Consider the following 55,271-nt stretch of genomic DNA (forward strand, 5'->3'; position numbering starts at 1 on the left):
GGAGGATCCATCAGCGCCGAGCCCCGCATCAACGACCGGATTCGCGTCCCCGAGGTGCGACTCGTCGGTCCCAGTGGCGAGCAGGTCGGCATTGTGCCGCTTGCCAAGGCCCTGGAGCTTGCGCAGGAGTACGACCTCGACCTCGTCGAGGTGGCGGCGAACGCTCGCCCGCCGGTCTGCAAGCTCATGGACTACGGAAAGTTCAAGTACGAGTCGGCCATGAAGGCCCGTGAGGCGCGCAAGAACCAGGCGCACACGGTCATCAAGGAGATGAAGCTCCGGCCGAAGATCGACCCGCACGACTATGACACCAAGAAGGGTCACGTCGTCCGGTTCCTCAAGCAGGGCGACAAGGTCAAGATCACGATCATGTTCCGCGGCCGTGAGCAGTCCCGGCCCGAGCTCGGCTACCGGCTGTTGCAGCGGCTCGCTGAGGATGTCCAGGAGCTGGGCTTCGTGGAGTCCAACCCCAAGCAGGACGGCCGAAACATGATCATGGTTCTCGGTCCGCACAAGAAGAAGACCGAGGCGATGGCCGAAGCCCGTGAGGCACAGGCCGCCCGCAAGGCCGAGCGCCAGGGCGCCGGCCACGCGGAGGAGACCGCCGAGGAGCCCGCCGAGGCGTGACCGCGAGGCGCGAGCCTCGACCGCCCAGCCCGCCCGGGGCCCCGGTCCCGGACACCAACCGAAACACATGACGCTTCCGTACGCCGGATCGCGGTACCCGCCGCGCCTTCGGCCGCCGGACAGCGCCCCCGACGAGGAGTGAACGGCGACATGCCGAAGAACAAGACGCACAGCGGTGCCCGCAAGCGATTCAAGGTCACCGGCTCCGGCAAGGTCATGCGCCAGCGCGCCGGTCGCCGCCACCTTCTCGAGCACAAGCCGTCGACGCTGACGCGCCGCCTGGACGGCAAGGTCGAGATGGCCCCGGCCGACGCCAAGAAGATCAAGAAGCTTCTCGGCAAGTGACGCACCCGCCCCGCCGAACCGGCGGGGCGTGCGCCAGGCCGACCGCGACCTATTCGTTTCCGGGCCGTGTGAGTCACCCGCGGCCCCGTACAAGGAGTTAAACAAGTGGCACGCGTCAAGCGGGCAGTCAACGCCCACAAGAAGCGCCGGGCGATCCTCGAGCAGGCCAGCGGTTACCGGGGCCAGCGCTCCCGCCTGTACCGCAAGGCCAAGGAGCAGGTCACCCACTCCCTGGTCTACAACTACAACGACCGCAAGAAGCGCAAGGGCGACTTCCGGCAGCTGTGGATCCAGCGCATCAACGCCGCTGCCCGCGCCAACGGCATGACGTACAACCGCTTCATCCAGGGTCTGAAGGCCGCCAACATCGAGGTGGACCGCAAGATCCTCGCCGACCTCGCGGTCAACGACGCCAACGCGTTCGCCGCGCTGGTCGAGGCGGCGCAGAAGGCGCTGCCGAGTGACGTCAACGCCCCGAAGGCGGCCTGACCTCACGCCGACGGACCCGCAGGTGCCCCTGGGCACCTGCGGGTCCGCGCATGTAGGCGCCCGCCGCCGTGCCGTGTCGGCGTCCGCCGGTGCCCCCTGGCGTTTCGTCGCCGGGTGCGGCCCGGTGGCCGGGTTGTGCCCACCCGTTCCGCCCTGCGGAACGATTGCCCACAACCATGCGACGTTGCGGGGTGGGGGAGACACCGGGCCGCACCCACCACCACACCGCAACACGAGAAGGCGCATCCCATGGCGACCCCCGAGCTGACGTCCCTGCGATCGCCGCGCGTCACCGCGGCCAGACGGCTCGCCAAGCGCAGCTTCCGCGGCAAGGAGCGCCGGTTCCTCGTGGAGGGCCCGCAGGCCGTCCGCGAGGCGATCGCGCACCTGGTCGAGGTGTACGCGACGCCCGAGGCCGCGGCCCGGCACACCGGCATCGTCGAGGCCGCCCGCGCCGCCCGCATCCCGGTCCTCACCGCGTCCGACGACGTGATCGCGGAGATGTCCGACACGGTCACCCCCCAGGGCATCGTGGGCCTGTGCCGCTTCCTGGACTCGCCGTTCGAGGAGATCCTGCGGGCCCGCCCCCGGCTGGTCGCCGTGCTCGCGAACGTCCGCGACCCGGGCAACGCCGGGACCGTGCTGCGGTGCGCGGACGCCGCCGGGGCAGATGCGGTGGTGTTCACGGACGCCTCCGTGGACCCGTACAACCCCAAGGCGGTACGGGCCTCCGTGGGCTCGCTCTTCCACCTTCCGGTGGCCATCGGCGTACCCGTCGAGGAAGCGGTCGGCGGGCTGAAGGAGACCGGGGCGCGGGTGCTGGCCGCGGACGGGGCGGGGGAGCGCGACCTGGACGCGGAGCTGGACGACGGGGTGCTCGGCGCGCCCACCGCCTGGATCTTCGGCAACGAGGCGTGGGGGCTGCCGGAGGCTACCCGCGCACTCGCGGACGAGGTGGTGCGCGTTCCGATCCACGGCAGAGCCGAGAGCCTCAACCTCGCGACGGCCGCCGCCGTGTGCCTCTACGCCTCCGCTCGTGCGCAGCGCGCTCCCACAGGGTGCCGTTCCGTGACCGGGACCTAGTAGGGTTTGCCCCCACACGAGGCCCAGGAGGGGGTGTGGGGATGGACGTCAGGACCTCCGGCGCCGGGGCGGCTGCGGCCGATGCCCACGCGCCCGGACGGAAGCTGCCGGGTCCCGGCGGACACGACCGCCGGGAGCCGGGGACGGGGCGCGAGCGCGGCGCGCACGACCCGTACGAGGCGCTGGCCGCGCTCGGCCTGCACCCGGACGATCTGCCCGACGGCCTGGTGGTGGCCGACGAGACGGGCCGGGTCACCTGCTTCAACGCGGCGGCGGGTCGCATCACCGCCATCCGCCCCGCGGACGCCATCGGCCAGCGGCTGGAGCGCGCGCTCCCGTTAGAGGACCTGGACGGTCGGCGCTGGTGGGCGCTGACCGATCCGTACGGAGGGCTGGCCACCCGCGTCGGCCAGCCCGAGCGCAATCTGCTGTTGCCCGGCGGCCACGAGGTCCTGGTCTCGGCCCGTTACGTACGTGAGCGGCCGACCGGACCCGTGCGCCGCCTCGTCGTTTCGCTGCGCGGTACCGAGGCCCGGCGGCGCACCGAGCGCAGCCATGCGGAGCTGATCGCGACCGTGGCGCATGAGCTGCGGTCCCCGCTGACCTCCGTGAAAGGTTTCACGGCCACCCTGCTGGCGAAGTGGGAGCGGTTCACCGACGACCAGAAGCGGCTGATGCTGGAGACGGTCGACTCCGACGCGAACCGCGTCACCCGCCTGATCGCCGAGCTGCTGGACATCTCCCGGATCGACTCCGGTCGGCTGGAGGTGCGCCGTCAGCCGGTGGACGTCGCGGCCGCCGTGCGCCGCCATGTGCAGGCGCTCACCTCGGCCGGGCAGACCGCCGAACGGTTCCTGATCAAGGTGCGGGGTCCGCTGCCGGGTCTGTGGGCCGACCCGGACAAGATCGACCAGGTGCTGGGCAACCTGCTGGAAAATGCGGTGCGGCACGGCGAGGGAACCGTCACCATCGAGGTGGCCCCCGCACCGCACCGACCCGCGGCGGACGGCCCCGTCGTCGAAAGGACCGCCATCACCGTGAGCGACGAAGGCCCCGGTATCCCGGAGGAGTCGATGAGCCGCGTCTTCACCCGCTTCTGGCGGGGCAGCAAGCGCGGCGGCACCGGCCTCGGGCTCTACATCGTCAAGGGCATCGTCGAGGCGCACGGCGGGACGATCACCGTCGGACGGGCCGCCGGGGGCGGCGCCGAGTTCCGATTTACGCTGCCCGTGGGCACCCCGGCCTATCTGGCCTGAGCGTCCCCACGGGCTTCCCGCGGAACAGCAGACACCCCGCGCCCCTTAGACTCGGGCTTTGGCACCTTCGGCGTCCCCTTCGTGGTCGCTTTGTGGACGCAAGCGTCGCAGCCGTCGAGCGGGGTCGCGCAGCCAGCCAATCGGAAGCACGGGAAGAGATGTCGGCACCCAATAAGTCGTACGACCCTGTCGAGGTCGAGGCACTGAAACCGGAAGAGATCGCCCGGATGCGGGACGAGGCGCTGGACGCCATCGCCGCCGCCGGGGACCTCGAAGCGCTGCGCGAGGTGAAGGTCGCCCACACCGGCGACCGCTCGCCGCTCGCCCTCGCCAACCGCGAGATCGGCGCCCTGCCGCCGCACGCCAAGGCGGACGCGGGCAAGCGCGTCGGCCAGGCCCGCGGCCAGGTCACCCAGGCCCTGAAGGCCCGGCAGGCGGAGCTGGAGGCGGAGCGCGACGCCCGGGTGCTGGTCGAGGAGGCGGTGGACGTCACGCTGCCGTACGACCGCACCCCGGCCGGTGCCCGCCACCCGATCACCACGCTCTCCGAGCGCATCGAGGACGTCTTCGTGGCCATGGGCTACGAGGTGGCCGAGGGCCCGGAGGTCGAGGCCGAGTGGTTCAACTTCGACGCGCTCAACTTTCCGCCGGACCACCCCGCCCGGGAGATGCAGGACACGTTCTTCGTCCGGGGTGCCGATAAGGACGAGCCGTCCGGGGTGGTGCTGCGTACCCACACCTCGCCGGTGCAGATCCGGTCGATGATCGAGCGGAAGCCGCCGATCTATGTGATCTGTCCGGGCCGCACCTTCCGCACCGACGAGCTGGACGCCACCCACACCCCCGTCTTCAGCCAGGTCGAGCTGCTGGCCATCGACGAGGGCCTGACCATGGCCGACCTCAAGGGCACGCTCGACCACATGGTGCGGGCACTGTTCGGCGAGGGCATGACCACGCGGCTGCGGCCGAACTTCTTCCCGTTCACCGAGCCGTCCGCCGAGATGGACATGCGGTGCTACGTGTGCCGCGGCGAGTCCGTCGGCAACCCGGACCGCCCGTGCCGCACCTGCTCCAGCGAGGGCTGGATCGAGCTGGGCGGCTGCGGCATGGTCAACCCGCGGGTGCTCATCGCCTGCGGCGTCGACCCGGAGAAGTACAGCGGGTTCGCCTTCGGCTTCGGCATCGAGCGGATGCTGATGTTCCGGCACAACGTGGAAGACATGCGAGACATGGTCGAGGGTGACGTGCGCTTCACCCGGCCCTTCGGGATGGAGATCTGATGCGGGTCCCGCTTTCGTGGCTGCGGGAATACGTCGACCTGCCGGCCGGTGAGACCGGCCGCGACGTCCAGGCCAAACTCGTCGCCGCCGGCCTGGAGGTCGAGACGGTCGAGCAGCTCGGCGCCGGCCTCAAGGGCCCCCTGGTGGTCGGCCAGGTGCTGGCCATCGAGGAGCTGGAGGGGTTCAAGAAGCCCATCCGCTACTGCCAGGTGGACGTCGGCCAGGCCAACGGCACCGGTGAGCAGCAGAACATCGTCTGCGGCGCCCGCAACTTCGCCGTCGGCGACAAGGTCGTCGTCGTGCTGCCCGGTGCCGAACTGCCCGGCGGCTTCGCGATCTCCGCGCGCAAGACGTACGGCAAGACCTCCGAGGGCATGATCTGCTCCGCCAGCGAGCTGGGCATGTCCGACGACCACGACGGCATCATCGTGCTGCCGCCGGAGTACGAGGTCGGCACCGACGCGATCGAGCTGCTGCAACTCGTCGACGAGGTCCTCGACATCGCGGTCACCCCCGACCGCAGCTACTGCCTGTCGATGCGCGGCATCGCCCGTGAGACCGGCATCGCCTACGAGCTGCCGCTGCGCGACCCGGCCCTGCTGGACGTGCCCGCGCCCAACAGCCACGGCTACCCGGTCACGGTCGCCGACCCGGTCGGCTGCGACCGCTTCACCGCCCGCACGGTCACCGGGCTCGACCCCGAGGCGCGCTCGCCGATCTGGCTCCAGCGGCGGCTCCAGAAGGCGGGCGTGCGGCCCGTCTCGCTCACCGTCGACATCACCAACTACGTGATGCTGGAGATCGGCCAGCCGCTGCACGCCTACGACCGCTCCCGGGTGACCGGCGCGATCGGCGTACGCCGTGCCGAGCCGGGCGAGAAGCTCACCACCCTCGACGGCACCCAGCGCGTCCTGGACGCCGAGGACCTGGTCATCACCGACGACAGCGGGCCGATCGGCCTCGCCGGAGTCATGGGCGGCGCCGGGACCGAGATCGCCGACGTCACCGAGGCGGCGGGCACCACCGAGGTCGTCATCGAGGCCGCGCACTTCGCCCCGGTCTCGATCGCCCGCACCGCCCGCCGCCACAAGCTGTCCTCCGAGGCGTCCAAGCGGTTCGAGCGCGGCGTCGACCCGGAGGCCACTTCCGCGGCCGCGCAGCGCACCGTCGACCTGCTGGTGCTGCTCGCGGGCGGCACCGCCGAGGCGGGGGTCACCGAGATCCTCTCGCCCGGCGCCCCGCACACCATCACGCTGCGCGCCGACCACCCCGACAGGGTCGCGGGTGTCGCGTACGGCCGCGAGACCGTGGTGCGGCGCCTCCAGCAGATCGGCTGCGACGTCTACGGCGCGGACGACCTCACCGTCACCGTGCCCAGCTGGCGGCCCGACCTGCGCGACCCGAACGACCTCGCCGAGGAGGTCATCCGGCTGGAGGGCTACGAGAACCTGCCCTCCACCCTGCCGCAGCCGCCCTCCGGCCGCGGGCTGACCGAGCGCCAGCGGCTGCACCGCCGGGTCGGCCGGGCGCTGGCCGGGGCCGGTTACGTCGAGGCGCTGAACTACCCGTTCATCGGCGAGGAGGCGCTGAACCAGTTCGGTCTTGCCGCCGACGATCCGCGGCGCGACCTGGTCCGCCTGGTCAACCCGCTCTCCGACGCCGAGCCCGCCCTGCGCACCACCCTGCTGCCCGGACTGCTCGCCGCGCTGCGGCGCAACGCCGGGCGCGGTGAGCACGACCTCGCGCTCTTCGAAACCGGGCTGGTCTTCCGCGCCACCGGCGACGAGCCCCCGGCCGTGCGCCTCCCCGTCGACCACCGGCCGACGGACGAGGAGATCGCCCAGCTCGACGCCGCCCTGCCGAGCCAGCCGCGGCGCGCCGCCACCGTCCTCGCGGGCGACCGGCAGCAGGCCGGATGGTGGGGCAAGGGCACCCCGGTCAGCTGGGCCGACGCCGTCGAGGCGGGCCGTACCGTGGCGCGCGAGGCGGGCGTCGAGCTGATCGTCCGCCAGGACCAGCAGGAGCCGTGGCACCCGGGCCGCTGCGCCGCGCTGCTCGCCGTCGTCGACGGCGAGGAGATCCTCGTCGGCAACGCGGGCGAGCTGCACCCGCGCGTCACCAAGGCGCTCGGCCTCCCGGAGCGCACCTGCGCGATGGAGATCGAGCTGGACCGCCTGGAGCGGGCGGGCGGCGGCGTGGTGACGTCCCCGCACGTGTCCACCTTCCCGGTGGCCACCCAGGACGTCGCCCTCGTGGTGGACGACTCCGCCGCCGCGGCCGACGTGGAGAAGGCGCTGCGCGAGGGCGCGGGCGAACTGCTCGAATCGCTCCGCCTGTTCGACGTCTTCACCGGCGAGCAGCTCGGCGAGGGCAAGAAGTCCCTGGCGTACGCGCTCCGCTTCCGTGCCCCGGACCGCACCCTGACCGCCGAGGAGATCGCGGTGGCCCGCGACGCCGCGGTGGCCGTAGCCGCGGAACGCACCGGCGCCACCCTGCGCGGCGCCTGACGCCGACGTACGGCCCGAGGGGCGCATCCCGGATTCCGGGGTGCGCCCCTTGGCGTTTCGTTGCCGGGTGCGGGCCGGTGGGCACAACCTGGGGCGGGTTCACACGATCGGGTGGGAATCGGAAGCCCCTGGTCCTTTTGACAGTCGCTGTCGCGAGAATCGTTGCGGTCGCCTGGCCCCGCGGGCCCCGCCGACCGCCTCATTGGCTGCGAGTGGGGGGCTGCGCATGATCGGGACCAAGGCGGTGTGCGGGCGGAGGCTGGGCCTCGCGCTTTCGGTTGTGTGGCTGCTGTGTGCCGTCGTCTGGCAGCGGTACTGCCCCCACCATCCGCTGCTGGTCCCGCTGCTGGCCGCCCCCGTCCCCGTCCTCGCGTACGCGTATCGAGGCCGCCGCTCCCGGCTGGTCCGCGAGCTGGAGCGGGCCCGCGAAGTGGCCGCCGCCGCACAGGAGGTGGTGCTGCGGCCGCTGCCGTCCCGGCTGGACGGCATCGAGATGGCGGGCGGCGCTCTGTCGGCCAGCCGCGGCGCCGCGCTCGGCGGCGATCTGTACGAGGTGCTGGCCACCGCGCACGGCGTCCGCGCCGTCATCGGGGACGTACGCGGCCACGGCCTCGCCGCCATCGGCACCGTCGCCGCCGTGCTCGGCAGCTTCCGCGAGGCGGCGCACGAGGAGGCCGAACTCGCCGGTGTCCTCCGGCGGCTGGACCGCGCGCTGCGGCGTCACCTCGACGACGACCACGGCGAGGAGTTCGTGACCGTCCTGCTGCTGGAGATCGGCCCCGGCGGCGAGCTGACCGCGCTCAACTGCGGCCACCCCTGGCCGTACCGGCTCTACGAGCAGGCCGTGGGCCCGGCGATGGCCCGGCAGATCACCCCCGGTGACGTCCTGCCGCCGCTCGGCCTGTTCCCGCTCCCCGCCGAACTGCCCTTGGCGCACTGCACCGCGCTGCGCCCGGGGGACGCGCTCGTCCTGTACACCGACGGCGCCGAGGACGCGCGCGACGCGCACGGCACCTTCTTTCCGCTGCGCCATGCCCTCGGCGAGGCCGCGGGCAGCGGACCCATCATCCCCGCGGCGGTCGTGGCGGCGGTGCGGGCGGCTCTGCTGCGCCACACCGGCGGCCGGCTCGCCGACGACATCGCCCTGGTGGCGCTGCGCAACGACCGCTGTCCGCTGCCCGCGAGCTTCACACCCCGTGTGAAACGGACTTCACTACGCTAATAGGCGCAGAGTCCACCGGGAGGGCGACATGGAGCCCAATACACTGCTCGACTCCGTACTCGACGAGGCCGGAATCTCCCACGCCGGGCTGGCCGCGCACATCAACGAGGCGGGCCGGGCCCGGGGCATGAAGCTGCGGTACGAACACACCGCGGTGGCCCGCTGGCTGAAGGGGCAGCGGCCGCGCGGCCAAGTGCCGGACCTCATCTGCGAGGTGCTCGGCGAGCGGCTGCACCGCGCCCTCACCCTCGACGACATCGGCCTCGGCACCCCCGGCACCCCGCGCGCCCCCGCCACCCCGCTGTCCGGTTTCGTCGAGCGCGCCACCGCGCTGTGGCGCTCCGACGAACAGCAGCGCCCGCACGTCATAGGAGCCCCCGCGGTCACCGGCACGCCCGCCGTGATCCCGGTGTGGGAGTGGGAGAACCCGCCCGAGGACTCGGACGTCTCCCGCCACGGCCTGACGCGCGTCTCCCTGACCGACCTCGATATGCTGCGCGCCGCCCGCGCCCACTACGAGCAGATGTACCGCAAGGCCGGCGGCATCGCGACCAGAGCCCGCGTCGTGGGCTTCCTCAACTCCGAGACCGCGCCCCTGCTGCGCGGCGCCTACGGCGACGACATGGGCCGCCAGCTGCACCGGGCGACCGGCGGCCTGGTCGCCATCGCCGGGATCTGCGCGTACGACTCCAACGCCCACGGCCTGGCCCAGCGCTACTTCCACCAGGCGCTGCGGCTCGCCAAGGCCAGCGGGGACCGGGGGCTGGGCGCGTATGTGATAGCGCTGCTCGTCACCCAGTCGCTGTTCATGAAGGAGTACCGGCAGGCCGTCGCGTTCGCCGAATCGGCGCTGCGCGCCGCGGGATCCCAGATCACCCCGGCGCTCGCCGCCGACCTGTACGCGATGCAGGCCAAGTCGTACGCGAGACTCGGCGACGGGCACAGCGCGCTGGCCTGCATCCGGCGCGCCGAGACCGCCGCCGAGCGGATCCGGCCCGGCCAGGAGCCCGACGAGACCGGCTATGTGCAGCCGGGCCTGGTCAACATCCAGGTCGCGGAGGCGCTGTTGAGCCTCGGCGACCTCGGCGCCGCCCGGGAACACGCCACCGCCGCGGTCGGCACGCCCGCCCACGACCGGGGCCGGGTGCACCGGCTCGCCATGCTCACCCACATCGAACTCCGGCAGGGGGACGCCGACCGGGCGGGTGCCACGGCGGTCGAAATGACCGAACGGGCCCGCGGCATGGAGTCCCAGCGGTTACGCGACCGGCTCCGCGCGGTACGCGAGCACCTGGCCGCCAGCGAGTGCGCAGCGACGTCCGAGGCCGCGGAACTCATCGACGGGGCCCTGCGCGTTCCGTTCTGACCGTGGGCGCCACCGCGGCCCGAATGTGGGCCGCGCCCTCGTCAGCGGGTGGCCGAGGATTGCCATCTCTCCGACGGAAGGTGGCCGACCAGTGCGATGGAAGAATCTCACGGAGCAGACCGTGTACGAGAACCGATGGTTCCGGGTCAACCTCGCTGACGTCAGACTCCCCGACGGCCGTCATCTGGACCACTATCTGATCCGGTTGCGGCCGGTGGCCGTGGCGACGGTCGTGAACGAGGCCAACGAAGTACTGCTGCTGTGGCGGCACCGTTTCATCACCGACAACTGGGGCTGGGAACTGGCCGCGGGCGTCGTCGAGGACGGTGAGGACATCGAGGGCGCGGCGGCGCGCGAGATGGAGGAGGAGACCGGCTGGCGGCCCGGCCCGCTGCGCCATCTGCTCTCCGTGGAGCCGTCCAACGGGCTCACCGACGCCCGGCACCACATCTACTGGGCCGAGGACGCCGAGTACGTCGGCCCCCCGGAGGACGACTTCGAGTCGGACCGCCGTGAATGGGTTCCGCTGAAGGTGGTGCCCGACCTGGTCGCGCGCGGTGAGGTGCCCGCGGCGAACATGGCGGCTGCCCTGCTGTTGCTCCACCACATCCGCCTGGGCTGATCCTCACCGCGCGGGGCACGGCGGGCGACGGGACCCTTGGCCGGGAACGGCTAGCGTCCCGCCGCCTGCCACACCGCCAGCGCCAGTGCGGATACCCCCGTCAGAGCGGCGATGGAGGGCAGCGGCCAGCGCCCGTGCTCCAGGACGCGGACGCGCCCGGCGAGTTGGCTCAGCTCTTCCTCCATCTGCTCTCCACGGTGGTCGTGCAGGATGAGCCGGCCGTCGACGCGGGCGAAGCCCACTTCGACGCTCCGGCGGAGTTCCGCGAGCTCCACGGCTAACGCGGTCTGCTCGGGCTCGGTGGTCACGGGTTTGGTCCCCTTCCGGATGTACGTCCGTACTGCACTGTTCACGCTCCGAGTCAACCGCGTAACGGGGCGGCGCGGGAGAGTGTGTGGGGATTGTGTGTGAGTCACCGGCGCACACCCCGTGCGAACAGCGCCGTGCACCGGGCGGCGACAGCTTCGTGTGCCGTGCGGCCCCCAGAGTGGCGCAACGGCCTGCGGGTACCGATGGGAGGGAGGAGGACCGGGTAACCGAAGGAAGTGGACGCATGATCGCCGCTCCGATGTGGGACTTCGGTGCTGACCAGGGAGCGCGGCAGTTCGCCGCGCTCGGTACCGCACTGTTTCTGTCCACCCTGATCGGGCTCGAACGGGCCGTGCTCCAGAAGAGCGCCGGACTGCGCACCCACACCCTGGTGGGGGTGGGCAGCGCGCTCTTCATGCAGGTGTCCCAGTACGGCTTCGCCGATGTGCTGAGCCGCGAACACGTCGACCTGGACCCCTCGCGGGTGGCCGCGCAGATGGTCTCGGGCATCGGCTTCATCGGCGGCGGCCTGATCTTCGTGCGGCGGGATGCCGTGCGCGGTCTGACCACCGCCGCGACCATCTGGCTGACCTGTGCGGTCGGCATGGCCTGCGGCGGCGGCCTGCCGTTGCTGGCCACCGCCGCCACCGCGGTCCACTTCCTGGTGGCGCGCGGCTATCCGCTGGTCACCCGCCATATGCCGGCGATCCTGTCGGCCGAGCAGCGGGAGTTGCAGCTGTCCTACCGGGTCGGCGGCGGACTGCTGCCCCGCGTTCTGGAGTTGTGCACGGCCGCCGGTTTCCGGGTGCTGCGGGTGCGGGTGAACCAGGCCCCGTGGAAGGGCCGGGACCGGTTGACCCGGAGCGTCCGTGCCGAGGGGGAGGAAACCGGATCCGGCGGGACGGATGTCGTCGAGGTGCTGATCACGCTCGAAGGCCGGGGCGACGTCCTGCGCCTGGTCGGGCAGATCACCGAACTACAGGGCGTACTCACCGCCGACGCGGGCGCGGAACTGGACGCCGCGGAGTGAATCAGGCGTACTCGTAGAAGCCCGAGCCCGTCTTGCGGCCCAGCCGCCCCGCGTCGACCATGCGCAGCAGCAGCGGGGGAGCGGCGTACAGCGGCTCCTTGTACTCCGAGTACATCGAGTCGGCGATCGCCGCGATGGTGTCCAGGCCGATCAGGTCGGACAGCTTGAGCGGGCCCATGGGGTGGGCGCAGCCCATCTCCATGCCGTTGTCGATGTCCTCGCGGTTCGCGACCCCGGAGGCGAACATCCGGATGGCGGACAGCAGGTACGGGATCAGCAGCGCGTTGACGACGAACCCGGCCCGGTCCAGGGCGTGGATCGCGTGCTTGCCGAGCACGCCCTCGACCAGCGCCTCGGCGCGCTTGATGGTCTCCTCGCCGGTGGTCAGCGCCGGGATCAGCTCGACCAGCGACTGCACCGGGGCCGGGTTGAAGAAGTGGATGCCGATGACGTGGTCCGGGCGGGAGGTCGCGACGGCCAGCTTGACCAGCGGGATGGACGAGGTGTTCGAGGCGAGGATCGCGTCCGGGCGGGTCACCACCTGGTCCAGGACCTGGAAGATCTCCGTCTTGATCTGCTCGCTCTCCAGGACGGCCTCGATGACCAGGTCGCGGTCGGCGAACTCCCCGAGGTCGGTGGTGAAGCTCAGCCGCTCCAGCGTCGCGTCCCGCTCCTCCTCGGTGATCTTGCCGCGGGCGGCGGCCTTGTCGAGAGAGGTGGTCAGGCGGGTACGGCCGATCTCCAGGGCCTCGCCGGTGGTCTCGGCGACCATGACCTCCAGGCCGGACCGCGCGCACACCTCCGCGATGCCCGCTCCCATCTGGCCGCAGCCCACTACTCCGACGCGTTCGATGTCGGTCACATCGTGCCTTTCGCTGAGCTAGCTGTCTGTGTGATCCCCCTGTCGACCCAGACGTTACCCCCCGGTTGGGCGCGGCGGACGGGCCGGGGCGGCATTGGCCCGCCCCGGCCCGTCCGTCCTCACGGTGTGCTGATGAGCCCGTTACGACACGTCCCCGCGCAGGATCCCGCGGCCGTTCGTGCCGACGTAGACCCGGCCGTAGACCCGTGGGTCGCCGGTGATGGTGGCACCGGTCCAGCCCCACTGGTGCGCGTCGTCGTTGATCCGGGTCCAGCTCTTCCCGGCGTCGGTGGAGCGGAAGATGCCGCGCACCCCGCCGATCTTGGCGCTGGTGTAGAGCGTCTGGTACGAGGCGCCGGGGGCGGCCTTGCCGAAGCCGATGGTGTCGGCCTGCTGGACGCCCGGCAGCTTGGTGAAGGTCGCGCCGGAGTCCGTGGAGTGCCACAGCCCGTACGCGCCGGTCGCGGTGCCGCCCGCGAGCCAGATGTCGCCCTCCGCGCCCGGTACGGCCTTGAAGCGCACGCTCTCGGCGGGCAGCCCGGAGGACGCCTTGGCGGTGAAGGCCGCGCCGCCGTCGGTGCTCACGTAGAAGGTGCCGGACTTGTAGCCGTAGAACTTCTTGGGGTTCTTGCGGTCGGACTCGACCACCGCCCCGGCCGGGATGCCGCTCGACGCCGTCCAGGAGTTGCCGAAGCCGGTGGTGCGGTAGACGGCCGACGCGCCGTCGGGGCTCCAGACGAAGCCGCTGCCGTCCGCCGCCGCGGCCACCGTGCCGCCGCCGGTGACACCGGGCGGCTCGGTGCCCTGGAACCAGTTGGCGCCGTTGTCGGTCGAGAAGGCGATGCGCGGGGCGGAGTCGTTGTTGCCCACCCGCACCACGGTGTTCGGGCTGTTCTCGGCGTAGTCCAGGCTGGTGCCCGTGGTGAACGACGGCGAGGTGTAGATCTTCGACGGCACCGCGTCGAGGTCGGTGTGGCGGAAGCCGCCGAGGTCGCCGAGCGCGCTCAGCAGTGGGGCGCCTGACGGCGGGCTGGCCAGGTCGTTGACGGCCGTCTCCTCCAGGCCCTTCACCATCGGCGTGATCTTCGCCTGGCCGCCGGAGTCCCACGCGGTCAGGTTCTCGGTCCCGAAGATCGTCGCGCCGGTGCCGTACATCATCCGGTTGGAGTCGAACGGGTCGATCTCCAGCGCCTCGGTCATCCAGCCCAGCTTCGGGGTGACCTCGGGCGGTGTCGGGTTGGTGCCGAAGGTCAGCCAGGGGACGGAGGAGATGTCCTGGGTGTAGCGGAAGGAGCGGTTCGGGTAGCTGGTGTAGTCCCAGGCCCGGGTCCAGGTGGCGCCGGAGTCGGTGGAGCGGAAGATCTGGGTGTCCGGCCACCAGGAGCTGTAGCCGGTCACCATGAGGGTGCCGGGCTTCTGCCGGTCCACGGTGAGCCCGCTGTAGCCGAAGGAGGTGTCGGCGTCCGCCGTGGGGCTGATGTTCTTCCACTCGCCGGTCGCGGTGGCGTACCGCCACACCTGGCCCTTGCCGCCGTCGTAGGGGCCGCCCTTGTCGCTCGTGGTGAGGTAGAGGTAGCCGTTCTTCGTGTCGAGCACGCCCTTGTGGGAGAGGTAGCCGGTGGGCTGCCCGGCCACCCGCGACCAGGTGGCGCCCGCGTCGGTCGAGCGGTAGACCGTGTTGTCCTTGTCGGCCACGCCCACGTAGAGGGTCTTCGTGGCGCTGCCGGACGAGCCGGTGCGCTCGTCGAACGTCACCCACACCACGCCCTGGTTGTCGCTCGCGTAGCCGCTGCTGTCGTTCGGGTCCTGGACGTAGTTGCCGGGGTTCGGGAAGGCGGTCACCTTCGACCAGGTGACCCCGGAGTCGGTGGAGCGCCACAGGCCGTTGCCGCTGGGCGCGCCGAGGTACAGCACGCTGTTCTTGTTCGGGTCGACCGCCAGCCGTTCGCCCATGCCGCGCCCCGGCATGTTGCCGCCGAGCTTGAAGGGGAGCGCCGTCGACTGCCAGGTGGCGCCCCGGTCGGAGGAGCGCAGGATCGCGCCGTTGCCCGGGTCCCAGCTGTTGGTGTACGTACCGGCCGCCACGTACACCTTGTCCGGCGCGACCGGATCGCTGGCCAGACTGACCACGCCGGTCCAGCCCCAGCGGTCCCAGCCCACCGAGTCCAGCAGCGGCACCCACCGCTTGCCGGACTGGTCCCAGCGGTACGCGCCGCCGATGTCGGTGCGGGCGTAGGCGAGGTTCTTCTCCTTGCGGTTGAAGACGATGCCGGGGACGAAACCGCCGCCGTCGATGCGGACGTTCTTCCAGCTGTAGTTTTCCGCCATGTGCTGTGGGGTGGGGGAGTCGTCGGGGCGGGCCGCGGCGGGGGCGGCGGCCGCGGTCAGTAATCCGCCGACGAGTGCCAGCGCGGCCATGAGCGCGCCGAGCGGTGTTCTCCTGCCTCTGCTGCGCACGGGAACTTCCTCTCCGGGCGTGGGGGTGTGGTGTATTGGGAGCGCTCCCATGCGTGCGTTCTTTTGATGCTAACGGCCGGATGGCCCTGCGAGAAGAGTGAAGTCGAGGGGTACCCATTGCCGCCCGCCCCCAAGGCGCCCATCATCAGCGGGAGTTGCGCCTGAGTGAGGAGTGAGCATGGGTCGGATCACGGGCATCACACGGCGAAGTCTGACGGCCGCGGCCGCCGGGGGGCTGGCCGCGGCCGCCTGGCCGGGCGAGGCGGCGGCGGACGAGCGGGGGCCTGGACGTGAGTTCCGCGGGATGTGGCTGGCCACGGTCGCGAACCGCGACTGGCCCGCGCGCCCCGGCCTCCCCGCCGCCGAACAGCGGGCCTCCCTGCTCGCCTTCCTCGACACCGCCGTCCAGCGTCGGCTCAACGCGGTCGTCTTCCAGGTCCGCCCCACCGCCGACGCGCTGTGGCCGTCCCCGTACGAGCCCTGGTCCGGGTGGCTGACCGGGGTGCAGGGCCAGGACCCGGGCTGGGATCCGCTGGGCACCGCCGTGCGCGAGGCCCACCGGCGCGGGCTGGAGCTGCACGCCTGGTTCAACCCGTACCGCATCGCGAACCACGCCGACCCCACCAGGCTGCTCCCCACCCACCCGGCCCGGCTGCACCCCGAGTGGGTCGTGCCCTACGGCGGCAAGCTCTACTACAACCCCGGCCTGCCCGAGGTCCGCCGCTTCGTCCAGGACGCGATGCTGCACGCCGTCGCGCGCTACGACATCGACGCCGTCCACTGGGACGACTACTTCTACCCGTATCCGGTGGCGGGCCAGGTCTTCGACGACGACGCGGCGTACGCGCGCCACGGCGCGGGCTTCCCCGACCGGGCCGCGTGGCGGCGGAACAACATCGACCTGCTGGTGCGGGAGACCGGCGCACGTATCAAGCGGCTGAAGCGGGGCGTGCGGTTCGGCATCAGCCCCTTCGCCGTGTGGCGCAACCGCGCCACCGACCCGCTCGGTTCCGACACCCGGGCCGGGGTGCAGACGTACGACGACTTGTACGCGGACACCCGGCGCTGGGTACGGGAGGGCTGGATCGACTACATCGTTCCGCAGGTGTACTGGAACATCGGCTTCGCGGCCGCCGACTACGCCAAGCTCGTGCCCTGGTGGGCGGAGCTGGTGCGGGGCACCGGGGTCGACCTCTACATCGGCGAGGCGCTGTACAAGGCGGGCGATCCGGCGCAGCCCGCGCCCTGGCAGGACCCGGCGGAGCTGTCCCGGCACCTCACCCTGTGCGCGGACCACCCGCAGGTGCGGGGGAACGTGTACTTCTCGGCGAAGGAAGTGGCCGCCGACCGCAACGGCGCCATGGCGCGCGTGGTCGCCGACCACTATCCGTGCCGGGTACGTCCGCCCCGCTGAGCCCGGCCCGCGGCCGCGCCGCTACCGCTACCGCGGCCGCTGTCCGGCGGGCAGGTGACGTACGACCGAGTCGGGCCCCGGGGAGAACAGGCATTCATGACCGTCGTCCTCGTAACGGACGCGGTACGGCGGTTCACCGTGGTCCCCGAGCACTTCGATGATCTCTGCGGTCCGGTCGTGAACTCCGACAACCCTGCCGTGCACCAGCAGCTTGTCGCCTACGGTCGCCTCCATCTGCGTGACCTCCTGTAGTGCGGCTACCCGGAGGGCAATGCGATCCCTGTGGCCAGTCTATGGCCGCTCCACCCGGATCGCGCCCCCCGGGTTTCGCCGCATCGGTCGGCCTTCACCCCCGTTGCGTCACCCCGATGCACACCAGGACCGCGACGGCGGCGATCGGTGCGGCGGGGCCGATGTGTTCGCCGAGCAGCAGCACCGACCACACCAGGGTCAGCAGCGGCTGGGCCAGCTGGAGCTGGCTGGCCCGGGCCACGCCGATGGCGGCCATGCCGCGGTACCAGACCACAAGACCCACGAACTGCGAGCCCACCGCCAGCCACAGCAGCCCGGCCACGGCGTGGCCGCCCAGCTGCACGTCCTCGGCGGACAGCGCGATCGCCGCGCCCGGGACGGCCACCGGGACACAGGCCACCAGTGCCCAGCCGATCACCTGCCAGCCCGGCATGGTGCGGGCCAGCCGCCCGCCCTCGGCGTAGCCCGCCGCGCACACCAGCAGCGCGCCGAACAGATACAGGTCGCCGGTGGTCGGTGCGCCGCCGCTCTGCTGCACCGCGAAGCCGATCACCACCGCGGCCCCGGCGAGCGCCGCCGCCCAGAACCTGCGCGAGGGCCGTGCGCCGGTGCGCACGGCGGAGAACACGGCCGTGGTGAGCGGCAGCAGCCCGACGACCACGGCGGCGTGCGAGGTGGTGGAGGTCTGGAGCGCGAGCGTGGTCAGCAGGGGAAACCCGATGACCACCCCGGACGCGACCACCAGCAGTCCGGGCCAGTGGCGCCGCTGCGGCGGCGCCACGCGCCGCGCCGCCAGCGCGCCCCCGGCCACCAGCGCCGCGAGCACCATCCGGCAGGTGGTCACCGACCAGGGGCCGAGCCCCTCCAGCGCCCAGGCGGTGCCGGGGAAGGTGAGGGAGAAGGCGACCACCCCGAGGGCGGCCAGCAGCGTTCCGCTGCGGGCGGTGCCGTGGGAATCGGCCGCGGTGGCGGCGGGCGTGGCGGTGGCGGCGGGGGCGTCCGGCCGGGGGCCGGCGGCACCGCTCACCGCTATCGTGTCGTCGGCAGTAGCGCTATCCTGTGCTCTCATGCAAGAGCGTAGCAGTGTCGCCGAACTGGTCGAATCCCTGCGTCGGGATCTGAACCGCTACTCTCCCGGTGAGAAGCTGCCGTCCAGTCGTGCCCTGGTCGAACGCCACCGGGTGAGTCCGGTCACCGTCTCCCGCGCCCTCGCCGCGCTCGCCGCCGAGGGGCTCGTCGTCACCCGGCCCGGCGCCGGTGCCTTCCGTGCGGCGCCGAGGGTCGAGGCGCCACGCGCCGGGGACACCTCCTGGCAGGAGGTCGCGCTGAGCGTCGAGACGCCCGGCGAATCGGTCCCGCGCTCGGTCGACGCCTCGGGCGTCCTGGCCACCCTCGCCGCCCCGCCGCCCGGCATCCTGGAGCTGAACGCCGGCTATCTGCACCCCTCGCTCCAGCCCGAGCGCGCCATGGCCGCCGCCCTGGCCCGGGCCGGGCGGCGGCCCGGCGCCTGGGGCCGCCCGCCGATGGAGGGCCTTCCCGAGCTGCGCGCCTGGTTCGCCCACGAGATCGGCGGCCGCGGCGGTGCCGTCGCCGCCGCCGACGTCCTGGTCACCGCGGGCGGCCAGTCCGCGCTGACCTGCGCGCTGCGCGCCCTCGCCCCGCCCGGCGCGCCCGTCCTGGTCGAATCGCCCACGTACCCCGGCATGCTCGCCGCCGCCCGCGCCTCCGGGCTGCGCCCGGTCCCCGTCCCGGCCGACGCCGACGGCATCCGCACCGATCTGCTCGCCGAGGCGCTGCGGGCGGGCGGCGCCCGCGTCGTCGTCTGCCAGCCGCTGTTCCAGAACCCGACCGGCGCGGTGCTCTCCGTCGAACGGCGCCGTGAGGTGATCCGGATCGCGCGCGAGGCGGGCGCGTTCGTGATCGAGGACGACTTCGCGCGCTACCTCGTCCACGAGGACGCGCCCCCGCTGCCCGCGGCCCTCGCCGCGGACGACCCCGACGGGGTGGTGGTCCACGTCTGCTCCCTCACCAAGGTCACCTCGCCCAGCCTCCGGGTGGGCGCGCTCGCCGCCCGCGGTCCGGCGCTGGAGCGGCTGCGCGCGATCCAGGTCGTGGACAGCTTCTTCGTCCCGCGCCCGCTCCAGGAAGCCGCGCTGGAACTGGTCGGCGCGCCCTCCTGGCCGCGCCATCTGCGGACCGTCGCCGCCGAGCTGCGCACCCGCCGCGAGGCGCTGGTCACGGCGGTGCGGCGGGAGCTTCCCGAGCTGCCCCCGCCCCATGTGCCGCCCGGCGGCTACCACCTGTGGCTGCGCCTGCCGCACGGCACCGACGAGGCCGCGCTCGCCTCCGCGGCGCTGCGCGCCGGGGTCGCGGTGGCCCCCGGCCGCCCGTACTTCAGCGCGGAGCCGCCCGCCCCGCACGTCCGGCTGAGCTTCGCATCGGTCGCGGGCACCGGTGAACTCGCCGAGGGCGCCCGGCGGCTGCGTACCGCGTGCGACGAGGTGCTGGGGTAGGGCGCCGCCCCGGACCGCCCCCCTTCTCCCGCAGGAGCCCACCCCGGGGGCCCGGCGAACCGTACGATGCGCGAATGACGTTTCGGCTGACGCTGGTCGCCGCCGCCGCGACCTCTTCGCGGCTCGGGGAACGCTTCGGCGACGACCGGCCGCTGGATCCGGCGGGCCGCCGCGCCGCCGAGCGCGCCGCGCCCGTCCTGCTGCCGCTGGCCGCGGCCGAGCTGCGCTACTGTTCGCCGTCGCCGCGCAGCCGGGAGACCGGCCTCGCGCTCGGCTTCACCCCGCTGGTCCAACTCGCCCTGCGCGACTGGGACATGGGCCGCTGGGGCGGCCGTACCCTCGCCGATGTGATGGCGCGCGAGCCGCGCTCGGTCGACGTGTGGCTCGCCGACCCCCGCTCGGCGCCGCACGGCGGCGAATCGCTGCTGGCGTTCATCACCCGGGTCGGCGGCTGGCTGGACACCCGGCCGGTCGAGGAGCACGTCAAGATGCTCGCGGTCGCCGACCCCGGGGTGATACGCGCCGCCCTGATGTACGCCATCAAGGCGCCGCCGCACTGCTACTGGAACGTCGACGTGACCCCACTGTCCACCGTCACCCTCACCGGCCGCGCCGGGCAGTGGCGACTGCGGGTGGAGGGCGACGCGCCGCGCTGACCACGGTCAGGCCGCGCCGTGGAAGCGGTGGTGCAGCGTACGGACCTCCTCGGCGAGGGCGGGGTACGGGCCCTCCACCACCGCGCCGGGCACGACCTCGCGGATCGGCAGGGTCCGTACCGGTGGCGCGGGCACACCGAGGTCGGCGAGCCAGCCCGACAGCTGCTCCGACGAGCTGGCGTACACGATGCGGCCGAGCCCGACCCAGCCGTGCGCGGCCGCGCACATCGGGCAGTGCTCGCCCGAGGTGTAGACGGTGGCCGCGGCCCGCTCCGCGGGGGTCAGCCGCGCCGCCGCCCAGCGGGCCAGGGCGAATTCCGGATGGCGGGTGTGGTCGCCGCCCGCCACCCGGTTGTGGTCCTCGGCGAGGACGGTCCCGTCGGCGGCGACCAGCACCGAGCCGAAGGGTTCGTCGCCCGCCTCCAGGGCCTCGGTCGCCAGCTCCACACAGCGGCGCAGATGCCGCAGATCGTCGTCGGTCGCGGTGCCGTCAGTCGTCACGATGCCTCCCCCGGTGGTGATCAGGGCCCGCATCGTAATCGGTTCCCGTCCGTGGGCGCCGACGGATCCTCAGACCCGCTCGGCCCTCTCCCGCAGCAGTCGCCGCTCGGGGGCGTTGCGGGTCAGGGAGGCGGCGCGCTCGAACTCCGCGCGGGCCTCCTCCCGCCGCCCCAGACGTTCCAGCAGATCGCCGCGGACGCTCGGCAGCAGGTGGTAGTCACGCAGCGCGGGGTCCGCCACCAGGGCGTCGACCAGTTCGAGACCGGCCGCGGGGCCCTCCGCCATCGAGACGGCGACCGCCCGGTTCAGCTCCACCACCGGGGACGGGGTCAGCCCGGCCAGCCGGTCGTAGAGGGTGGCGATGGTCGTCCAGTCGGTGTCCTCGTAGCGCACCGCCCGTGCGTGGCACGCGGCGATCGCGGCCTGGAGGGCGTACGGGCCGTGGCCCGCGCGGTGCAGGGCCTCGACGCCGCGGTGGATCAGCAACCGGTTCCACTTGGCCCGGTTCTGGTCGGCGAGCAGCACCGGCGCGCCGTCCGGCCCGGTGCGGGCCGGGATGCGGGAGGCCTGGAACTCCAGGAGCGCGGCCAGCCCGTGCACCTCGGGCTCCTTGGGCATCAGCCCCGCCAGCACCCGGGCCAGCCGCAGCGCGTCCTCGCACAGGGCCGGGCGCACCAGATCGTCCCCGGCGGTCGCGGAGTAGCCCTCGTTGAAGATCAGGTAGATGACCTCCAGGACGGAGGAGAGCCGGGCGGCCCGGTCCTCCCTGTACGGCACCTCGAAGGGCACCCGGGCCTTGGCCAGCGACCGTTTCGCGCGGACGATCCGCTGGGCGACGGCCGCGTCCGAGGCCAGGAACGCGCGGGCGATCTCCTCCGTGGTCAGCCCGCCCAGCAGCCGCAGGGTCAGGGCGATCCGGGCCTCCGGCGACAGCACCGGATGGCAGGCGGTGAAGATGAGCCGCAGCAGGTCGTCATCGATATCGTCGGGGTCCGCGGGAGGGGGCGGCGGCACGTCCTCCAGGGCCCGCCCGACCTCGGCCAGCTTGCGCGCGTACGTCTCCTTGCGGCGTACGAGGTCGATCGCGCGGTGCTTGGCGGTGGCCATGAGCCAGGCTCCCGGCTTGTCCGGGACGCCCGACTCCGGCCACTGCTCCAGCGCGGCGATCAGGGCATCCTGCGCGAGTTCCTCCGCGATGCCGACGTCCCGCACGATGCGGGCGACACCTGCGATGACGCGCGCGGATTCGATCCTGAAGACCGCTTCGACCGTCTGGGTCGCTTCGGTCGCGTTTGCTGCCGTCACGGCCACCCATCAGAGCAGCCGCCCGGTGGTGCGGCAAGCGGAACCGATCAGTCCGTGGTCCGGGTCAGCCCTCTTCGATCTCGCGGACCTCGGCGGTGATGGTCCAGTAGTCCTCGTGGGTCTCCAGGAACCGCTTCGTCCACTCCACCGCCTCGGCCTTGTCCTTGGCCTGGATGAGGGAGTAGCCCCCGATGACCTCCTTGCTCTCGGTGAACGGCCCGTCGGTGTAGCTGAGCTTGCCGCCGGACCAGGTGACCCGGGTGCCCTCGGAGGTGGGCTTGAGCCCGGCCGTGTCGAGCATGACGCCCGCCTTGGTGATCTCCTCCAGCAGCGCGCCCATGCGCTCCATCAGCTCGGGGCTGGGGCCCTCGGCGGGGGCGTTCTTCTCGTCGATGCGGATCAGGGTCAGAAAGCGCGGCATGGTGACTCCTCGGTCGCCGGGGCGGGGCCGTTCCCCGCCGCTCACCCTTGCGTCGAACGGGAGACGCCCGGATCGACAGCTCCCCGGAAAATTCTTCGGGGAATTTTTCCGGGGAGCACGGCGAGCGGGACAACGGGTGCCGTCAGCCCATGTGCACGGCGCCCGCGTCCTCGGTGGGCTGCTGCTTCCGGGCGTTGATGGCGATCGCGGTGACCGCGAGACCGGCCAGGAACATGACGGCCGCGGCGGCGAAGGCCCGGGTGTAGCCGTGGGTCAGCGCCTCACCGGCCCTCGCCACCAGGGCGGCGTCCTTCGTGGCCAGCCCCCGGTAGAGGGCGGCGGCCGCCCCGGGCAGCCGGTCGGTCGCCGCCGAGGTGGAGAGGGTCGACATGACCGCGAGCCCGAGCGCGCCGCCGACCTGCTGCGCGGTGTTCAGCAGCGCGGAGGCGATGCCGGTGTCCTCGTGCCGCACCCCGCTGACCGCGCCCAGCGTCATCGGGACGAAGCCCATGCCGAGACCCAGAGCGGTGACGAACATCGCGGGCATCAGATGGCCCGCGTACGACGAGTCCGGCTCCAGGGTGGAGAACCAGACCATGCCCGCCGCCGCGACCGCCAGGCCCGGCCCGGCTATCAGCCGCGGGGCGAGGTGGGCGACCAGCTTGGAGCTCAGCCCTGCGGCCATGGCCATGCCGAAGCTGAAGGGGAGATACGCGAAGCCGGTCCGCACCGGGGTGTAGCCCAGGATCAGCTGCATGTAGAGCGTCAGGAAGTAGAAGGTGGCGAACATGCCCGCGCCGATGCACAGCATGGTGGCGTAAGCGCCCCACCGGTTGCGGTCCCGGAACAGCCGCAGCGGCATCATCGGGTGCCCGGCCCGGGCCTGGACCAGCAGGAACGTCACCAGCAGCACGGCCGCCGCGGCGAAGGAGCCGAGGGTGAGGCCATCGGTCCAGCCGTGGTCGCCGCCGCGGGTGATGCCGTAGACCAGGGCGATCAGCCCGCCCGTGCCGGTGATCGCGCCGGGGACGTCCAGCCGTCCGGGGGTGCGGTCGGCCTCCACCAGGGTCCGGGTTCCGGCGAGGACGGCCAGCCCGATCGGAATGTTGACGAAGAACACCCAGCGCCAGTCGAGGACATCGGTGAGCGTGCCGCCCAGCAGCAGCCCGACCGTGGCGCCGACCCCGCCCATGGCCGCGTACACGCCCATCGCCGTGTTGCGCGCCTTGCCCGCCGGGAACGTCGTGGTGATCAGGGCCAGCGCGCTGGGGGCCGCCATCGCGGCGCCCACGCCCTGGAGCACCCGGGCGCCGATCAGCAGCCCCTCGCCCGGGGCCAGCCCGCCCAGCACCGAGGCCAGCGTGAAGACGACGATCCCGGTACGGAACATCCGCCGCCGCCCGAACAGGTCCCCGGCCCGGCCGCCGAGCAGCAGCAGCCCGCCGAAGGCCAGCGCATACGCGTTGACGATCCACGCCAGGTTGCCGTCGGACACCGTCAGATCGGTCTGGATGCTGGGCAGGGCGATGTTGGTGATCGTGGCGTCGAGGACCACCATCAGCTGCGCCGCGGCGATCACGAACAGGGCCAGGCCGAGATGGCGGCCCACGCCCCCGGGCGATTTCCCGGCGGTCTCCGGCCGCACCGGGGCGGCGGCGGTGGTGGTGTCAGCGGACATCGAAGGTCTCCAAGAAGTGTGCTGAACGCGGGCCTGCGTCGGCCCGCGCGCCCACCTTCCCGGCAATACATGACATCCGCCGTCATGTTTTTCAGCGATCCTCGGACCATGAAATCCGACCGGATGCTGTCGATCCTGCTGCTGTTGCAGACCCGCGGACGGGTGCCCGCCACCGAGCTGGCCGAGCGCCTGGAGGTGTCCGTACGCACGATCTTCCGCGACGTCGACGCCCTCTCCTCGGCCGGGGTGCCCGTCTACGCCGAGCGCGGGCGCAACGGCGGCATCGCCCTGCTGCCCGGCTACCGCACCGATGTGACGGGGCTGACCGCCGACGAGGCGCGGGCGCTGTTCGTCCTGGTCGCCGACCGGGCCCACGCCGATCTGGGGCTCGGCCGGGCCATCGGCTCGGCGCTGCGCAAGGTCATGGCCGCCCTGCCGCCGCCGCACCGCGACGCCGCCGCGCTGACCCGGCGGCGCATCCTGGTGGACCCGGTCCGCTGGCGCAGCGGGCCCCGGGCGGCGGCCGACCTGGGGGTGCTCCAGGACGCCGTCTTCACCGACCGGCGGCTGCGGCTGCGCTACCGGCACGGCCGCGACGACCGCGAGGCGTCGTACACCGTCGACCCGTACGGCCTGGTCGACAAGGCGGGCGTCTGGTACCTGGTGGCCGATCACCGCGCCCAGCCCCAGCTGTTCCGGGCCGACCGCATCCTGGCGGCGTCGGTCGCCGACGAACCCGTACGGCGGCGTGAGGGGGCGGAACTGGCCGACGTGTGGGACACCCTGCGCCGCCGGATCGACGACCTCCCCACCGGGGTGGACGTGGTGGTGGCCGTCCGGCGGGCGTCCCTGCGCCGCTTTCTGGGCATCTACCACGCCGATCTGACCGCACCGCCGCCGCCCGAAGCGGACCCCGGAGCGGACGGCGGCCCGGAGCGGGTGGAGTTCCGCTTGCGCTTCCGCTCCCTGGGCGCGGCCCGGCCCCTGCTCGCCTTCGGCGCCGACGTCGAGGTTCTCTCCCCGGAGGAGCTGCGCGAGGAGCTGGCCCGCGTCGCGGCCGAGACCACGGCCCTCTACTCCGGCGAGCGGCAGGGCTGAGCCGCCCCGGCGCCGGGCCTGTCCGGAAACTTCTTTGCATAAAGCTGCCGTCGATCGTATAGTCATGCCATCCGTGAGGGAGGATGGCAATGGCGATACGCGCAGCGGTGGCGGGAGCGAGCGGATACGCGGGCGGTGAGGTGCTGCGGCTGCTGCTCGCGCACCCCGAGGTCGAGATCGGCGCGCTGACCGGCAACAGCAACGCGGGCCAGCCGCTCGCGGCCCTCCAGCCGCACCTCCTCCCGCTGGCCGACCGGGTGCTGGCGCCGACCGGGGCCGAGGCGCTGGCCGGGCATGACGTGGTCTTCCTCGCGCTGCCGCACGGGCAGTCCGCCGCCGTCGCCGAGCAGCTCGGCGACCAGGTGCTGGTGATCGACTGCGGTGCGGACTTCCGGCTGGAGGACGCGGCCGACTGGGAGAAGTTCTACGGCTCGCCGCACGCCGGTACCTGGCCGTACGGCCTGCCCGAGCTGCCGGGGGCGCGCGCCGCGCTGGTGGGGTCCAAGCGCGTCGCGGTGCCCGGTTGCTACCCCACCGCCGTCTCGCTCGCGCTGTTCCCGGCGTACGCGGCCGGGCTGGTCGAACCCGAGGCCGTGATCGTCGCCGCCACCGGAACCTCGGGCGCGGGCAAGTCGCCCAAGCCGCATCTGCTGGGCAGCGAGGTCATGGGCTCCATGAGCCCGTACGGCGTGGGCGGCGGCCACCGGCACACCCCGGAGATGATCCAGAACCTGTCGGCCGCCGCGGGCGAGCGGGTCTCGGTCTCGTTCACCCCGACCCTCGCCCCCATGTCCCGCGGCATCCTGGCCACGTGCAGCGCCCCGGCGAAGCCCGGCGTGACGGCGGGGGCGCTGCGGGCCGCGTACGAGAAGGCGCTGGGCGACGAACCGTTTGTCCACCTGCTGCCGGAGGGCCAGTGGCCCTCCACCGCCGCCGTGTACGGATCCAACACCGCCCTGCTCCAGGTCGCCCACGACGAGGCGGCCGGCCGGGTCATCGTGATCAGCGCGATCGACAACCTCACCAAGGGCACCGCGGGCGGCGCGGTCCAGAGCATGAACATCGCCCTCGGCCTCCCCGAGGAGCTGGGACTTTCCACGATCGGAGTCGCTCCATGAGTGTGACGGCAGCCAAGGGCTTCACCGCCTCCGGCGTCGCGGCAGGGATCAAGGAGAACGGGAACCCCGATCTCGCTCTCGTCGTCAACAACGGACCACGGCTGGCCGCCGCGGGCGTCTTCACCTCCAACCGCGTCAAGGCCGCCCCGGTGCTCTGGTCCGAGCAGGTGCTGAAGGGCGGCCAGGTCTCCGCCGTCGTCCTCAACTCCGGCGGCGCCAACGCCTGCACCGGCCCGCTCGGCTTCCAGGACACCCACGCGACCGCCGAGAAGGCCGCCGAGGTCCTCGGGCACAGCGCGGGCGAGGTCGCCATCGCCTCCACCGGGCTCATCGGCCTCCGGCTGCCCATGGACCCCCTGCTGTCCGGCCTCGAGACGGCCGCCGCCGCCCTCAGCGAGCACGGCGGCGAGAAGGCCGCCATCGCCATCAAGACCACCGACACCGTGCACAAGACGGCCGTCGCCCAGGGCCCCGACGGGGCGTGGACCGTCGGCGGCATGGCCAAGGGCGCGGGCATGCTGGCCCCCGGCCTGGCCACCATGCTCGTCGTCCTCACCACCGACGCCGATGTCGAAGCCCCCGCGCTGGACGCCGCGCTGCGCGACGCCACCCGCACCACCTTCGACCGCATCGACTCCGACGGCTGCATGTCCACCAACGACACCGTGCTGCTGCTGGCCTCCGGCGCCTCCGGGGTCACCCCGGCCGCGGACGCGTTCGCCGAGGCGGTCCGCACCGTCTGCGCTGACCTCGCGCGGCAGCTGATCGGGGACGCCGAGGGCGCCTCCAAGGACATCCGCATCGAGGTCGTCGGCGCGGCCACCGAGGACGACGCCGTGGAGGTGGGCCGCTCGATCGCCCGTAACAACCTCCTCAAGTGCGCCATCCACGGCGAGGACCCCAACTGGGGCCGGGTGCTGTCCGCGATCGGCACCACCTCCGCCGTCTTCGAGCCCGACCAGCTCAACGTGGCCATCAACGACGTGTGGGTCTGCAAGAACGGTTCGGTCGGCGAGGACCGCGAGCTGGTCGACATGCGCTACCGCGAGGTCCGCATCACCGCCGACCTGGCCGCCGGCGGCGAATCCGCCGTCATCTGGGCCAACGACCTGACCGCCGACTACGTCCACGAGAACAGCGCGTACTCCTCATGAGCGAGCCGAATTCGTCCCAGAAGGCGGACCAGCCGACCGCCCGCAAGCACACCGCCCAGCCCAAGGCCCGCATCCTCATCGAGGCGCTGCCCTGGCTGACCCGGCACCACGGCAAGACCGTCGTCATCAAGTTCGGCGGCAACGCCATGGTGGACGACGAGCTGAAGGCCGCCTTCGCCCAGGACGTCGTCTTCCTGCGGCACGCCGGGCTGCGCCCGGTCGTCGTCCACGGCGGCGGCCCGCAGATCAGCGCGCAGCTCGACCGGCACGGCCTGGTGAGCGAGTTCAAGGCGGGCCTGAGGGTCACCACCGACGACGCGATGGACGTCGTACGGATGGTGCTGGCCGGGCAGGTGCAGCGCGAGCTGGTCGGGCTGCTCAACCAGCACGGCCCGCTCGCCGTCGGCATGACCGGCGAGGACGCCCATCTGATGTCCGCGACCAAGCACTTCGCCGAGGTCGACGGCGAACAGGTGGACATCGGCCGGGTCGGCCGGATCACCGACATCGACACCGGCGCCATCAAGGCGCTGCTGGACGACGGCCGCATCCCGGTCGTCTCCTCCATCGCGCGCAGCTCCGACGACGGCCACGTCTACAACGTCAACGCCGACACGGCGGCGGCCGCGCTCGCCGCCGCCCTGCGCGCCGAGACGCTGATGGTCCTCACCGACGTCGAGGGCCTGTACGCGGACTGGCCCCACAGCGACGAGGTGATCAGCCAGCTCGGCGCGAGCGAGCTGGAGAAGCTGCTGCCGGAGCTGGCCAGCGGCATGGTGCCCAAGATGCAGGGCTGTCTGCACGCCGTACGCAACGGCGTCACCAACGCGCGCGTCATCGACGGGCGGGTGCAGCACTCGATCCTGCTGGAGATCTTCACGGACGAGGGAATCGGCACGATGGTCGTGCCGGACGCGGAGCACGAGGGGGAGAACCAGTGAGCAACGCGGAGCTGACGCAGCGCTGGCAGGGCGCGATGATGGACAACTACGGCACGCCGCGCGTCCCGCTCACCCACGGCGAGGGCGCCACGGTGTGGGACGCGGACGGCAAGGAATACCTCGACTTCGTCAGCGGTATCGCCGTCAACTCCCTCGGCCACGCCCACCCCTCCGTCGTACGGGCCGTATCCGACCAGATCGCCACGCTCGGCCACGTCTCGAACCTCTTCGTCGCCGAGCCCCCGGTGGCGCTCGCGGAGCGGCTGCTCCAGCTCTTCGGCCGCAGCGGGCGGGTCTACTTCTCCAACTCCGGCGCGGAGGCGGTCGAGGCCGCCTTCAAGATCGGGCGGCGGACCGGCCGTACTCATATGGTCGCCACCACCGGCGGCTTCCACGGCCGCACCGTGGGCGCCCTGGCCCTGACCGGCCAGCCCGCCAAGCAGGAACCTTTCCTTCCGCTGCCGGGTGACGTCACCCATGTGCCGTACGGCGACGTGGAAGCGCTGCGCGCGGCCGTCACCACCGACACCGCGCTGGTCATCGTGGAGCCCATCCAGGGCGAGAACGGCGTCATCGTCCCCCCGGCGGGCTATCTGGCCGCCGCCCGCGAGATCACCCGGGCCACCGGCACGCTGCTCGTGGTGGACGAGGTACAGACCGGAATCGGCCGTACCGGACACTGGTTCGAGCACCAGGCGCAGGGCGTCGAGCCCGACGTCGTCACCCTCGCCAAGGGCCTCGGCGGCGGCCTCCCCATCGGCGCCACCCTCGCCTTCGGCCCCGCCGCCGACCTGCTGACCCCAGGTCAGCACGGGTCCACCTTCGGCGGGAACCCCGTCTCCTGCGCCGCCGCCGTCGCCGTCCTCGACACCATCGAGGCCGACGGAATCCTCGACCGCGTCAAGCGGGCGGGGGAGCGGCTGCGTGACGGAATCGAATCGCTCGACCACGCTCTGATCGGCCACGTCCGTGGCGCGGGGCTGCTGCTCGGTATCGTGCTCACAGAGTCCCTCGCGCCGCAGGTGCAGCAGGCGGCTCAGGACGCGGGACTCCTGGTGAACGCGACCGGGCCGGACGTGGTCCGCCTCGCGCCGCCGCTCGTCGTCGGCGACGACGAGGTGGACACCCTCCTCCGGGAGCTGCCCGGCGTCCTGACGGCCGTCCTGAACGCCGCGCATGAGGGCCAAGGGGAACGATGATCCGGAGACTGACGAGACGATGACCGAGGCGCAGCACACCGACGCGGCGCACCACGCCGCACACGATGCCGACGGGAACCACAACGGACCGTCCGTGCCGCAGACCCGCACCGCCCGCCACCGCCGGATCGTGGACATCCTGAACCGGCAGCCGGTCCGCTCCCAGAGCCAGCTCGCGAAGCTCCTCGCCGACGACGGACTCTCCGTCACCCAGGCGACGCTCTCCCGCGACCTGGACGAACTGGGCGCGGTCAAGATCCGCAACACCGGCGGTGAGCTGATCTACGCGGTCCCCAGCGAGGGCGGCGACCGCACCCCCCGCGCCCCGCTCGGCGAGTCGGCCAGCGAGGCGCGCATGGCGCGCCTCGCGGCCGAACTCCTCATCTCGGCCGAGGCCTCCGCCAACCTCGTCGTCCTCCGCACCCCACCCGGCGCGGCCCAGTTCCTGGCCTCGGCCATCGACTCGGCGGAGCTGCACGTGATTCTCGGCTCGATCGCGGGTGACGACACGGTGCTCCTCATCAGCCGCGACCCAGCAGGCGGCCAGGCCCTGGCCGACCACCTCCTACGCCTGGCCCAGAAGGCCCGCTGAGCTGCCGGGCGGGGGCGGGCTGGGGCGCTGCCCCTCGGGGTTTCGTCGCCGGGTGCGGGCCGGTGGCGGGGTTGTGCCCACCCGTTCCGCCCTGCGGAACGATTGCCCACAACGGGGTCCGACATCCAGCCCCTCCGGCGTTGGGGGACACCACTTAGCCCCTCCGGCGTTTGAGGAGCGGGGTCCAGGGGCGGAGCCCCGGCGGGGGTGCTGGGGGCGGAGCCCCCGCAACGGGGTCTGGGGCGGAGCCCCAGCGGGGGCCGGGGCGGAGCCCCGGTTTCGGGGAGGGGCGGGGTGGGGGCTACTCCGCCTCCGCCCGACGCCCCCGGTGTGCCATCCACGCCGCCACAACCGCCCCCGACACGTTGTGCCACACGGAGAACACGGCCGCCGGAAGCGCCGCAAGCGGACTGAAGTGCGCCGCGGCCAACGAAGCCGCAAGCCCAGAGTTCTGCATGCCGACCTCAAAGGCCATCGCCCGACTCGCGGGCGCCCCCAGCCGGGCCACCTTCCCCGCCGCATACCCCAGCGCCAACCCCAGCCCGTTGTGCAGCACGACGGCCAGCAGCACCAGCGCCGCCGCGGACCGGATCGCCTCCGCGCTGCCCGCGACGACCACCGCCACGATGAACCCGATGGTCACGGCCGACAGCCACGGCAGCACCCCCAGCACCCGGACGATCAGCCGCCCGGCCACGAGCCGTACGACCAGTCCGCCCACCACCGGCAGCAGCACCGTCTTCAGGATGTCGGTGACCATGGACTCCGCGTCCACGGGCAGGAATTCCCCGGCCAGCAGCAGCGTCAGCGGCGGGGTGACCAGCGGAGCGAGCACCGTGGAGACGGTGGCGACCGAGACGGACAGGGCGACATCACCCCGCGCCAGATACGTCACCACGTTCGACGCCGTCCCGCTCGGCGCGCAGCCGACCAGGATGACACCGGCGGCCAACTGCGGGGACAGCCCGAGCCCCTGAGCGATGAGCCACCCCAGACCGGGCATGATCACGTAGTGCGCGACCAGCCCGAGCGCCACCGCCCAGGGTCGCTTCAGCACACCGGTGAAGTCCTGCGGGGTCATGGTCAGCCCCATGCAGAACATGATCACGCCGAGCAGGTACGGCACCTGCGGCGCCCAGCCGGTGAAGGTGCCGGGGGTGCTCAGGCCCGCCACTCCGGCGGCGAGGACGAGCAGGGGGAAGACGGTGACGGCCCGCCGGGCCGCCCGGTCGGCGGGCCCGGCAACGGACTCCGGCGACGGCGACGACGACGGCGACGACGACGGGGACGCCGTGGAGTCGGTTGCGGGGCTCTTGGGTTCGGATCGCACCGCGCGATCGAACGCCGAGGGAGCCCCGTTCCGCAAGACCGTCTCGTTATGTGGTCACTACAAGGAAGCCGTTACAACGACAGCGGCGGCAACGGAAGCGGCAGCCCCGGCAGCCCGTCCAGACTGCTGGCGACATGGTCCTTCCGCTCGCAGTAAGCGGTCAGCTTCTCCTCGTCGTCCTCGCGCCGGAACCGCTGGGCATGCAGCGTGCGGTCCTCGCGGTAGTCCATGAAGGGCACCGCGTACCCGCACGTGTCCCGGATCAGCTCGGCCGTCACCACAATCACGGCCCGCAGCCCGTGCGCGTGCACATCGACGGCGGGAAAGTGCTTGACCAGCTCCCCGAAGCGCGGGTCGTCGCGGAACACCGGCTCACCCCGCCCATGCACCCGCACGATGTTCGGCGACCCCTCAAAAGCGCACCACATCAACGTGATGCGGCCGTTTTCGCGCAGATGGGCGATGGTCTCCGCGTTGCTCCCGGAGAAGTCCAGGTACGCCACGGTCAGTTCGTCGAGCACGGCGAACGAGCCAGCCACCCCTTTCGGGGACAGGTTCACAGTGCCGTCCCCGGCCAGTGGCGCGGTAGCCGTGAAGAAGATCTTCTGCTGTTCGATGAATGTGCGAAGCCTGCCGTCGATGCGTTCGTACGCTTTGCCCATGTGGCGCATTATCCGCCCAGGTCGAGGCCACAGGGATGGTTCGATGGAGACATGGCAGACAAAAACGGTCGGCGGGCCCGCCCCGGGATCCGGGTCCGCCGCGTGTACGACGCCCCGGAGCCGGACGACGGCACCCGCGTGCTGGTGGACCGGATCTGGCCGCGCGGCCTGGCGAAGGCCGACGCCCGTCTGGACGAATGGGCCAAGGCCGCAGCTCCCTCCACCGAGCTACGACGCTGGTACGGGCACGAACCGGAGCGGTTCGCGGAGTTCGCCCGCCGGTACCGCGCGGAGCTGACCGAACCGGAGCACCGCGAGGCCGTGGACCATCTGCGCGAGCTGGCCGGGCAGGGCACGCTCACGCTCCTCACGGCCGTGAAGGACCTGAGCCACGGCCACGCGGGTCTCCTGGCCGACGCGGTACGCGGCCACCGCTGAACAGCGTGCCTCTCACGACACACACAGCTCAGCCGAAAAACGCGCGAAACCGCTCGTCTGCCACGTCGTCCCCTCCGCCGTCACCACGAACGCCTCCGCGCCCGGCTGCCGCTGGAGCCACGGGCGGGCGCGCTCGGCGCCCATCGCGCAGGCCGCCGTCGCCCAGGCGTCCGCCTCCGTCAGGCTGGTGCCGACCACCGTCACGGAGGCGAGGCCGTCCGCCGGGGGGCGGCCGGTGTGCGGGTCCAGGATGTGGCAGCCGCGCTCGGCCGGGCCCGAGGTGGCGATGGCCAGCTCGCCGTGCGCCTCCACCACCGCGAGCAGCTCACCGCGCCGCGTCGGGTCGGCGATGCCCACCCGCCACGGGCCGCCGTGCACCTGCACGTCGCCGCCGCCGTTGACGCACACCGAACCGGCGCCCGCCGAGGCCAGCATCCGGGCGGCGCGCTCAACGGCCCACCCCTTGACCAGGCCGGTCGGATCGGGCCGTCCCCCGGCGTAGTGCGGGGTGAACCAGCCGTCGCTGCGGTACGTGAACTCCTCGCACAGCTCCAGTACGTCCCGTACCTCCGGCTCGCACTGCGACAGCGTCAGCTCCTCGCGCCCGAGACGGCTGATCTGGCTGTCCTGGCGGTACGTGGAGAACAGCTCGTCCACCCGGTGCAGCCCCACCACGGCCCCGTCCAGCGCGGCCAGCACCCGGGGCCGGTCGGCGTCGTGGATTTCGCGCAGGTCGAAGGAGAAGACGGTGCCCATGACGTGTTCGACATGGCGCAGCGGCTCGGGCTCGCCGTACTCGTCGTAGGACGTCATTTGGTACCCGCCTTGTCGAGAGCGCTCTGGAGGGACTTGGCGTAGCCCTCGCTGGTGTACGTCGCACCGGACACGGTGTCGACCTTCGCGGCGGACACTGCCTGCTGGTTGAGCTGGGGGATGGAGTCCTTGGCGATCTGTTCGCTGCGCGGCCCGGAGTTCGGCGTCTTGACGGCCTGCGCGGCGGTGATCTTCCCGCCGCTCATGGTGACGCTGACCTGCACCGGCCCGTACTGCGTGTCGACGACATCACCGGTGAGCGTCTGCCCACCGCCCCCACCCGCCCCCGAGGGCGCGGTGGCCGCGACGGGCGGCGGCGCCTGCCCGGCGGGCGGTCCGGCGACGTTCTGGCCGCCGGCCGGCTGCTTCAGCGCGAGCAGCGCCACGACACCGGCGACGGTGGCGGCGGTGCCCAGCAGGATACGGCGCAGCGGATGCTTCCTCTTCATGGCTCCACCTCAGGTCACAGCTCGAAGGATTCATGATGGATACGGCGGTCCGGGACCCCCGCGTCGTGCAGCGCCTCGTACGCGTGCTCGGTCAGGCCCGGAGGCCCGCACAGATAGACGTCGTGCTCGTCGATGTCCGGCAGCAGCGCCCGCAGCCGCTCGGCGCTGATCTCCGGCCGGGCCCCGTCGGGGCCGTTGACGGCGTACAGCAGCCGGGCGTCCCGCTCGGTCGCGATCTGCTTCAGTTCGCCCCACAGCGCCAGGTCCTCGACGGTCCGGGCGCGGTAGAGCAGGGTCAGGTCGCCGCCCTTGCCGGGCAGCGTCTCGAACAGGGCGCGGATGGGGGTGATGCCCGCCCCACCGGCGATCATCAGCACCTTGCCCTGGCTGCGGCGGGACGCGGTCATCGCCCCGTACGGCCCCTCGGCCCACACCCGGGTGCCGGGCTTCAGGTCGGCGAGCCCGGTGCTGTGCCCGCCCACCGCCTTCACCGTGATGCGCAGCAGATTGGGCCGGGGAGGGGCGGACAGCGAGTACGGATGGGAACCCCACCGCAGCCCCGGAGCCAGGAACCGCCACCGGAAGAACTGGCCCGCCTCCGCGCCGATCCGGTGCAGCTTGCGCCCCTTGATCAGCACCGAGACGATCCCGGGCGCCTCCTGGACGACCGCCTCCACCCTCATCCGGTGCCGCAGGTTCAGCCGCAGCGGCACCAGCAGCCGGTACCAGATCGCCAGCGCGCTGACCGCGCCGTACAGCACGTACCACGCGGTCTGGGCCGTCATGTCGCCCACGAACTCGGCGCCGTTGCTGAGCTGGTGCCAGAAGGTCAGGAAGACGGCCGCGTAGGTGAGCAGATGCAGGTAGTACCAGACCTCGTACGGAAGCCTGCGGCGCACCATCCCGGCCGAGATCAGTCCGATCACCACGAGCGTCACCGTGCCGACCGTCGCTTCGAGCATGTCGGGGAAGGTGAGCACCATGGTCTCGGTCTGCTCGACGAACGAGACGCCGCCCTGGGTCGCGTACCCCGCGATGATCAGGCCGACATGGGCGAGGATCAGGCACAGCGCGTACCGCCCGCTCATGGCGTGCCACCGCGCCACCCGGTCCGAGCCCACCCGCCGCTCCAGCGCGGGCACCCGCGCCATCTGGAGCACCACCAGCGCCAGGACGTACCCGGCGAGCAGCCCGCTGAGCCGTCCGGCGCCGTTCAGCCAGGCGGCGTTGCCGGTGACGTTCGGGGTGTTGAACCACCACAGGGACAGCACCGCTGCCGCCCCTGCCCAGCTCAGCAGCACCAGCGGCACGGCGGGGGAGCGCCGTGGCCGAATCTGGCGCAAGGCCAGCCGTCGACCGGCCCGGCTGTTCAATAGCGTCGTCACGGCCCGTCCCCTTCCTATGGGCTCCGGTGCACAGGGGTACGGGCGGGAGCGGAGGATGACTCAAAGGCCGAAGAAATTCGCAGGTTTCGGGATCGTATGATCGCTGACCACGTCATTCTTGGTTAGGAACGTCATGTCGATGCCGCCCCAGCCGCAGGGGAATCCGTACGCCTCCGCGCCGCCCCAGGGGAACCCGTACGCCACACCGCACGCTCCGTACGGTCAGCCGCAGCAGCAGCCCCACTACTGCCAGCACCCGCACCCGTCCGATTACGGCCAGCCGATGGCCGGGGTGCCGCAGGTGCCCGCCTGCCGGGTCTGCGCGGCGTATCCGGCGGCGGAGGTCACCATCCGCGGCCATGTGGGCATGCTGATCATGATGCGGTTCCAGAAGTGGCAGGGACCGTACTGCCGTACGTGCGGCACGGCGATGCGCCGTGAGGCGACGACCAACACGCTGTGGCAGGGCTGGTGGAGCCCGTTCTCGATGGTGATCTTCAACCCGTACACGATCATCAGCAACCTGGTGGTCCGCGGGAAGCTCAACAAGCTCCCGGAGCCGGGACCCGTTCCGTACGGAACGCGCCCCGACCCCGGGAAGTCCGTGCTTCAGCGCCCCGCGGCGTACGTGGCGCTGCTGCCCATCCTCTGGTTCCTGTTCCTCATCGTCCGCGGCGGCTAGCGAGCGCCGCAGACGGGGCCGCGCTTGCCAGCCCCGCCACGGCGAACGCCAGGGCCACCAGCAGCGCGCTCACCCAGACCGGCGAACGGTAGCCGAGGCCCGCGCCCAAGGTGAGCCCGCCCAGAGCGGGACCGACCGCCGCCCCCACGTTGAGGGCGGCGGTCGCGAACGAGCCGCCCAGCGCGGGTGCTTCGGCCGCCGCGTACAGCGCCCGCGTGATCAGCGTGGAGCCGACGCCGAACGACAGCATCCCCTGCACGAGCACCAGCACGACCGCCACCCCCGGCCGGTCCGCGCCCACCGACAGCAGCAACCAGCCGACGAGCAGGGCCAGCCCGCCCGGCACCAGAACCAGCATCGGCCGCGCGTCGGACCACCGCCCGGCGACGGTCACCCCGGCGAACGACCCGAGCCCGAAGAGCGCCAGCACGGCAGGCACCCAGGACTCTCCGAAGCCGCTCACGTTCGTGATGAGCGGCGTCAGATAGGTGAACGTGCAGAACGTCGCGGCGTTCACCAGCATCCCCAGACCCAGCGTCACCAGCAGCCGGGGACTGCGCAGCGCGCGCAGCTCACCGCGTGCGCTCGGCACCTCCACCGCTTCGGTACGCGGAACCGACCGCACGATGGCGAACAGGGCCGGTACGGAGACGAGCGCCACCGCCCAGAACGCCGAACGCCACCCCCAGACCTGCCCCAGCAGCGCACCCGCCGGAACCCCGGCGACACACGCGAGCGTGACCCCGCCCAGCAACGCGGACGTGGCCCGCCCCTTGGAACTGGACTCGACCATCCCGGTCGCCGCCGCGAGCCCCACGGCCAGGAACCCGGCGTTGGCCAGCGCCCCGAGCACCCGGGTGGCCAGCAGCACGGCAAAGCTGGTGGTGACGGCGCCGACGACATGGACGGCCATGAAGGCCGTCAGAAACACCAGCAGCGCGCTGCGCTGTGGCCACCGCATACTGAGGACCGCCATCAGCGGCGCCCCCACGATCATCCCCACCGCGAACGCCGACGTCAGCGCGCCCGCGGCGGGGATGGATACGTTCAGATCACTGGCGATGTCCGGCCCGAGGCCGGACAGCATGAATTCGGATGTGCCTTGGGCGAAGACCGCCAGTCCGAGCACATAGATGGCAAAAGGCATGAAGACTCCACACACCGGCGTGAAAGACGGAGAGAATGCGGAGACCGGTAGCCCGGTGATGAAGGCGCCACCGAACGACCGGTGGCTAGAGCCTGGATGCCTCTGGACTGGACATGGCGGTTAGGTTAGCGGTTCGCCGTGTGCGTGACGAACGCGGCCCATGCGGTGGGCGAGAAGGCGAGTTGGGGACCCTGCTTGTCCTTGGAGTCCCGGACGTGGACGGTGTTCTCCGGGCAGGTGGCGACCTCTACGCAGCTGTCACCGTCGCCAGTGGAGTAGCTGCTCTTGAACCAGGCAAGCTCGGTGCTCATAGCGCTCCTCGGATCTGCCTCAGCAGGCTCACGGAGTCCTCAGGGGTGAGAGCCTGTGAGCGCAGTTTGGCATACCGCATCTGAAGAACGCTGACCTCTTTCGGGTCAGTGATCAGCTGGCCGCTTCGCTGACCTTCCAGGTAGCCGAACCACTGGTTGTCAGGTGTTTCCAGAAGCTGCATGGGGCCTTCGAGCGCCGCGTGTGCTTCTTGGACGAGTGGGATGATCTGGATCTCGACGTTTCGTAGCTCAGAGCACTCCAGCAAGTGGTCGATGAGCGCCTTGGTGACCTCGGTGCCGCCGGTGTGCCGGTCCAGTAGCGCCTGCTCGAAGATGAAGCTGAACGCGGTGTTCGGCCTGTCCCAGAGCAGGCGTTGACGATCGTGACGCGCGGCGAGCCGCGTCGCGATCTCATCGTCCGTCAGCGGTGGGACGGTGCTATGAAACACCGCATGGGCGTACGCATCGTTCTGGAGCAAACCCGGGATCAATCGGCACTCGTACGTACACAGGCTGATCGCCGTCTCCTCCAGCGCGGCCCACTGCCGGAACCACGCCGCCAACCCCGGCTTCCGCACCAGATACTTCGCCGCCGCCCGCAGAACCCCGAACGCTTCGAGCACGTCCTCCGCCCGCTCCACATACTCCCGCTGCGGGAAGCGCCGACCCTGCTCGATCGAGGCCAGGGTCTGGACCGAGTACCGGAGCAATGGGGCCAGTTGCTCCTGGGTGTAGCCCGCTCGTTCTCGGAAGACCTTGACGACCGCCCCGAACGTCTTGAGGCTGTCCGAGGACTCCGGTGCGTTGTTGCTGCTGCCCGTGTTGTCCGCCATCTGCGGCCACCTCCGGTGGTGCCGTACGTACTGAACCTGACTATCGGCCCAACTCGGCCATGGTCACGGTCCGTTATTCGTACAGTCCACCACGCGTACTCGTACAGTGACGCAGCGTACGAGAAGCCGATCTGGTCCGGTCATACGCCGAGCCGGAACGGTGACGCCATGCCAATCCCAGCGCATCCACGAACGACTTCTGACCAGTTCACTCATCGCTTCAGCTCCACCCGCCGTGGCGCCCGGCTCGCCCGGCTGCTGGTGCTCCAGCAGCTGGACGAGTGGGGGTTCCGCTACCGCGGCGAGGTGTCCGATCTCGTCGCCGCGATCGTCGCCGAACTGGCGGCCAACGCCGTCACCCACGGCCGCGTCCCCGGCCGGGACTTCGAGGTCCGGCTGACGCGCACCGCCACGACGCTGCGCATCGAAGTGGCGGACACCCGTACCGAGGGGCGGCCGCCGGTCGAGGACGCACCGACCGCACCCCCGCCCGACTCCGAGACCGGTCGGGGCCTGCTGCTGGTCGCGGGCCTCGCCGCGCGCTGGGGCGTGGCCGAGCGGCGGGGGCCGGGCAAGACGGTCTGGGCCGAGACCGACCTCATTTGCGGTCGAACTTGATCGGATAGGACACCGTGGAGCGCGGCACCGGCTTCTTGGTGTCCTTCCCGGTGTCCTTCTTCCCGTCGTCGTTCTGGAAGTGGACGGGATACTTCCCCGTCTGGCGCGGGTTGGGCGACTTGCCGTCGCCCGTGTCGACGTCGCCCCGGCCGTTGATCCACAGGACCCCCACCACGACCACACCGAGCACGATCATCTGGTTCTTCTTGTCGGCCACCGACTCCCCCTCGGTCCGCAGAAGCGCCCCCGCCCCGGAACATGGTGGCATCACCGCACCAGCGCCGACCAGGGCATAAGTCGGACTGTCGGCGCAGGACGGTGCGCGTCGCTTGCCTGAGTGCGGCGACGGTCGGCTTGTCGCGATTCTTGGGCAGCCAGGCGAGGGCCATCCGCCACGGTTCGAGGTCGACGACATCGACATAGGCGACGCCGGAGCGTGGGTAGAGCCAGCGGGCGCTCTCCGGCGGGAACTGGATCCCCTTTCCCATGGCGATCAGAACCAGCGCGCTCTCGTAGTCGGTCACCGCGTGGGGGCTGTAGCGCACGGCGGTGCCGTCGGGGCGGGGGTCGACCGACCAGAAGTCCCGCCACACCGCGGGGATATCAGGACTCAAGCCGAGGTGCTCGTGATCGGACAGGTCGGAGAGTCGCAGCGGTCCTTCGGACACCAGGGGGTCGCTGCTGGACATCACCGCGCACCGCGCACCGCGGGCCAGGGTGCAGGTCTGGATGCCCTCGGGTACGGGGAGGAAGACGAACGACGCATCCACATCGCCGCGGAGGATCGCCGTCGCGTAGTCGAAGCCGGTCCGCAGGACCTGAACGTCCACGTCCGGTATGAGCCGGTGGAGTTCGTCCATGATGGCGGGTATGGGGTCCATGGAGGTGACGGCCTCGAAGGAGCCGATCACCATCCGCCCGGCGGCGGCATGATGCCGCGCTGAGGTGCGCAGCCGCTCGGCCGCGTCCACCACCTCACGTATCCGGGGCAGCAGAGCCCGTCCGGTGTCGGTGAGTTCCGTCCTGCGCGTGGTGCGGTCCACCAGCTCCGCTCCCAACTGACGCTCCAGCGCGCGTATGTGGCGCGAGAACGTCGGCTGGGCCAGGTAGGCGCGCCGTGCCGCGCGGCCGAAGTGCAACTCCTCGGCCAGTAACAGGAAAAGCCGCAGCTGGCGTATGCCCGGGTAGCTCGTGCCCCTCGTATCCGCCATAGCCGTCACGCTATCAATCCGGCCAGGACTCGCATGGTGATCGTCTTCCCCGAGCGCCCCCGGCCAACGGAGGATGTTCACACCGCCACCCCCCGGGCGTGCGCTGGTGCCTGCGCACAGTGCACTCCCGCCAGGTTTGTCATGCAATCGACAGCACACGGGGAATGCAGTGCCTCTTCACGCAAGACTCAGGCGACACAGCGCGGTAGCGGCAGCGATGGTGCTGCTACCTGTCTTCGCCACCGAATCGGCTTCCGCGGCACCACAGCAGCCGGAGCCCCAACCCTCCGCCGCCGCGGAGGGGACGACACACGTACCGCCACAGGGCACTCATCCACCGGGCGAGCCCGACCCGAAGTTCATCGAGGAGTGCGAGGCCGACCCGGAGGCGCAAAGCCTCAAGGGCAGGGTCTACCACCGCGGCGTGTGGTGCCAGACCGCCGAGGTCGAACTGCCCACCGCACAGGGGACGGCCACGCTGGACATCACGGCGGCCGCCTACGCCGACCCCGCCGCGCGCCGGGTACGGGTCTTCTACCGGGTCAACGACTGGAACACGGACCTCACGAACTTGCCGTGGATCAATGGCGCCAGAACCTTGCGGATGCGCCTGAACTGCGACAACCAATGCGGCGTCATCGGTAACGACGACGCTGACAAGTCCAAGGCCCTGGCGGACTGGAGGGTCGATGAGGACCTCACCGTCCCCCAGCCCAAGTGGGCCCGCTGGGACATCACCTCTCCCGATGCCGGAGCCGGACCGGAGCGCATGCTCCAGCACATGTGGCAGTTCCAGGGCACGCTCGAAGGACAGCCGGGACTGAGCGACGACCACGAGTTCGCCCTCCCCGAGCACAACGTCCGCTGCGACTCGGCCGGTTTGGCTCCGGGATACGGCAACTGGACACCAAAGGCCTGCATCAACGACGACGTGCTGCCCTTCATCACCTACAAGAAGAGCGACCCTTTGGTGGGGGAGGTCGCCCACCACATCGACTACGCCCTCAACAAGCCACGCGAGACCTTCCCGAACTTCGGCTCGGCGAAGTCGATCCCCGGTAAATACACCGGCAGCAAGAGCAGCCCCGGCCTGCACCGCGTCGCCGCGGAATCGGAAGTGGCCGATGCCAACCGCAAGATGAAGGATGCCATCCGCGACCGCCAAGGCGAGTGGAACGGCCCCGACGACCTGCCGCCCAAGGACGTGCCCGAGATGCAGGCCGACGAGTACCCCTTCGCGACCACCGAAGAGGGGCTGTCCCGGGCCCGCGCCGAGGACGGCATCCTGGACGGCTCCGTGGCCTGGGTCCACGGCAATCAGAACGGCGCCGCCGGCAACCGGCTCCAGGAGTTCTATCGCACCGACCGCATCCTCTTCGGAGGCAGGGACGAGTTCTGGGTCAACATCGCGCCCTGACGGCCTCGGCCTTGAGGCGAGTGGCTCCGTGGCATCCGGCCACGGAGCCTCCCTATAAACCAGTTGGCGGACCACGGCGGACCACTGCTACTTTTCCGGAGGCCGTGCGAGAGAACGAGGAGGTGGTACCTGTGAACGTATCGACATGGGTGCTCCCCTCCGGGGTCACGGTCGGGCGATAGGCAGGTCGTCCGGGAGCGCCGTTCAAGCGCACTCCCGAAAGGCACGACCATGCGATTCACTTCCGAACAGCGCCTCGACGACGGCGTCCTCGAGCGCGCATTCACCCTCGGCGAGATCCCCGGCATCCTGTGGACGCCCGCATCCGCATCCGCATCCGCACCGGCGCCGCTGATCCTGCACGGCCACCCCGGCGGACTGCACAAGATGTACCCCCGACTGGTGGCCCGGGCCCGGCACTCCGCGGGGGAGGGCTTCGCCGCGGCCACCATCGAGCTCCCCGGAAGCGGTGACCGGCCCCGTTCCGCCGCCGCCGAGCAGGCCCGCGCCGACCTGCGCCGCGCGCTGGAGGCCGGCGAGCCGGTCGACGAGGAGATCGTGGACCGGCTCGTCCTCCCGCTGGTCGAAAGGGCGGTCCCGGAATGGCAGGCCGCCCTGGACGCCCTCCTTTCGCTGCCCGAGATCGGCGGCCCGGTCGGGTACTCGGGGGGAGTGATCTCCATCGGGATCCGGCTGGCGGTGGTCGAGCCGCGCATCTCGGCCGCCGTTCTGTTCGCCGGGAGTTTCGTGCCCCGCGCCCTGTTCGAGGAGGCCCGGCAGGTCACCATCCCGCTGCACGTCCTGCTCCAGTGGGACGACGAAGGGAACGACCGCCAGCGGGCCCTGGACCTGTTCGACGCCTTCGGCTCCAAGGAGAAGACGCTGAACGCCAATATGGGCGGGCACACCGGCGTCCCGCAGTCCGCGGGGGACGCCGCGGCCCGGTTCTTCACCCGGCATCTGAGCTAGCCGCCCCAACCGCCCCGATCGCGCCGGTACCGGACAGGGCGCTGGCTACGGATACAGCAAGGTCAAGGGCCTGAATGCACTGCTCGGCGTCGTCTCCACACCCCTGTCCGCCCCATGATCGCCGCCACCAGGCTGCGCAAGGGACCCTCGAACTCCGCGCGCGGGGCGGCAGCGTTCGTCGCTGAGACCATCCGCACCGCACGCGCCTGCGGCACCAGCGGCCTGCTGGTGCTGCGGGCGGACTCCGCGTTCTACGGCGCCGACGTCATCAACGCCTGCCGGGCCCTGGGTGCCCGCATCGAGCAGGTGATTGCCGATGGGACTTCACCCAGCTGTTCAGCACGGTGCATGCACCGTCGGCCCTCTGACGCTCCCTGACCGACCTGCCCGAAAGGGCCCGAGACCTGTGGACAAAGTGGAAGAGCTGGGCAGACCAGCGGCCACCCCATGCCCGAATCCGCAACTCAGCCCAACACGGCCTGCACGACCCCGAAACGATCAACCGGGAATCAAGCCGGTGGATCCGGGGTGAGTCAGCGCACCAGGCAAGGGGGCTCTCACAGTACCTGTATCACCAGGGTCTCCCAGACGTCCCAAACGCCTGTCAACCTGGTTGAGTCGAAAGCGCCGACAACACTCCACGGACACGCACTGCAGCTTTACCCCCATCAGCTGCCCCGAATGCGCGACCGTGTCGGCGCATTCTTCCACGACAGAAGGGACGGAGACCAATGGCGGACAACCAATTAACCACTCACACAGAACTTTTCGATCTGAGTGGGAAGTGCGCCCTTGTCACTGGCGGCACCAGGGGTATTGGGATGATGATAGCGCGCGGCCTTCTCCAGGCGGGCGCCCGTGTTGTCATCAGCTCACGCAAGGCAGACACGTGCGCGGAGGCACAGCATCTACTGTCCGAATTCGGCGACGTTCAAGCAATCCCCGCCGACCTGTCCAGGCACGACGAGTGTCAGCGCCTCGCTGATCTTGTCAAGGTCGACTCGGAACGCCTGGACATCCTTGTCAACAACGCGGGAGCGATGTGGCGCGAGCCGCTAGCGACGTTCCCGGACGAGGCCTGGGACGCAGTGATCGACCTCAACCTCAAGTCGCCGTTCTGGCTGGTGCAGGCGCTGCTCCCCGCACTTCGCAGGGCGGGCACCGCCGATGATCCCGCCCGGATCATTAACATCGGCAGTATCGCCGCCATCCACGTCGCCCAGTCGCCCAACTACTCGTACGCCAGCAGCAAAGCGGCACTCCATCAACTCACCAGAGTGCTTGCCAGAGAGCTGGGCCCACAGCACGTCACGGTGAACGCGGTAGCACCGGGAGTGTTCCCGTCGCAGATGATGGCGTCCACGCTCGATGCCATCGGCGACACGATCGCGGCGGCGGCCCCTCTGCGCCGGCTCGGCCGCGACGACGACATGGCGGGTATCGCCGTGTTTCTCGCTAGCCGGGCTGGGTCCTACCTCACGGGCACCATCATCCCGGTAGACGGCGGCATCGCGACGACCGCATCGGGTACCCCTTAGACTGCGGGACGGGCTTACGGTGAGGGGATGGCCACGATGGATCTACGCACCGAGATCCGGGAGTTCCTCAGCTCGCGTCGCGCCCGCATCGCACCCGAGCAGGCGGGCCTGCCCGCTTACGGCGGCAACCGTCGGGTCAAAGGTTTGCGCCGCGAGGAGGTAGCGCTACTGGCGGGGGTATCGGTCGACTACTACGTGCGCATGGAGCGCGGCAGCCTCGCCGGTGCCTCCGATGGCGTGCTCGACGCGTTGGCCTCTGCCTTGCAACTCGACGAGGCCGAGCGCGACCACCTGTTCCACCTCGTGCGCCAATCCAGGGCGCCCAGCGGCCCACGCCGGCGTAGGCCTGCCGTGACGGTGCGCTCGACGCTGCAGCAGGTGCTCGACGCGATCTCCGATGCGCCGGCCTTGATCGGTAACGGCCGTTATGACGTGCTCGCCATGAATCAACTCGCTCGCGCGCTGTATTCACCGGTGCTGGCCGACCCGCGACGGCCCGCGAACACAGCGCGGTTCGTCTATCTAAACCCCGAGGCGGCCAGAGATTTCTTTGTTGACTACGACCAAATTGCCGGTGACGCGGCCGCGAAGCTACGCATGGAAGCCGGCCGCAATCCGCACGACGAGGAGCTGATCGCCCTAGTCGGCGAACTGTCAACGTGCAGTGAGCTATTTCGGCAGCGGTGGGCATCTCAGGACGTGCGGCTGCACCGGTCCGGCCGCAAGCGTGTGCGCCATCCGATCGTGGGCCAGCTCGACTTGGACGTCGAGTCCCTGGAACTGCCCGCCGAACCCGGCCTGCACCTCAACGTCTACACCGCACCCGCGGGCACACCGACCGCTGACAATTTAGCGCTCCTGGCGTCGTGGGCGGCCACCCAACAGACGCTGGCGACCGAGCTCGATGCACACAACGGATAGTTCAACCCCTTCAGCCGTACTAGTCAGCGGACCATGACGTGGGGCAACAATCTGCCGGAAAGTAAACACGGGAGTGAGACAAAAATCAGTGTGGACACGCGCGTGAACCGTTGAAGATGGCGCTGTGGCGGCGCGATGACGCCCGACGCCGCTCGTCACGCGGCCTTGGCCGGGTAATCGGTCCAGGTTCGGATCGGTGAATCAGCCCGGATCCACCGGCTTGATGCCGGTGGATGCGGTCTCATCCGCGTTCGATATGAGTCTGAAGGCTGTCGTCGACGCAACGTTCGTCCAGTTCGCCAGTGGGGTTGTTCTGGGTATCGACGCCGGTGATCTGGTTTCGGTCTGGCTTGATCCCGTTTTTGCAGGGTGACAGGCGGGGAGCGGACAGGTAAGCGGCAGAGCCGGTAGCGCTAGCAAGAATGAAGCCCCGCCAGGTGCGACCTGGCGGGGCTTCTGTGTGGGCACTCTGTCAGGGCGTCGCGGAAGCCGTTTCTGCACGGGTACTTATCGCGGGACGCGTAGCTGTCTTGGGCTCGGCGGCGCCCTCTTCCAGGATCGTCACATCCGGCACTCGCGGGGGCTCTCCGGGGAACTGGATCAGTGCGTCGGACAGCAGGCGGGGCTGTCGATCCCGGTCGTCACCGCGGCCATCGTGCCGCCGCGTGCTCAGCCGTCCAGCTGAGGATGTCACCGTGAACGCTCACAAACCGCACCGTAGTGCCGCCCACCGACAGCCCGCCCGGGCACCGCGTTGACGAACCATACGGGCCAGTGCATACTTATGCCAGTCAGTGCATGGACCGTAAGGAGAAACCCGTGACCGAGCGCGTCGTACTCGCCTACTCGGGCGGCCTGGACACCTCCGTCGCCATCGGCTGGATCGCCGAGGAGACGGGCGCCGAGGTCATCGCCGTTGCCGTGGACGTCGGCCAGGGCGGTGAGGACCTGGACGTTATCCGTAAGCGCGCGCTCGCCTGCGGGGCGGTCGAGGCGGAGGTCGCGGACGCCAAGGACGAATTCGCCGACGAGTACTGCCTCCCGGCGATCAAGGCGAACGCTCTGTACATGGACCGCTACCCGCTGGTCTCGGCGCTCTCCCGGCCCACCATCGTCAAGCACCTCGTCGCCGCCGCCCGGAAGCACGGCGCCACGACCGTCGCCCACGGCTGCACCGGCAAGGGCAACGACCAGGTGCGGTTCGAGGCGGGCATCTCCTCCCTCGCGCCCGACCTGAAGTGCATCGCCCCGGTCCGGGACTACGCGATGACGCGGGACAAGGCCATCGCCTTCTGCGAGGCGAAGAGCCTGCCGATCGCGACCACCAAGAAGTCCCCGTACTCGATCGACCAGAACGTCTTCGGGCGGGCCGTCGAGACCGGCTTCCTGGAGGACATCTGGAACGCGCCGATCGAAGACGTGTACGAGTACACCTCGAACCCGGCCACCCAGCGGGACGCCGACGAGGTCATCATCACCTTCAAGGCGGGCGTCCCCGTGGCCATCGACGGCCAGCCCGTGACCGTCCTCCAGGCCATCCAGCAGCTCAACGAGCGGGCCGGTGCGCAGGGCATCGGGCGGATCGACATGGTCGAGGACCGGCTCGTCGGCATCAAGTCCCGGGAGATCTACGAGGCCCCCGGCGCCATCGCGCTGATCACCGCCCACCAGGAGCTGGAGAACGTCACCGTCGAGCGCGAGCTGGCCCGCTACAAGCGGCAGGTCGAGCAGCGGTGGAGCGAGCTGGTCTACGACGGTCTGTGGTTCTCGCCCCTCAAGCGGGCCCTGGACGGCTTCATCGCCGAGGCCAACGAGCACGTCTCCGGCGAGATCCGGATGACCCTCCACGGCGGCCGCCCCGTCGTCACCGGCCGGAAGTCGGAGCAGTCGCTGTACGACTTCAACCTGGCGACCTACGACACGGGCGACACCTTCGACCAGTCGCTGTCCAAGGGCTTCATCGAGCTGTTCGGGATGTCCAGCAAGATCGCCGCGAAGCGGGACCTTCAGCAGTAACCTGCGTAGCAGACGTAACGACACCGCCTTCCCGCCACCCGGCGGGGAGGCGGTCGCACACCCACAGCCTTGAGGAGCAACAGCGTGAGCAACGGCAACAGCGGCGACGTCCGGCTCTGGGGCGGCCGCTTCGCCGACGGGCCCGCCGAGGCACTGGAGAAGCTCAGCGCCTCGGTGCACTTCGACTGGCGCCTGGCGCCGTACGACATCGCCGGCTCCCGTGCCCACGCCCGGGTGCTCCACGCGGCCGACCTGCTGACCGCCGACGAGCTGGAGCGGATGCTCGCCGGGCTCGACCGGCTGGAGGCCGACGTCGCCTCCGGCGACTTCACCGGCACCATCGCCGACGAGGACGTGCACACAGCGCTGGAGCGCGGGCTGCTGGAGCGGCTCGGCCCCGACCTCGGCGGCAAGCTGCGCGCCGGGCGGTCCCGGAACGACCAGATCGCCACCCTTTTCCGGATGTACCTGCGCGACCACGCCCGGATCATCGGCGGTCTGATCGCCGACCTCCAGGAGGCCCTGGTCGGCCTCGCCGAGGCCCACCCGGACGTCGCGATGCCCGGCCGCACCCACCTCCAGCACGCCCAGCCGGTGCTCTTCGCCCACCACGTCCTCGCCCACGTCCAGGCGATGTCCCGGAACGCGGAGCGGCTGCGGCAGTGGGACGAGCGGACCGCCGTCTCGCCGTACGGATCGGGCGCGCTCGCCGGGTCCTCGCTGGGCCTGGACCCGCAGGCTGTCGCCGCCGACCTGGGCTTCGAGCACGGCTCGGCCGCCAACTCGCTCGACGGCACGGCCGCCCGCGACTTCGCCGCCGAGTTCGGCTTCATCACCGCGATGATCGGCATCGACCTGTCCCGGATCGCCGAGGAGATCATCATCTGGAACACGAAGGAGTTCTCCTTCGTGACCCTCCACGACGCCTTCTCCACCGGCTCCTCGATCATGCCGCAGAAGAAGAACCCGGACATCGCCGAGCTGGCCCGCGGCAAGTCCGGCCGCCTCATCGGCAACCTCACCGGGCTGCTGGCCACGCTGAAGGCCCTGCCGCTCGCGTACAACCGCGACCTCCAGGAGGACAAGGAGCCGGTCTTCGACTCCTGCGACCAGCTGGAGACCCTGCTCCCCGCCTTCACCGGCATGATGGCGACGCTGACCGTCAACCGGGAGCGCATGGAGGAGCTGGCCCCCGCCGGGTTCTCGCTGGCCACCGACATCGCCGAGTGGCTCGTCCGGCAGGGCGTGCCGTTCCGGGTGGCGCACGAGGTCGCGGGCGCGTGCGTCAAGGAGTGCGAGCTGACCGGGATCGAGCTGGACCAGCTGACCGACGAGCAGTTCGCGAAGATCTCCCCGCATCTGACCCCCGAGGTGCGCAGCGTGCTGAACGTGCCGGGCGCGCTGGCCTCCCGCAGCGGGCGCGGCGGGACCGCTCCGTCGGCCGTGGCCGCGCAGCTGGCCGAGGTCAAGACGGACCTCGCCGCGCAGCGGGCCTGGGCGGACGCGAAGCGCTGATGGCCGCCTCCCTTGCTGCTGCTGCCGCCGCCACGCCGGTGTCCCGGATCGGGCTCGGTCTGGCCGCGGTCGGCCGCCCCGGCTACATCAACCTCGGCCGGGACCGGGACCTCCCCGCCGAGCGCACCGTCGAGGCGATGCGGCGCCGTTCGCACGAGCTGCTGGACGCCGCGTACGCCGCGGGGGTGCGCTACCTGGACGCGGCCCGCTCCTACGGGCGGGCCGAGGAGTTCCTCGCCGACTGGCTGCGCGCCCGGCCGGAGGTGGCGCGGGACGTGGTGGTCGGCAGCAAGTGGGGCTACACGTATGTGGCCGACTGGCGCATGGATGCCGACGCTCACGAGGTCAAGGACCACTCGCTTGCCACGTACGAGCGCCAGCGCGAGGAGACCCGTGCCCTCCTCGGCGACCACCTCGCGCTCTACCAGATCCACTCCGTGACGCCGGATTCCCCTGCCCTCACCGACCCCGCCCTCCACGCCCGGCTGGCCCGGCTCGCGGCCGAGGGCGTCACGGTCGGCATCTCCACCAGCGGCCCCGCGCAGGGCGACGCGATCCGCGCCGCGCTGGAGGTCGAGGCCGATGGGGAGCCGCTGTTCCGTACGGTCCAGAGCACGTACAACCTGCTGGAGCCGTCGGCCGGGGCGGCGCTGGCGGAGGCGCATGCGGCGGGGCGGACCGTGATCGTCAAGGAGGCCATGGCGAATGGCCGCCTGGCCGATGGGGCGGCCCCGCTCCCGCTCCGCCGCGCCGCCGAGGAGATGGGCACCACGCCGGACGCCATCGCCCTGGCGGCGGTCCTGCGGCACCCGTGGGTGACCGTGGCGCTGTCGGGCGCGGCGACGGTGGCCCAGCTGGGGTCGAACCTGGGCGCGGCGGGGCTGGGTCTCCCGGAGCTCGAAGACCTGGCGGAGCCCTCGGAGGCGTACTGGCGAGCGCGCTCGTCCCTCCCCTGGTCCTGACCGGGGTTCTAGCCCCACCCCGCCCCTCCCCGAACCCGGGGCTCCGCCCCGGCCCCCGCTCCTCAAACGCCGGAGGGGCTGGGATCGGGCCACGTGCACCCCGGCCCGCGTGGCGGGGGCTCCGCCCCCTGCACCCCCGGTCCTCAAACGCCGGACGGGCTGGATGTCGGACCTGGTTGTGGGCAATCGTTCCGCAGGGCGGAACGGGTGGGCACAACCCGGCCACCGGCCCGCACCCGGCAGCGAAACCTCAGGGGGCAACGTCCTGGCCCGTGCCCGGCCACCGGGCCGCGCCCGGGAGCGAAACCCCAGGGGGCGGCGCCCCGGCCCGCACCCGGCGGTCAGCCCGCAGAAGCGGGGGCCGGGGCGGAGCCCCGGGGTCGGGGAGGGGCGGGGTGGGGAACAAGCCCCCGGTCCAAGCGCTACGCGTCCACCCCCGGCAGCGAGTCCAGGAAGCGGCCCACCGCCCACGCGTACTCCTTCGGCGCGTCATCGTGGATCCAGTGCCCGCACCCCGCGAACTCCCGCAGCGTGGTGCGCGGCCGCAGCCGCGCCATCTCGCGGGCGTGGCCCGGCGGCAGCAACGAGCTGTGTTCGCCGTGCATCAGCAGCGCCGGACAGGCCGACCCGAGCCACTCGGACCAGAAGTCGCCCCGCATCGCCTCCTGCGAGGCCATCATGTGGGCGGGTTCGAACAGCAGTCGCCATCCACCCGTCGCCCGATCCGGCTCCGCGCTGTCGAGGAAGTACGAGGCGTCGTGGATGCCGCGGGACTCGATCTGGGCGCGCAGGGCCTCCCGGTCGGCGGCCCAGGTCGGCCAGCCGGTGACGTCGAGCACGGGGTGGGCGACCACCGGACGGTCCGTCACGGCGCCGATGTCCTCGACGACGAGGGCGCTCACCAGCTCGGGGTGGCGCGCGGCGAGGGCGTACGCGGCGACCGCGCCCGTGGAGTGGGCGACGACCGGCACCGGGCTGTGACGCAGCTCGTGCAGCAGGGCGGCGGCGTCGGCGACGTACTCGTCAAGGGTGAACGGCCCACCGCCCCCGGTGAGCCCGTGTCCCCGCTGGTCGAGCGCTATCACCCGGTACGCGGGGCCCAGGGCGGCGGCCAGCGGCGCGTACATCCGGCCGCGGCCGAAGTGCCCGTGCAGGGCGAGGACCGGGGTACCCGGGCCGCCGAAGTCGGTGAGGGCGAACCGGCGACCGCGGAGGGACACGAAGTCGGGGGAGGGCACGGTCATTGTCGTCACCCGCGGCACGGTAGTGGTCGTCCCGGGCGCGAGACCAGTGCATCGGAGCGCCCAACCGACGGTGATAGGCCAGTGACCGAAACAGCGTGAAGAAGGGCGGAAGCTGACACTTCGATGTCGGCTTCCGCCCGCTTCAGGCTCGCCGCCCGCCTCAGGCCGCGGCCTTCGCCTTGGTGGCGTACATGTCCACGTACTCCTGACCGGACAGCCGCATGACCTCGCTCATGACCTCGTCGGTCACGGCCCGCAGCACGTACCGGTCGCGGTCCATGCCCTCGTAGCGGGTGAACTCCAGCGGCTCGCCGAACCGCACCGCCACCCGCCCGGGCCGCGGCAGCCCCTTGCCGCCCGGCTGGAGCCGGTCGGTGCCGATCATCGCGAACGGCACCACCGGCGCGCCGGTCATCAGGGCGAGCCGGGCGATGCCGGTGCGGCCGCGGTAGAGGCGGCCGTCGGGGGAGCGGGTGCCCTCGGGGTAGATGCCGAAGACCTTGCCCTCCTCCAGCACCCGGCGGCCGGTCATCAGCGCGGCGACGCCGCCGTGCCCGCCGTCCCGGTCGACCGGGATCATGCCGACGCCGGTGAAGAACCAGGCCATCAGCCGCCCCTTGAGGCCCTTGCCGGTCACGTACTCGTCCTTGCCGATGAAGAAGACCTGACGGTCACAGACGAGCGGCAGGATCACCGAGTCGATGAAGGTGAGGTGGTTCCCGGCGAGGATCACCGGACCGGAGCCGGGAATGCGCTCCGCGCCCTCGACCCGTGGACGGAACATCAGGCGCATCAGCGGACCGAGTACTGCCTTCAGGAACACGAAACGGGACAACGGGCCCTCCGGTCGGGGTCAAGGTCGGGGGCGCTCGCCGTACGGTCCGTCAACCCGTGGCCGCACAACAACGCCGATGAGGACGATACTCGCCGGTCATGTCGCCGCGCACACCGGGTTCACCCACCTGATACGCAGTGTTGACACCCGTTTCCCACGCGTTTCGCCGCAGGTCTCCCGCAGATAAGGCACACCCACCTACCATCAGCCCGTCCTCTGACAGGAATTGACGGTGCTGGACACCAGAGCGAGGAGTGCTCATGGAGCGCGAACAGCGCGAGCAACAGCCCGGGCGGCGCGCCCTTCTGGGGGCCGCGGCCCTCGGTGCGGGAGCGATGGCCCTGGGCGGTGCGGGCACGGCCACCGCCGCGGAGGCGGGTGCCGCGGGGAAGCCCGGGCCCGTGCGCGGGCTGCCGGTGCCGACCGTGATCGGCCACCGCGGCGCGTCGGGCTACCGCCCCGAGCACACGCTCGGCTCGTACCAGCTCGCGCTGGACATGGGCGCGGACATCGTCGAGCAGGACCTCGTCCCCACCAAGGACGGGCATCTGGTGTGCCGTCACGAGAACGACATCACGGCCACCACCGACGTCTCCGCCCATCCGGAGTTCGCCGACCGCAAGACCACCAAGACGGTCGACGGCACCAAGCTGACCGGCTGGTTCACCGAGGACTTCACGCTGGCCGAGCTGAAGACGCTGCGCGCCAAGGAGCGCATCCCCGGCACCCGCCAGCGCAACACGCTCTACGACGGTCGCTGGGAGGTGCCCACCTTCGAAGAGGTGCTCCAGTGGGCCGAGCGCGAGGGCCGCAAGCGGGGCCGGAAGGTCTGGCTGTACGTCGAGACCAAGCACCCCACCTACTTCCGCAAGCTCGGCCTCGGCCTGGAGGAGCGGGTGGCCAAGCTGCTCCGTAGGTACGGACGCCACAAGAAGGACGCGGCGCTCTTCCTCCAGTCCTTCGAGCCGAGCAGCATCCAGCGGCTGCGCAAGCTCGTCGACACCCCGTCGGTCGTGCTGCTGTCCACCATGACCAGCCGCCCGTGGGACTTCGTCGAGGCGAACGACCCGCGGACGGTCGCGGACCTCGTCAAGCCCGAGGGCCTGAAGTGGATCGCGAGCTACGCCCAGGGCATCGGCCCCGACCTGTCGGTGATCATCCCGCGCACGCCCGACGGCAAGCTCGGCACCCCGACCAGCGTGGTCAAGGACGCGCACGCGGCCGGGCTCGTCCTGCACCCGTACACCATGCGCAACGAGAACACCTTCCTGCCCGCCGACTTCCGGCGCGGCACCGACGCCACCGCGTACGGGGACGCCTTCGGCGCCTTCAAGGCGTACTTCGACACCGGCATCGACGGAATCTTCTCCGACAACCCGGACACCGCGCTCCTCGCCGCGGCGGACTTCCGCAAGTAGGGACCGGCGGGCCGCGCCCTGCGCGTCAAGGCGCGGCCCGCCGCCACCCCGGTCGGGTGAGAGGCACGGGGCCCGGCAACCGCCCGGCGAGCGCGTCACGTCCCGCCCGGCATGGACCTTGTGGAGCAACTGCGTCCGCTGCTCGCCGCCGAGGCCGCGGCCGAGGCGTACGGCGCGGGGGTCGAGCCCGCCGAGCTGGAGCAGGCCGTCTGGCTGCGGCTGCTGGAGCGCACCCGGGACAGCGGCCCGCCGCCCCAGCCCGCGCGCTGGCTGCGCCGCGCGGTCCGCGCCGAGGTGCGCGGGGCCCGGCGCCGGGCCCGCCGTGAGATCCCGTACGACCCGGTGGGCGACGGCCCGCCGAGCGGCCCCGAACCCCGTCCCGCCGAGCACGCCGCGCTCACCGCCGAGGCCGGGCGGGCGCTGCGCGCCGCGGTGCGCAGGCTGCCCGGCCGCTGTCCGAGGCTGCTCGGGGCGATGCTGTCCCGGTCCGATCTGACATATCGCGAGATCGCGGGCGAGTTGGGTATCTCACAGGGCAGTCTCGGCCCGGTACGTTCCCGATGTCTGGGTTGCCTGCGCAGAATGCTCACGGCGGAGGTTGCGGCTCCTGAACCGTGGGGAAAGGAGCGTTAGACAATCGGCGCCCGGGAGGCGGCCACCACCCTGTGGCGTCTCCCATCCAGGCAATCAACCCCGGTCGCCCCTACCCTCAGGCGGCCGGCGGACCGAGAAAAGGGGAGGCATGCGCACATGGGCATGAGCGTGACCATCTCCGCGGCGACCGCGGACGACGCCGAGCAGATCCTCAAGCTCCAGTACCTGTGTTATCAGGGTGAGGCCGAGCTCTACGGGGACTACTCCATCGAGCCGCTGACGCAGACGCTCGACGACCTGCGCGCCGAACTGGGCGAGGGCTGTGTGCTGGTGGCCCGGCTCGGCGAGGAGGTCGTCGGCTCGGTCCGGGGCGCCGTCGACGACAAGGGCACGGCCGCCATCGGCAAGCTCATCGTCCACCCGCGGATGCAGCGGCACGGCCTCGGCGGGCGGCTGCTCGCGGCGATCGAGGCCCAGCTCGCGGAGGAGCGCGCCGCCAAGCGCTACCGGCTGGCCACCGGCCACCGCAGCGACGGCAACCTCCGGCTGTACCGCAAGTACGGCTACGCCCAGGTCGGCACCGAAGAGGTCAACCGCCGCCTGAGCCTGGTCACCCTGGAGAAGGACGCCTCCATGTCGGCCTTCGCCGCGAGCGCGTAGCGCGACACGGGACGGGCCGGGCCGCCCCTGGGCGTTTCGTCGCCGGGTGCGGCCCGGTGGCCGGGTTGTGCCCACCCGTTCCGCCCCGCGGAACGATTGCCCACAACCTTCCCGGCCCGTCCGGGCGAACAACCCAGCCCCTCCGGCGTTTGAGGAGCGGGGTCCGGGGCGGAGCCCCGGCGGGGGTTCGAGGGCGGAGCCCCCGAGGAAAAGAACTAGCGGCGGCGGAGCCACATGAGGCCCGTCACCGGCAGGAAGATCGGGATGAACAGGTAGCCCATCCCGTAGTCCGACCACACCGTCTGGTCGGGGAAGGCCGAGGGGTCGACGAGGGTCCAGGTGCCGACCGTCAGCACACCCAGCAGCTCCGCCCCGCAGCACACCATCGCCGCCTTGCGCGCACCCTCCCCGCCCCGCACCAGCGAGACCGTGATGAAGGCGTACACCACGGCGGAGACCGCCGAGAGGATGTAGGCCAGCGGCGCTTCGTCGAACTGGGCGATCAGCTGGTAGATCGAGCGCGACGCCGCGGCCACCGTGAACACCCCGTAGAGCATCACCAGCAGCCGCCCGGGCCCCTGCCCGAGCCCGGTGCGGGACGAGGTTTCCGTCGATTCGGCTGACTCAGCCACCCACGCCTCCCCAGATGTCGTACAGCCGTACCTCCAGCACGGCCAGCACCACGGCCGCGGCCGCGACCGTCGCCGAGCCCCAGCGGGTCCGCTCCGCCAGCGACATGAACGCCGCGATCGGCACGGCCAGCGCCGAGCCGACCAGATACGCGATGAAGATCGCCATGCCCTGCTCGGGTTCGTCGCCCTGCGCCAGCCGCACGACCCCGATGACCAGCTGGACGATCGCCAGCAGGGACACCACGGCCATGCCGATGAAGTGCCAGTCCTTGGTGGGCTGGTCGCGGTAGGCGGCGAAACCGCACCACGCGGCGAGCGCGAGGGCGGTCGCGCCGAGCACGGCGGTCAGCACGTCGATCAACGGGACCTCCGCG

57 protein-coding genes and 1 pseudogene are annotated in these 55,271 nt (G+C 71.5%); 35 read left to right on the plus strand and 23 right to left on the minus strand.

Going from position 1 to position 55,271, the window contains the following annotated elements:
* The first annotated feature begins 9 nt into the window (after positions 1 to 9).
* From infC to HYQ63_RS34530, 10 genes are all read left to right on the plus strand, one after another.
* Entirely contained in the window at positions 10 to 627 is a 618-nt protein-coding gene (gene infC / locus HYQ63_RS34485) for a translation initiation factor IF-3 (protein ID WP_123105519.1), read from the plus strand.
* 150 nt (positions 628 to 777) lie between these two features.
* On the plus strand, positions 778 to 972 hold the full coding sequence (gene rpmI / locus HYQ63_RS34490) for a 50S ribosomal protein L35 (protein ID WP_123105517.1): 195 nt from the start codon (positions 778 to 780) through the stop codon (positions 970 to 972).
* 105 nt (positions 973 to 1,077) lie between these two features.
* Complete coding sequence (gene rplT / locus HYQ63_RS34495) at positions 1,078 to 1,461, plus strand: 50S ribosomal protein L20 (protein ID WP_009713826.1); 384 nt, start codon at positions 1,078 to 1,080, stop codon at positions 1,459 to 1,461.
* 249 nt (positions 1,462 to 1,710) lie between these two features.
* Positions 1,711 to 2,544, plus strand: a complete 834-nt coding sequence (locus HYQ63_RS34500) for an RNA methyltransferase (protein ID WP_179937675.1) — start codon at positions 1,711 to 1,713, stop codon at positions 2,542 to 2,544.
* A 41-nt stretch (positions 2,545 to 2,585) separates the two neighbouring features.
* Positions 2,586 to 3,800 carry an ATP-binding protein gene (locus HYQ63_RS34505; protein ID WP_179937676.1) on the plus strand — a complete coding sequence of 405 codons (1,215 nt, stop codon included), beginning with the start codon at positions 2,586 to 2,588 and terminating at the stop codon, positions 3,798 to 3,800.
* Positions 3,801 to 3,958: 158 nt separating this feature from the next.
* On the plus strand, positions 3,959 to 5,080 hold the full coding sequence (gene pheS / locus HYQ63_RS34510; RefSeq protein ID WP_009713823.1) for a phenylalanine--tRNA ligase subunit alpha: 1,122 nt from the start codon (positions 3,959 to 3,961) through the stop codon (positions 5,078 to 5,080).
* Positions 5,080 to 7,587 carry a phenylalanine--tRNA ligase subunit beta gene (gene pheT, locus HYQ63_RS34515; protein ID WP_179937677.1) on the plus strand — a complete coding sequence of 836 codons (2,508 nt, stop codon included), beginning with the start codon at positions 5,080 to 5,082 and terminating at the stop codon, positions 7,585 to 7,587. The genes pheS and pheT overlap by 1 nt, the downstream gene beginning before the upstream one ends.
* Positions 7,588 to 7,813: 226 nt before the next feature.
* Entirely contained in the window at positions 7,814 to 8,809 is a 996-nt protein-coding gene (locus HYQ63_RS34520; RefSeq protein ID WP_179937678.1) for a PP2C family protein-serine/threonine phosphatase, read from the plus strand.
* A gap of 28 nt (positions 8,810 to 8,837) precedes the next feature.
* A complete protein-coding gene (locus HYQ63_RS34525; RefSeq protein ID WP_179937679.1) occupies positions 8,838 to 10,175 on the plus strand; it encodes a transcriptional regulator in 1,338 nt (445 codons plus the stop codon).
* Between the two features lie 91 nt (positions 10,176 to 10,266).
* Positions 10,267 to 10,797: an NUDIX hydrolase gene (locus HYQ63_RS34530; RefSeq protein ID WP_179937680.1), complete on the plus strand. Its 531-nt coding sequence runs from the start codon at positions 10,267 to 10,269 to the stop codon at positions 10,795 to 10,797.
* Positions 10,798 to 10,847: 50 nt separating this feature from the next.
* Here HYQ63_RS34530 and HYQ63_RS34535 read toward each other — a convergent pair whose 3' ends face one another.
* Positions 10,848 to 11,105: a hypothetical protein gene (locus HYQ63_RS34535; protein ID WP_179937681.1), complete on the minus strand. Its 258-nt coding sequence runs from the start codon at positions 11,103 to 11,105 to the stop codon at positions 10,848 to 10,850.
* Between the two features lie 245 nt (positions 11,106 to 11,350).
* Here HYQ63_RS34535 and HYQ63_RS34540 point away from each other — a divergent pair, with 245 nt between their 5' ends.
* On the plus strand, positions 11,351 to 12,136 hold the full coding sequence (locus HYQ63_RS34540) for an MgtC/SapB family protein (protein WP_257232325.1): 786 nt from the start codon (positions 11,351 to 11,353) through the stop codon (positions 12,134 to 12,136).
* A gap of 1 nt (position 12,137) precedes the next feature.
* Here HYQ63_RS34540 and HYQ63_RS34545 read toward each other — a convergent pair whose 3' ends face one another.
* Entirely contained in the window at positions 12,138 to 12,998 is an 861-nt protein-coding gene (locus tag HYQ63_RS34545) for a 3-hydroxybutyryl-CoA dehydrogenase (RefSeq protein ID WP_179937682.1), read from the minus strand.
* Positions 12,999 to 13,139: 141 nt separating this feature from the next.
* Positions 13,140 to 15,455, minus strand: a complete 2,316-nt coding sequence (locus HYQ63_RS34550; protein ID WP_373689173.1) for a xyloglucanase — start codon at positions 15,453 to 15,455, stop codon at positions 13,140 to 13,142.
* Between the two features lie 178 nt (positions 15,456 to 15,633).
* On the opposite strand from HYQ63_RS34550, the gene HYQ63_RS34555 reads away from it, so the two are divergent.
* The gene (locus tag HYQ63_RS34555) at positions 15,634 to 16,869 is read left to right on the plus strand and encodes a glycoside hydrolase family 10 protein (RefSeq protein WP_179937683.1); all 1,236 of its coding nucleotides are present in this window, start codon (positions 15,634 to 15,636) and stop codon (positions 16,867 to 16,869) included.
* A 27-nt stretch (positions 16,870 to 16,896) separates the two neighbouring features.
* Here the strand turns inward: HYQ63_RS34555 and HYQ63_RS34560 are convergent, their stop codons facing one another.
* Both HYQ63_RS34560 and HYQ63_RS34565 read right to left on the minus strand, forming a co-directional pair.
* Complete coding sequence (locus tag HYQ63_RS34560) at positions 16,897 to 17,103, minus strand: DUF1918 domain-containing protein (protein ID WP_009713813.1); 207 nt, start codon at positions 17,101 to 17,103, stop codon at positions 16,897 to 16,899.
* Between the two features lie 112 nt (positions 17,104 to 17,215).
* Entirely contained in the window at positions 17,216 to 18,190 is a 975-nt protein-coding gene (locus HYQ63_RS34565; protein WP_179937684.1) for a DMT family transporter, read from the minus strand.
* Here HYQ63_RS34565 and HYQ63_RS34570 point away from each other — a divergent pair.
* Both HYQ63_RS34570 and HYQ63_RS34575 read left to right on the plus strand, forming a co-directional pair.
* Complete coding sequence (locus HYQ63_RS34570; RefSeq protein ID WP_179937685.1) at positions 18,189 to 19,634, plus strand: PLP-dependent aminotransferase family protein; 1,446 nt, start codon at positions 18,189 to 18,191, stop codon at positions 19,632 to 19,634. The genes HYQ63_RS34565 and HYQ63_RS34570 overlap by 2 nt on opposite strands.
* A gap of 74 nt (positions 19,635 to 19,708) precedes the next feature.
* Complete coding sequence (locus tag HYQ63_RS34575) at positions 19,709 to 20,290, plus strand: histidine phosphatase family protein (RefSeq protein ID WP_179937686.1); 582 nt, start codon at positions 19,709 to 19,711, stop codon at positions 20,288 to 20,290.
* Between the two features lie 6 nt (positions 20,291 to 20,296).
* On the opposite strand, the gene HYQ63_RS34580 is transcribed toward HYQ63_RS34575, so the two are convergent.
* The 4 genes from HYQ63_RS34580 to HYQ63_RS34595 all read right to left on the minus strand — a co-directional run bounded on the left by HYQ63_RS34580 (position 20,297) and on the right by HYQ63_RS34595 (position 24,195).
* Entirely contained in the window at positions 20,297 to 20,791 is a 495-nt protein-coding gene (locus HYQ63_RS34580; RefSeq protein WP_179937687.1) for a nucleoside deaminase, read from the minus strand.
* 69 nt (positions 20,792 to 20,860) lie between these two features.
* The gene (locus HYQ63_RS34585; RefSeq protein WP_179937688.1) at positions 20,861 to 22,096 is read right to left on the minus strand and encodes an RNA polymerase sigma factor; all 1,236 of its coding nucleotides are present in this window, start codon (positions 22,094 to 22,096) and stop codon (positions 20,861 to 20,863) included.
* A gap of 64 nt (positions 22,097 to 22,160) precedes the next feature.
* Positions 22,161 to 22,517 (minus strand): YciI family protein, encoded by a 357-nt coding sequence (locus HYQ63_RS34590; RefSeq protein ID WP_179937689.1) that lies wholly within the window; start codon positions 22,515 to 22,517, stop codon positions 22,161 to 22,163.
* Positions 22,518 to 22,659: 142 nt separating this feature from the next.
* A complete protein-coding gene (locus HYQ63_RS34595; RefSeq protein WP_179937690.1) occupies positions 22,660 to 24,195 on the minus strand; it encodes an MFS transporter in 1,536 nt (511 codons plus the stop codon).
* Positions 24,196 to 24,303: 108 nt separating this feature from the next.
* On the opposite strand from HYQ63_RS34595, the gene HYQ63_RS34600 reads away from it, so the two are divergent.
* The 6 genes from HYQ63_RS34600 (at position 24,304) to HYQ63_RS34625 (ending at position 30,297) form a co-directional block, all read left to right on the plus strand.
* On the plus strand, positions 24,304 to 25,293 hold the full coding sequence (locus tag HYQ63_RS34600; protein ID WP_179937691.1) for a YafY family protein: 990 nt from the start codon (positions 24,304 to 24,306) through the stop codon (positions 25,291 to 25,293).
* Positions 25,294 to 25,382: 89 nt separating this feature from the next.
* Entirely contained in the window at positions 25,383 to 26,411 is a 1,029-nt protein-coding gene (gene argC, locus HYQ63_RS34605; protein WP_179937692.1) for an N-acetyl-gamma-glutamyl-phosphate reductase, read from the plus strand.
* On the plus strand, positions 26,408 to 27,565 hold the full coding sequence (argJ, locus tag HYQ63_RS34610) for a bifunctional glutamate N-acetyltransferase/amino-acid acetyltransferase ArgJ (protein ID WP_179937693.1): 1,158 nt from the start codon (positions 26,408 to 26,410) through the stop codon (positions 27,563 to 27,565). Before argC ends, argJ begins: the two co-directional genes overlap by 4 nt.
* Complete coding sequence (gene argB, locus HYQ63_RS34615; protein WP_179937694.1) at positions 27,562 to 28,506, plus strand: acetylglutamate kinase; 945 nt, start codon at positions 27,562 to 27,564, stop codon at positions 28,504 to 28,506. Before argJ ends, argB begins: the two co-directional genes overlap by 4 nt.
* Positions 28,503 to 29,705, plus strand: coding sequence for an acetylornithine transaminase (locus HYQ63_RS34620; protein ID WP_179937695.1), 1,203 nt, complete (start codon positions 28,503 to 28,505; stop codon positions 29,703 to 29,705). The genes argB and HYQ63_RS34620 overlap by 4 nt, the downstream gene beginning before the upstream one ends.
* A gap of 19 nt (positions 29,706 to 29,724) precedes the next feature.
* On the plus strand, positions 29,725 to 30,297 hold the full coding sequence (locus HYQ63_RS34625) for an arginine repressor (RefSeq protein WP_257232326.1): 573 nt from the start codon (positions 29,725 to 29,727) through the stop codon (positions 30,295 to 30,297).
* A 301-nt stretch (positions 30,298 to 30,598) separates the two neighbouring features.
* On the opposite strand, the gene HYQ63_RS34630 is transcribed toward HYQ63_RS34625, so the two are convergent.
* Both HYQ63_RS34630 and HYQ63_RS34635 read right to left on the minus strand, forming a co-directional pair.
* Entirely contained in the window at positions 30,599 to 31,492 is an 894-nt protein-coding gene (locus tag HYQ63_RS34630; RefSeq protein WP_373689227.1) for a bile acid:sodium symporter family protein, read from the minus strand.
* A gap of 206 nt (positions 31,493 to 31,698) precedes the next feature.
* Entirely contained in the window at positions 31,699 to 32,289 is a 591-nt protein-coding gene (locus HYQ63_RS34635; protein WP_179937697.1) for a pyridoxamine 5'-phosphate oxidase family protein, read from the minus strand.
* 51 nt (positions 32,290 to 32,340) lie between these two features.
* Here HYQ63_RS34635 and HYQ63_RS34640 point away from each other — a divergent pair, with 51 nt between their 5' ends.
* The gene (locus HYQ63_RS34640) at positions 32,341 to 32,727 is read left to right on the plus strand and encodes a DUF488 domain-containing protein (RefSeq protein WP_179937698.1); all 387 of its coding nucleotides are present in this window, start codon (positions 32,341 to 32,343) and stop codon (positions 32,725 to 32,727) included.
* A gap of 12 nt (positions 32,728 to 32,739) precedes the next feature.
* Here HYQ63_RS34640 and HYQ63_RS34645 read toward each other — a convergent pair whose 3' ends face one another.
* Genes HYQ63_RS34645 through HYQ63_RS34655 form a run of 3 tightly spaced genes read right to left on the minus strand, consistent with a single transcriptional unit; the run spans position 32,740 to position 35,374 of the window.
* Positions 32,740 to 33,540 (minus strand): FAD:protein FMN transferase, encoded by an 801-nt coding sequence (locus tag HYQ63_RS34645; protein WP_257232328.1) that lies wholly within the window; start codon positions 33,538 to 33,540, stop codon positions 32,740 to 32,742.
* Positions 33,537 to 33,989: an FMN-binding protein gene (locus HYQ63_RS34650; protein ID WP_179937699.1), complete on the minus strand. Its 453-nt coding sequence runs from the start codon at positions 33,987 to 33,989 to the stop codon at positions 33,537 to 33,539. Before HYQ63_RS34650 ends, HYQ63_RS34645 begins: the two co-directional genes overlap by 4 nt.
* Positions 33,990 to 34,003: 14 nt before the next feature.
* Positions 34,004 to 35,374, minus strand: a complete 1,371-nt coding sequence (locus HYQ63_RS34655; protein WP_179937700.1) for a ferric reductase-like transmembrane domain-containing protein — start codon at positions 35,372 to 35,374, stop codon at positions 34,004 to 34,006.
* A gap of 133 nt (positions 35,375 to 35,507) precedes the next feature.
* On the opposite strand from HYQ63_RS34655, the gene HYQ63_RS34660 reads away from it, so the two are divergent.
* Positions 35,508 to 36,056: a hypothetical protein gene (locus tag HYQ63_RS34660; protein ID WP_257232329.1), complete on the plus strand. Its 549-nt coding sequence runs from the start codon at positions 35,508 to 35,510 to the stop codon at positions 36,054 to 36,056.
* On the opposite strand, the gene HYQ63_RS34665 is transcribed toward HYQ63_RS34660, so the two are convergent.
* The 3 genes from HYQ63_RS34665 to HYQ63_RS34675 all read right to left on the minus strand — a co-directional run bounded on the left by HYQ63_RS34665 (position 36,037) and on the right by HYQ63_RS34675 (position 38,347).
* On the minus strand, positions 36,037 to 37,203 hold the full coding sequence (locus HYQ63_RS34665) for a Cmx/CmrA family chloramphenicol efflux MFS transporter (protein WP_179937701.1): 1,167 nt from the start codon (positions 37,201 to 37,203) through the stop codon (positions 36,037 to 36,039). The genes HYQ63_RS34660 and HYQ63_RS34665 overlap by 20 nt on opposite strands.
* Before the next feature lie 125 nt (positions 37,204 to 37,328).
* On the minus strand, positions 37,329 to 37,514 hold the full coding sequence (locus HYQ63_RS34670) for a DUF397 domain-containing protein (protein WP_179937702.1): 186 nt from the start codon (positions 37,512 to 37,514) through the stop codon (positions 37,329 to 37,331).
* Positions 37,511 to 38,347, minus strand: coding sequence for a helix-turn-helix transcriptional regulator (locus HYQ63_RS34675; protein WP_179937703.1), 837 nt, complete (start codon positions 38,345 to 38,347; stop codon positions 37,511 to 37,513). Before HYQ63_RS34675 ends, HYQ63_RS34670 begins: the two co-directional genes overlap by 4 nt.
* A 168-nt stretch (positions 38,348 to 38,515) precedes the next feature.
* On the opposite strand from HYQ63_RS34675, the gene HYQ63_RS34680 reads away from it, so the two are divergent.
* Positions 38,516 to 38,965 (plus strand): ATP-binding protein, encoded by a 450-nt coding sequence (locus HYQ63_RS34680; protein ID WP_179937704.1) that lies wholly within the window; start codon positions 38,516 to 38,518, stop codon positions 38,963 to 38,965.
* Here the strand turns inward: HYQ63_RS34680 and HYQ63_RS34685 are convergent.
* Positions 38,946 to 39,182, minus strand: coding sequence for a hypothetical protein (locus tag HYQ63_RS34685; RefSeq protein ID WP_179937705.1), 237 nt, complete (start codon positions 39,180 to 39,182; stop codon positions 38,946 to 38,948). The two genes, HYQ63_RS34680 and HYQ63_RS34685, sit on opposite strands and share 20 nt — an antisense overlap.
* A 109-nt stretch (positions 39,183 to 39,291) precedes the next feature.
* A pseudogene (locus HYQ63_RS46145) lies at positions 39,292 to 40,176 on the minus strand (LysR family transcriptional regulator); the annotation flags it as partial.
* A gap of 217 nt (positions 40,177 to 40,393) precedes the next feature.
* On the opposite strand from HYQ63_RS46145, the gene HYQ63_RS34700 reads away from it, so the two are divergent.
* The 9 genes from HYQ63_RS34700 (at position 40,394) to HYQ63_RS34740 (ending at position 49,514) form a co-directional block, all read left to right on the plus strand.
* Positions 40,394 to 41,593: a hypothetical protein gene (locus tag HYQ63_RS34700; protein WP_179937706.1), complete on the plus strand. Its 1,200-nt coding sequence runs from the start codon at positions 40,394 to 40,396 to the stop codon at positions 41,591 to 41,593.
* Between the two features lie 231 nt (positions 41,594 to 41,824).
* The gene (locus HYQ63_RS34705; RefSeq protein ID WP_179937707.1) at positions 41,825 to 42,562 is read left to right on the plus strand and encodes a dienelactone hydrolase family protein; all 738 of its coding nucleotides are present in this window, start codon (positions 41,825 to 41,827) and stop codon (positions 42,560 to 42,562) included.
* 114 nt (positions 42,563 to 42,676) lie between these two features.
* The gene (locus HYQ63_RS34710; protein WP_179937708.1) at positions 42,677 to 42,940 is read left to right on the plus strand and encodes a hypothetical protein; all 264 of its coding nucleotides are present in this window, start codon (positions 42,677 to 42,679) and stop codon (positions 42,938 to 42,940) included.
* Between the two features lie 353 nt (positions 42,941 to 43,293).
* Positions 43,294 to 44,100, plus strand: a complete 807-nt coding sequence (locus tag HYQ63_RS34715; RefSeq protein ID WP_179937709.1) for an SDR family oxidoreductase — start codon at positions 43,294 to 43,296, stop codon at positions 44,098 to 44,100.
* Between the two features lie 27 nt (positions 44,101 to 44,127).
* Entirely contained in the window at positions 44,128 to 45,021 is an 894-nt protein-coding gene (locus HYQ63_RS34720) for a helix-turn-helix transcriptional regulator (protein ID WP_179937710.1), read from the plus strand.
* 196 nt (positions 45,022 to 45,217) lie between these two features.
* On the plus strand, positions 45,218 to 45,394 hold the full coding sequence (locus tag HYQ63_RS34725) for a hypothetical protein (RefSeq protein WP_179937711.1): 177 nt from the start codon (positions 45,218 to 45,220) through the stop codon (positions 45,392 to 45,394).
* A gap of 446 nt (positions 45,395 to 45,840) precedes the next feature.
* Complete coding sequence (locus HYQ63_RS34730; protein WP_179937712.1) at positions 45,841 to 47,037, plus strand: argininosuccinate synthase; 1,197 nt, start codon at positions 45,841 to 45,843, stop codon at positions 47,035 to 47,037.
* 84 nt (positions 47,038 to 47,121) lie between these two features.
* A complete protein-coding gene (gene argH / locus HYQ63_RS34735) occupies positions 47,122 to 48,552 on the plus strand; it encodes an argininosuccinate lyase (RefSeq protein ID WP_179937713.1) in 1,431 nt (476 codons plus the stop codon).
* Positions 48,552 to 49,514 (plus strand): aldo/keto reductase, encoded by a 963-nt coding sequence (locus HYQ63_RS34740; RefSeq protein ID WP_179937714.1) that lies wholly within the window; start codon positions 48,552 to 48,554, stop codon positions 49,512 to 49,514. The genes argH and HYQ63_RS34740 overlap by 1 nt, the downstream gene beginning before the upstream one ends.
* A 422-nt stretch (positions 49,515 to 49,936) precedes the next feature.
* On the opposite strand, the gene HYQ63_RS34745 is transcribed toward HYQ63_RS34740, so the two are convergent.
* Entirely contained in the window at positions 49,937 to 50,758 is an 822-nt protein-coding gene (locus tag HYQ63_RS34745; RefSeq protein ID WP_179940825.1) for an alpha/beta fold hydrolase, read from the minus strand.
* 160 nt (positions 50,759 to 50,918) lie between these two features.
* The gene (locus HYQ63_RS34750; RefSeq protein ID WP_179937715.1) at positions 50,919 to 51,593 is read right to left on the minus strand and encodes a 1-acyl-sn-glycerol-3-phosphate acyltransferase; all 675 of its coding nucleotides are present in this window, start codon (positions 51,591 to 51,593) and stop codon (positions 50,919 to 50,921) included.
* Between the two features lie 260 nt (positions 51,594 to 51,853).
* On the opposite strand from HYQ63_RS34750, the gene HYQ63_RS34755 reads away from it, so the two are divergent.
* The 3 genes from HYQ63_RS34755 to HYQ63_RS34765 all read left to right on the plus strand — a co-directional run bounded on the left by HYQ63_RS34755 (position 51,854) and on the right by HYQ63_RS34765 (position 54,265).
* A complete protein-coding gene (locus tag HYQ63_RS34755) occupies positions 51,854 to 53,011 on the plus strand; it encodes a glycerophosphodiester phosphodiesterase (RefSeq protein ID WP_179937716.1) in 1,158 nt (385 codons plus the stop codon).
* Between the two features lie 111 nt (positions 53,012 to 53,122).
* Positions 53,123 to 53,644, plus strand: coding sequence for an RNA polymerase sigma factor (locus HYQ63_RS34760; protein ID WP_179937717.1), 522 nt, complete (start codon positions 53,123 to 53,125; stop codon positions 53,642 to 53,644).
* 117 nt (positions 53,645 to 53,761) lie between these two features.
* Entirely contained in the window at positions 53,762 to 54,265 is a 504-nt protein-coding gene (locus HYQ63_RS34765) for a GNAT family N-acetyltransferase (protein ID WP_123106409.1), read from the plus strand.
* 215 nt (positions 54,266 to 54,480) lie between these two features.
* Here the strand turns inward: HYQ63_RS34765 and HYQ63_RS34770 are convergent, their stop codons facing one another.
* Positions 54,481 to 54,897, minus strand: coding sequence for a hypothetical protein (locus HYQ63_RS34770; protein ID WP_179937718.1), 417 nt, complete (start codon positions 54,895 to 54,897; stop codon positions 54,481 to 54,483).
* On the minus strand, positions 54,890 to 55,258 hold the full coding sequence (locus HYQ63_RS34775) for a hypothetical protein (RefSeq protein ID WP_179937719.1): 369 nt from the start codon (positions 55,256 to 55,258) through the stop codon (positions 54,890 to 54,892). Before HYQ63_RS34775 ends, HYQ63_RS34770 begins: the two co-directional genes overlap by 8 nt.
* Positions 55,259 to 55,271: the final 13 nt, after the last annotated feature.

Origin of the sequence: Streptomyces sp. Rer75 (assembly GCF_013414305.1) — a bacterium.
Lineage (GTDB): Bacteria > Actinomycetota > Actinomycetes > Streptomycetales > Streptomycetaceae > Streptomyces > Streptomyces himastatinicus.

What these genes read in the sequence shown, in the direction of transcription:
- HYQ63_RS34500 (WP_179937675.1), top strand. Translation starts at nt 1,711, where the DNA reads ATGGCGACCCCCGAGCTGACGTCCCTGCGATCGCCGCGCGTCACCGCG.
- HYQ63_RS34565 (WP_179937684.1), bottom strand. Translation starts at nt 18,190, where the DNA reads ATGAGAGCACAGGATAGCGCTACTGCCGACGACACGATAGCGGTGAGC.
- HYQ63_RS34720 (WP_179937710.1), top strand. Translation starts at nt 44,128, where the DNA reads ATGGCCACGATGGATCTACGCACCGAGATCCGGGAGTTCCTCAGCTCG.
- pheS (WP_009713823.1), top strand. Translation starts at nt 3,959, where the DNA reads ATGTCGGCACCCAATAAGTCGTACGACCCTGTCGAGGTCGAGGCACTG.
- HYQ63_RS34745 (WP_179940825.1), bottom strand. Translation starts at nt 50,758, where the DNA reads ATGACCGTGCCCTCCCCCGACTTCGTGTCCCTCCGCGGTCGCCGGTTC.
- pheT (WP_179937677.1), top strand. Translation starts at nt 5,080, where the DNA reads ATGCGGGTCCCGCTTTCGTGGCTGCGGGAATACGTCGACCTGCCGGCC.
- HYQ63_RS34715 (WP_179937709.1), top strand. Translation starts at nt 43,294, where the DNA reads ATGGCGGACAACCAATTAACCACTCACACAGAACTTTTCGATCTGAGT.
- rpmI (WP_123105517.1), top strand. Translation starts at nt 778, where the DNA reads ATGCCGAAGAACAAGACGCACAGCGGTGCCCGCAAGCGATTCAAGGTC.
- HYQ63_RS34575 (WP_179937686.1), top strand. Translation starts at nt 19,709, where the DNA reads ATGACGTTTCGGCTGACGCTGGTCGCCGCCGCCGCGACCTCTTCGCGG.
- argB (WP_179937694.1), top strand. Translation starts at nt 27,562, where the DNA reads ATGAGCGAGCCGAATTCGTCCCAGAAGGCGGACCAGCCGACCGCCCGC.
- HYQ63_RS34755 (WP_179937716.1), top strand. Translation starts at nt 51,854, where the DNA reads ATGGAGCGCGAACAGCGCGAGCAACAGCCCGGGCGGCGCGCCCTTCTG.
- HYQ63_RS34505 (WP_179937676.1), top strand. Translation starts at nt 2,586, where the DNA reads ATGGACGTCAGGACCTCCGGCGCCGGGGCGGCTGCGGCCGATGCCCAC.
- HYQ63_RS34660 (WP_257232329.1), top strand. Translation starts at nt 35,508, where the DNA reads ATGTCGATGCCGCCCCAGCCGCAGGGGAATCCGTACGCCTCCGCGCCG.
- HYQ63_RS34760 (WP_179937717.1), top strand. Translation starts at nt 53,123, where the DNA reads ATGGACCTTGTGGAGCAACTGCGTCCGCTGCTCGCCGCCGAGGCCGCG.
- HYQ63_RS34670 (WP_179937702.1), bottom strand. Translation starts at nt 37,514, where the DNA reads ATGAGCACCGAGCTTGCCTGGTTCAAGAGCAGCTACTCCACTGGCGAC.
- HYQ63_RS34700 (WP_179937706.1), top strand. Translation starts at nt 40,394, where the DNA reads ATGGTGCTGCTACCTGTCTTCGCCACCGAATCGGCTTCCGCGGCACCA.
- HYQ63_RS34590 (WP_179937689.1), bottom strand. Translation starts at nt 22,517, where the DNA reads ATGCCGCGCTTTCTGACCCTGATCCGCATCGACGAGAAGAACGCCCCC.
- HYQ63_RS34570 (WP_179937685.1), top strand. Translation starts at nt 18,189, where the DNA reads ATGCAAGAGCGTAGCAGTGTCGCCGAACTGGTCGAATCCCTGCGTCGG.
- HYQ63_RS34600 (WP_179937691.1), top strand. Translation starts at nt 24,304, where the DNA reads ATGAAATCCGACCGGATGCTGTCGATCCTGCTGCTGTTGCAGACCCGC.
- HYQ63_RS34555 (WP_179937683.1), top strand. Translation starts at nt 15,634, where the DNA reads ATGGGTCGGATCACGGGCATCACACGGCGAAGTCTGACGGCCGCGGCC.
- HYQ63_RS34705 (WP_179937707.1), top strand. Translation starts at nt 41,825, where the DNA reads ATGCGATTCACTTCCGAACAGCGCCTCGACGACGGCGTCCTCGAGCGC.
- HYQ63_RS34640 (WP_179937698.1), top strand. Translation starts at nt 32,341, where the DNA reads ATGGCAGACAAAAACGGTCGGCGGGCCCGCCCCGGGATCCGGGTCCGC.
- HYQ63_RS34740 (WP_179937714.1), top strand. Translation starts at nt 48,552, where the DNA reads ATGGCCGCCTCCCTTGCTGCTGCTGCCGCCGCCACGCCGGTGTCCCGG.
- HYQ63_RS34595 (WP_179937690.1), bottom strand. Translation starts at nt 24,195, where the DNA reads ATGTCCGCTGACACCACCACCGCCGCCGCCCCGGTGCGGCCGGAGACC.
- HYQ63_RS34650 (WP_179937699.1), bottom strand. Translation starts at nt 33,989, where the DNA reads ATGAAGAGGAAGCATCCGCTGCGCCGTATCCTGCTGGGCACCGCCGCC.
- argC (WP_179937692.1), top strand. Translation starts at nt 25,383, where the DNA reads ATGGCGATACGCGCAGCGGTGGCGGGAGCGAGCGGATACGCGGGCGGT.
- HYQ63_RS34680 (WP_179937704.1), top strand. Translation starts at nt 38,516, where the DNA reads ATGCCAATCCCAGCGCATCCACGAACGACTTCTGACCAGTTCACTCAT.
- HYQ63_RS34540 (WP_257232325.1), top strand. Translation starts at nt 11,351, where the DNA reads ATGATCGCCGCTCCGATGTGGGACTTCGGTGCTGACCAGGGAGCGCGG.
- HYQ63_RS34560 (WP_009713813.1), bottom strand. Translation starts at nt 17,103, where the DNA reads ATGGAGGCGACCGTAGGCGACAAGCTGCTGGTGCACGGCAGGGTTGTC.
- argJ (WP_179937693.1), top strand. Translation starts at nt 26,408, where the DNA reads ATGAGTGTGACGGCAGCCAAGGGCTTCACCGCCTCCGGCGTCGCGGCA.
- HYQ63_RS34665 (WP_179937701.1), bottom strand. Translation starts at nt 37,203, where the DNA reads ATGCCTTTTGCCATCTATGTGCTCGGACTGGCGGTCTTCGCCCAAGGC.
- HYQ63_RS34635 (WP_179937697.1), bottom strand. Translation starts at nt 32,289, where the DNA reads ATGGGCAAAGCGTACGAACGCATCGACGGCAGGCTTCGCACATTCATC.
- HYQ63_RS34625 (WP_257232326.1), top strand. Translation starts at nt 29,725, where the DNA reads ATGACCGAGGCGCAGCACACCGACGCGGCGCACCACGCCGCACACGAT.
- HYQ63_RS34520 (WP_179937678.1), top strand. Translation starts at nt 7,814, where the DNA reads ATGATCGGGACCAAGGCGGTGTGCGGGCGGAGGCTGGGCCTCGCGCTT.
- HYQ63_RS34765 (WP_123106409.1), top strand. Translation starts at nt 53,762, where the DNA reads ATGGGCATGAGCGTGACCATCTCCGCGGCGACCGCGGACGACGCCGAG.
- HYQ63_RS34710 (WP_179937708.1), top strand. Translation starts at nt 42,677, where the DNA reads ATGATCGCCGCCACCAGGCTGCGCAAGGGACCCTCGAACTCCGCGCGC.
- HYQ63_RS34645 (WP_257232328.1), bottom strand. Translation starts at nt 33,540, where the DNA reads ATGACGTCCTACGACGAGTACGGCGAGCCCGAGCCGCTGCGCCATGTC.
- HYQ63_RS34525 (WP_179937679.1), top strand. Translation starts at nt 8,838, where the DNA reads ATGGAGCCCAATACACTGCTCGACTCCGTACTCGACGAGGCCGGAATC.
- HYQ63_RS34675 (WP_179937703.1), bottom strand. Translation starts at nt 38,347, where the DNA reads ATGGCGGACAACACGGGCAGCAGCAACAACGCACCGGAGTCCTCGGAC.